The 45,547-nt window shown below is 63.8% G+C and carries 37 protein-coding genes, 2 tRNA genes and 2 pseudogenes; 24 read left to right on the forward strand and 17 right to left on the reverse strand.

All coding sequences use genetic code 11. The features are described 5' to 3' along the window. Nucleotides 1-175: 175 nt before the first annotated feature. Nucleotides 176-1,258 (reverse strand): glycosyltransferase, encoded by a 1,083-nt coding sequence (locus ACXR2T_RS14410; RefSeq protein WP_458840192.1) that lies wholly within the window; start codon nt 1,256-1,258, stop codon nt 176-178. A 154-nt stretch (nt 1,259-1,412) separates the two neighbouring features. Between ACXR2T_RS14410 and ACXR2T_RS14415 the strand changes: the two genes are divergently transcribed. Then, nucleotides 1,413-2,558 (forward strand): acyltransferase family protein, encoded by a 1,146-nt coding sequence (locus ACXR2T_RS14415; protein WP_458840194.1) that lies wholly within the window; start codon nt 1,413-1,415, stop codon nt 2,556-2,558. Here ACXR2T_RS14415 and ACXR2T_RS14420 read toward each other — a convergent pair. Genes ACXR2T_RS14420 through ACXR2T_RS14435 form a run of 4 tightly spaced genes read right to left on the reverse strand, consistent with a single transcriptional unit; the run spans nt 2,527 to nt 7,346 of the window. Continuing rightward, nucleotides 2,527-3,753, reverse strand: coding sequence for a glycosyltransferase family protein (locus ACXR2T_RS14420; protein WP_458840195.1), 1,227 nt, complete (start codon nt 3,751-3,753; stop codon nt 2,527-2,529). The two genes, ACXR2T_RS14415 and ACXR2T_RS14420, sit on opposite strands and share 32 nt — an antisense overlap. Continuing rightward, the gene (locus ACXR2T_RS14425) at nt 3,750-4,958 is read right to left on the reverse strand and encodes a glycosyltransferase (RefSeq protein ID WP_458840197.1); all 1,209 of its coding nucleotides are present in this window, start codon (nt 4,956-4,958) and stop codon (nt 3,750-3,752) included. The genes ACXR2T_RS14420 and ACXR2T_RS14425 overlap by 4 nt, the downstream gene beginning before the upstream one ends. Then, nucleotides 4,958-6,130, reverse strand: a complete 1,173-nt coding sequence (locus tag ACXR2T_RS14430) for a glycosyltransferase (RefSeq protein ID WP_458840198.1) — start codon at nt 6,128-6,130, stop codon at nt 4,958-4,960. Before ACXR2T_RS14430 ends, ACXR2T_RS14425 begins: the two co-directional genes overlap by 1 nt. Then, nucleotides 6,114-7,346, reverse strand: a complete 1,233-nt coding sequence (locus ACXR2T_RS14435; protein ID WP_458840200.1) for a glycosyltransferase family protein — start codon at nt 7,344-7,346, stop codon at nt 6,114-6,116. The genes ACXR2T_RS14430 and ACXR2T_RS14435 overlap by 17 nt, the downstream gene beginning before the upstream one ends. Before the next feature lie 160 nt (nt 7,347-7,506). On the opposite strand from ACXR2T_RS14435, the gene ACXR2T_RS14440 reads away from it, so the two are divergent. Then, complete coding sequence (locus ACXR2T_RS14440) at nt 7,507-8,181, forward strand: GCN5 family acetyltransferase (protein ID WP_458840202.1); 675 nt, start codon at nt 7,507-7,509, stop codon at nt 8,179-8,181. Here ACXR2T_RS14440 and ACXR2T_RS14445 read toward each other — a convergent pair. Next, complete coding sequence (locus ACXR2T_RS14445; RefSeq protein ID WP_458811807.1) at nt 8,178-9,080, reverse strand: LpxD N-terminal domain-containing protein; 903 nt, start codon at nt 9,078-9,080, stop codon at nt 8,178-8,180. The two genes, ACXR2T_RS14440 and ACXR2T_RS14445, sit on opposite strands and share 4 nt — an antisense overlap. Before the next feature lie 115 nt (nt 9,081-9,195). Here ACXR2T_RS14445 and ACXR2T_RS14450 point away from each other — a divergent pair, with 115 nt between their 5' ends. Next, the gene (locus ACXR2T_RS14450; protein ID WP_458840204.1) at nt 9,196-10,146 is read left to right on the forward strand and encodes a Gfo/Idh/MocA family protein; all 951 of its coding nucleotides are present in this window, start codon (nt 9,196-9,198) and stop codon (nt 10,144-10,146) included. On the opposite strand, the gene ACXR2T_RS14455 is transcribed toward ACXR2T_RS14450, so the two are convergent. Continuing rightward, nucleotides 10,143-10,985 carry an META domain-containing protein gene (locus ACXR2T_RS14455; RefSeq protein ID WP_458840206.1) on the reverse strand — a complete coding sequence of 281 codons (843 nt, stop codon included), beginning with the start codon at nt 10,983-10,985 and terminating at the stop codon, nt 10,143-10,145. The genes ACXR2T_RS14450 and ACXR2T_RS14455 overlap by 4 nt on opposite strands. A gap of 145 nt (nt 10,986-11,130) precedes the next feature. Here ACXR2T_RS14455 and glf point away from each other — a divergent pair, with 145 nt between their 5' ends. The 3 genes from glf to ACXR2T_RS14470 all read left to right on the forward strand — a co-directional run bounded on the left by glf (nt 11,131) and on the right by ACXR2T_RS14470 (nt 17,414). Further along, a complete protein-coding gene (gene glf / locus ACXR2T_RS14460; protein ID WP_458840208.1) occupies nt 11,131-12,270 on the forward strand; it encodes a UDP-galactopyranose mutase in 1,140 nt (379 codons plus the stop codon). A gap of 225 nt (nt 12,271-12,495) precedes the next feature. After that, nucleotides 12,496-14,889, forward strand: a complete 2,394-nt coding sequence (locus tag ACXR2T_RS14465) for an S-layer homology domain-containing protein (protein WP_458840210.1) — start codon at nt 12,496-12,498, stop codon at nt 14,887-14,889. A 119-nt stretch (nt 14,890-15,008) separates the two neighbouring features. Next, nucleotides 15,009-17,414, forward strand: coding sequence for an S-layer homology domain-containing protein (locus ACXR2T_RS14470; RefSeq protein ID WP_458840212.1), 2,406 nt, complete (start codon nt 15,009-15,011; stop codon nt 17,412-17,414). Between the two features lie 32 nt (nt 17,415-17,446). On the opposite strand, the gene ACXR2T_RS14475 is transcribed toward ACXR2T_RS14470, so the two are convergent. Further along, complete coding sequence (locus ACXR2T_RS14475) at nt 17,447-17,905, reverse strand: hypothetical protein (RefSeq protein WP_458840213.1); 459 nt, start codon at nt 17,903-17,905, stop codon at nt 17,447-17,449. An 86-nt stretch (nt 17,906-17,991) separates the two neighbouring features. Continuing rightward, nucleotides 17,992-19,887: a glycosyltransferase gene (locus ACXR2T_RS14480; protein WP_458840214.1), complete on the reverse strand. Its 1,896-nt coding sequence runs from the start codon at nt 19,885-19,887 to the stop codon at nt 17,992-17,994. 179 nt (nt 19,888-20,066) lie between these two features. Here ACXR2T_RS14480 and ACXR2T_RS14485 point away from each other — a divergent pair, with 179 nt between their 5' ends. Beyond that, a complete protein-coding gene (locus tag ACXR2T_RS14485; protein WP_458840215.1) occupies nt 20,067-20,924 on the forward strand; it encodes a hypothetical protein in 858 nt (285 codons plus the stop codon). A 23-nt stretch (nt 20,925-20,947) separates the two neighbouring features. Here ACXR2T_RS14485 and ACXR2T_RS14490 read toward each other — a convergent pair whose 3' ends face one another. After that, nucleotides 20,948-21,304 (reverse strand): hypothetical protein, encoded by a 357-nt coding sequence (locus ACXR2T_RS14490; protein WP_458811791.1) that lies wholly within the window; start codon nt 21,302-21,304, stop codon nt 20,948-20,950. Nucleotides 21,305-21,308: 4 nt separating this feature from the next. Beyond that, nucleotides 21,309-22,685: an O-antigen ligase family protein gene (locus tag ACXR2T_RS14495; protein WP_458811789.1), complete on the reverse strand. Its 1,377-nt coding sequence runs from the start codon at nt 22,683-22,685 to the stop codon at nt 21,309-21,311. A 105-nt stretch (nt 22,686-22,790) separates the two neighbouring features. On the opposite strand from ACXR2T_RS14495, the gene manA reads away from it, so the two are divergent. The 5 genes from manA (at nt 22,791) to ACXR2T_RS14520 (ending at nt 29,157) form a co-directional block, all read left to right on the forward strand. After that, complete coding sequence (gene manA / locus ACXR2T_RS14500) at nt 22,791-24,158, forward strand: mannose-6-phosphate isomerase, class I (protein ID WP_458840217.1); 1,368 nt, start codon at nt 22,791-22,793, stop codon at nt 24,156-24,158. A gap of 5 nt (nt 24,159-24,163) precedes the next feature. Further along, nucleotides 24,164-24,679 carry a hypothetical protein gene (locus ACXR2T_RS14505; RefSeq protein WP_458811785.1) on the forward strand — a complete coding sequence of 172 codons (516 nt, stop codon included), beginning with the start codon at nt 24,164-24,166 and terminating at the stop codon, nt 24,677-24,679. Beyond that, a complete protein-coding gene (locus tag ACXR2T_RS14510) occupies nt 24,666-25,622 on the forward strand; it encodes a bifunctional riboflavin kinase/FAD synthetase (protein WP_458840218.1) in 957 nt (318 codons plus the stop codon). The genes ACXR2T_RS14505 and ACXR2T_RS14510 overlap by 14 nt, the downstream gene beginning before the upstream one ends. 214 nt (nt 25,623-25,836) lie before the next feature. Next, nucleotides 25,837-28,002, forward strand: coding sequence for a DEAD/DEAH box helicase (locus ACXR2T_RS14515; protein WP_458811782.1), 2,166 nt, complete (start codon nt 25,837-25,839; stop codon nt 28,000-28,002). A 114-nt stretch (nt 28,003-28,116) separates the two neighbouring features. Further along, nucleotides 28,117-29,157: a 6-phosphofructokinase gene (locus ACXR2T_RS14520; RefSeq protein WP_458811780.1), complete on the forward strand. Its 1,041-nt coding sequence runs from the start codon at nt 28,117-28,119 to the stop codon at nt 29,155-29,157. Nucleotides 29,158-29,187: 30 nt separating this feature from the next. Here ACXR2T_RS14520 and ACXR2T_RS14525 read toward each other — a convergent pair whose 3' ends face one another. Further along, nucleotides 29,188-29,457: a mycoredoxin gene (locus ACXR2T_RS14525; protein ID WP_458811778.1), complete on the reverse strand. Its 270-nt coding sequence runs from the start codon at nt 29,455-29,457 to the stop codon at nt 29,188-29,190. A 246-nt stretch (nt 29,458-29,703) separates the two neighbouring features. Here ACXR2T_RS14525 and ACXR2T_RS14530 point away from each other — a divergent pair, with 246 nt between their 5' ends. The 6 genes from ACXR2T_RS14530 to ACXR2T_RS14555 all read left to right on the forward strand — a co-directional run bounded on the left by ACXR2T_RS14530 (nt 29,704) and on the right by ACXR2T_RS14555 (nt 38,512). Next, the gene (locus tag ACXR2T_RS14530) at nt 29,704-31,053 is read left to right on the forward strand and encodes an inorganic phosphate transporter (protein ID WP_458811776.1); all 1,350 of its coding nucleotides are present in this window, start codon (nt 29,704-29,706) and stop codon (nt 31,051-31,053) included. Next, on the forward strand, nt 31,050-31,325 hold the full coding sequence (locus ACXR2T_RS14535; RefSeq protein WP_458840220.1) for a hypothetical protein: 276 nt from the start codon (nt 31,050-31,052) through the stop codon (nt 31,323-31,325). Before ACXR2T_RS14530 ends, ACXR2T_RS14535 begins: the two co-directional genes overlap by 4 nt. A gap of 89 nt (nt 31,326-31,414) precedes the next feature. After that, complete coding sequence (locus ACXR2T_RS14540; RefSeq protein WP_458840222.1) at nt 31,415-32,818, forward strand: aldehyde dehydrogenase family protein; 1,404 nt, start codon at nt 31,415-31,417, stop codon at nt 32,816-32,818. Nucleotides 32,819-32,885: 67 nt separating this feature from the next. Further along, on the forward strand, nt 32,886-34,271 hold the full coding sequence (locus ACXR2T_RS14545) for a uracil-xanthine permease family protein (RefSeq protein ID WP_458840224.1): 1,386 nt from the start codon (nt 32,886-32,888) through the stop codon (nt 34,269-34,271). A 141-nt stretch (nt 34,272-34,412) separates the two neighbouring features. Continuing rightward, complete coding sequence (locus tag ACXR2T_RS14550; protein WP_458840226.1) at nt 34,413-38,216, forward strand: AAA family ATPase; 3,804 nt, start codon at nt 34,413-34,415, stop codon at nt 38,214-38,216. Next, the gene (locus tag ACXR2T_RS14555; RefSeq protein WP_458840228.1) at nt 38,213-38,512 is read left to right on the forward strand and encodes a hypothetical protein; all 300 of its coding nucleotides are present in this window, start codon (nt 38,213-38,215) and stop codon (nt 38,510-38,512) included. Before ACXR2T_RS14550 ends, ACXR2T_RS14555 begins: the two co-directional genes overlap by 4 nt. 263 nt (nt 38,513-38,775) lie before the next feature. On the opposite strand, the gene ACXR2T_RS14560 is transcribed toward ACXR2T_RS14555, so the two are convergent. Both ACXR2T_RS14560 and ACXR2T_RS14565 read right to left on the reverse strand, forming a co-directional pair. After that, on the reverse strand, nt 38,776-39,045 hold the full coding sequence (locus ACXR2T_RS14560) for an FmdB family zinc ribbon protein (protein WP_458840230.1): 270 nt from the start codon (nt 39,043-39,045) through the stop codon (nt 38,776-38,778). Nucleotides 39,046-39,056: 11 nt separating this feature from the next. Next, complete coding sequence (locus ACXR2T_RS14565; RefSeq protein ID WP_458840232.1) at nt 39,057-39,728, reverse strand: 5-formyltetrahydrofolate cyclo-ligase; 672 nt, start codon at nt 39,726-39,728, stop codon at nt 39,057-39,059. A gap of 65 nt (nt 39,729-39,793) precedes the next feature. Here ACXR2T_RS14565 and galU point away from each other — a divergent pair, with 65 nt between their 5' ends. The 6 genes from galU (at nt 39,794) to ACXR2T_RS14595 (ending at nt 43,672) form a co-directional block, all read left to right on the forward strand. Then, on the forward strand, nt 39,794-40,720 hold the full coding sequence (galU, locus tag ACXR2T_RS14570; RefSeq protein ID WP_458840233.1) for a UTP--glucose-1-phosphate uridylyltransferase GalU: 927 nt from the start codon (nt 39,794-39,796) through the stop codon (nt 40,718-40,720). A gap of 6 nt (nt 40,721-40,726) precedes the next feature. Then, nucleotides 40,727-41,344, forward strand: coding sequence for a GNAT family N-acetyltransferase (locus ACXR2T_RS14575; protein WP_458840234.1), 618 nt, complete (start codon nt 40,727-40,729; stop codon nt 41,342-41,344). 72 nt (nt 41,345-41,416) lie between these two features. Then, nucleotides 41,417-42,496, forward strand: coding sequence for a hypothetical protein (locus ACXR2T_RS14580; RefSeq protein ID WP_458840236.1), 1,080 nt, complete (start codon nt 41,417-41,419; stop codon nt 42,494-42,496). A gap of 61 nt (nt 42,497-42,557) precedes the next feature. Next, a tRNA-Ala gene (locus ACXR2T_RS14585) sits at nt 42,558-42,633 on the forward strand. 130 nt (nt 42,634-42,763) lie between these two features. Continuing rightward, entirely contained in the window at nt 42,764-43,528 is a 765-nt protein-coding gene (locus tag ACXR2T_RS14590) for a LysE family transporter (protein WP_458840238.1), read from the forward strand. 69 nt (nt 43,529-43,597) lie between these two features. Next, nucleotides 43,598-43,672 (forward strand) — tRNA-Lys (locus tag ACXR2T_RS14595). A gap of 94 nt (nt 43,673-43,766) precedes the next feature. Here ACXR2T_RS14595 and ACXR2T_RS14600 read toward each other — a convergent pair. The 3 genes and pseudogenes from ACXR2T_RS14600 to ACXR2T_RS14610 form a co-directional block, all read right to left on the reverse strand. After that, nucleotides 43,767-44,876: pseudogene (locus ACXR2T_RS14600) on the reverse strand (ISL3 family transposase); the annotation flags it as partial. Between the two features lie 143 nt (nt 44,877-45,019). After that, a complete protein-coding gene (locus ACXR2T_RS14605) occupies nt 45,020-45,118 on the reverse strand; it encodes an IS3 family transposase (protein ID WP_489945549.1) in 99 nt (32 codons plus the stop codon). A gap of 144 nt (nt 45,119-45,262) precedes the next feature. Continuing rightward, a pseudogene (locus ACXR2T_RS14610) lies at nt 45,263-45,547 on the reverse strand (hypothetical protein); the annotation flags it as partial.

Consider the following 45,547-nt stretch of genomic DNA (forward strand, 5'->3'; position numbering starts at 1 on the left):
CAACGGCCAGTGCCTAGCCTGCCAGCCAGTCCCAGACCAGCCAACTTAATACTCACAGCGACTCCTTCGTCGCGCAGAATGACAAGAGGATGCGGAGGCCTCATGACAAGAGGATGCGGAGGTCTCGTCCTGTCATCCTGCGCGAGCTTGCGAGTCGCAGGATCCACAAGGGATCTCAGCCGCGGCGCATGATTTGGTAGCCTGCAAAGAGGGTGCGAAAGGGCGCCTGCGCGTGAAAGACCCGCAACGGGTTGCGGGGCAGCAGCGACGAGACTGAGAGATACACGTGCCGTCGGTCGAGGGCGTGCGCAATGTCGGCCGGTGTGCCGCCCTCGTCTGCGAGCACATCGAACACGCGTCGGTCAGCCCGTGAGAGCAACGCTAAAGCGCCGGGCGCGATGCGCTCGAATCGCGCCAGCAGTGCGAGGAGCCCCGCGCGGTTCGAGTCGAGATCGGCTTGTGTGCGCGCCCGCGCAAGAATCGCGTCGAACACGTGAATGCGTATGAGCTTCACGATGATCGCGACCCGATCTTGCCGGGGCGCGCCCGCAAACCAATCGAGTCCCTCAAGCTCGTCGAGAAACGCGAAGTCTTGCGCAATCGGGCGGGGGGCTGAGGTGACACGATCCGGCGCATCATCGTTGATCACATAGGCGGGGCCGCCCAGATCGTAGGCCAGATGCTTGCCGGTGTACCAGACCGTGAGCGAGTAGGTGAGGTCTTCGCCCGAGGGCAGCCCCTCGGTGAGCCGCAGGTCGCCAAAGCGGCGGCGATCGATGAGTCCGAGCGGGGCGCTGCGGTAGGCCAGGCGGTCTTTGCGGCCGTCGAGGCGGGTGGTGCGCAGGCCCAGGCGTACAGGGGGATACGGGTCGGGGCGGCCCGTGGCGAGTTGAATGCGAGCGAGCACTGCCTCTGCCCCCGTGGTGCGCTGCAGCGCGAGCCACGAATCGATCGCGCCGGGCGCGAGCTCATCGTCTGAGCCCATGACCGAGATGAACGGCGCGGTGGAGGTCGCGAAACCGTGGTTCATAGGGCCCGCAGGCGACGGAATGCCGTCGCGCAGTTCGAGCAGGCGCAGCCTCGCGTCGTGCGCGTAGTCGCCGAGGTTCGCACGGATCACCTCGGGGTCGATGTTGTGCGCTACAACGTTCACGCGCACGGCAGCGGTCGTGTGGTCGAGCACTGACGCGACCGCGCGTTTGATTGGTCGCGAAGCTGAGTGGACGGCAATTGTGAGGTCGACGAGCGGCTCGGTCATAGAGTCGATCGTATCGCGCGGCAGCCGCCCAGGCCGCACCAGGCCGCACCCAAACCGCACAGGGGTCGTACGTCAAGAACCGCCTCGGGAATGCTCGAGTACAGTGGAGGGCGGTTTTCACGGTGTGCGTGACCCTTCACCCGATTGGACTTTGGTGGCATTCAACTCTTCGGCGACGCTTGCAGCGCCCACCCAGCGGCTCGACGCTTTGACCGGGCTGCGCTGGTGGGCGGCTTTTCTCGTATTTTTGTTTCATATGCAGGAGTTCGCACCGCTGCCTGGACCTATGAACCTGCTGTTTGACCAGGGATACCTGGGGGTGACGTTCTTCTTTGTGCTCTCGGGTTTCGTGCTCACCTGGTCGATGCGGCCGCGGGTATCGGTCTCGACCTTCTACTGGCGACGCTTTGCGCGCATTTGGCCGGCGCACATGGTTGCACTGGTGTTTGCGGTGTTGGTGTTTTATACGATGGCACCGATACCAGATGGCAGCTTCTTGAGACCGTTCGACGTGGGCATTTTGCTGCTGTCTGTTGTGCTGCTGCAGGGATGGTCAGCAAACCCGGCCATTTTGTTCTCGGGTAACCCTGCGGCCTGGACGCTCACGGTCGAAGCGCTCTTCTACGCGCTACACCCCTGGGTGTCTCGCGTGCTCGTACCGCTTGCGCGGCGCGGTGCGCTCGTATTTGCTGGGGTTGCACTCGTGTGGGCCTTCGGCTACCGGCTGGGGGTCTACCTCGCGCCCGAGTCGTGGCTCGCGCTCGTGCCGATGCCCATCACGCGGGTACCCGAGTTTCTGTTGGGTATGGCGCTGGCGTGGGCAATGCGCCGTGGCTGGCGGCCACGGCTACACCCGGTGATCGGTGTGGGATCACTGGCCGTTGTGGTCGCGGGTATCGCGTTGGCCGCGGTGCGGCCGCAGTTCTCCCTGCTGGGGGTGTTTGGCAACGAACTATTTACCGTGGCAGTCGGGCTCGCAATCGTTTCGCTCACGTCGTGGTCGCTCGCAGGCCGCAGATCTCTCTTCGAAACGCGCTGGCAGGTGAAGCTCGGCGAGTGGTCGTTTGCGTTCTACCTCGTGCACGCGACCGTCATCTACTTGGCACTGCGGGTGCTGGGATTCCAAGGCGGCTCATGGCTAAACGTCGGGTGGTTTGCCGTGATTCTCGCCATCGACCTGGCTGTGGCGTGGGCGCTCTACCGCTTCATAGAGCACCCCACCGAACGCCGCATGCGCAAGTGGAAAGACTCCCGCGATGCCCGCGATGCTAGCGCGGCAGATCGATCCACTGTTCGATGAGCACGCGGGCGCTCATTGCGCCAGAGTGCACGCGCTCGACATACACTGGGCCTGCCGCCGCGATCTCGCGCGCCCGATCCGGGTCACTGACGAGGCCCGCGACGACCTCGCGGAGCGTATCGGGAGTCGCTTCAACAATCGGCAGCGATAGCCCGGTCTCGCGTTCAATGTGCGCACGCACCTGCGGCAGCACGTGCCCCACAACGACGCGACCGGCCGCCATCGCCTCGCACGCGGCGACTCCGTAGGAGCCCGCGCGAAACTGGTCGAGCACAATATCGCTCGCGGCAAAGACCCCCGGCATTTCGGCCGACGGCGTCGACATGATGAGCTCGTAGTCGATCGTGCCCGCGTCGATGAGCGGAGCGAGCGCGGGCTCGATGCGATCGCTGCCTTTTTGAATTGGGTTGCTCGACGCGTGAATCACCCGAGGGCGCGTCGCGTGTGAGAACGCTGGTGCACTCGCGGCAAAGCGCGCTGCATCGACAACCACGGGGCACCACGTCGCCCACACAACATCGGCGAGCAAGTCGGGGGTCGACACGAAGACGGGCCGCTTAAGGCGCTCCAGCAGCGCGAGGTTCTCACGCGCGTCACGCGCCAGCATCTTAGTTCGTGGGTCTTCGGGGTACGGTGACCACGGCGTGAGGGTCGCATGATTCTCCGGATCGCGAATATCTGTGCCGTGGCACAGAAAGGCGACGTGCACGCCTGCCTCGGTGAGTGCGAGCACCTCGGCCTCGAGCGAGCGGGCGAACCGCTTGCCAAACATCGATCGTTCGGCCTCGACGAGCACGTGGGTGAACGACCGTGCTGCCTCCCATTCGGCCTCGGCCCACTCGGCGGAGGCGTTGACCGAGGCGATGGGCACGAGGGTGTCTGCGGTGAACGCGAAGCCGCCGGGAAGCTCGACAGCCATGTTGCGCGCCGCGATGCGCGAGTCTGCGCGTTCGAGCGCACGCGCCCACTCGTACCCTTGGCCCGAGTAATTGGTGGGAGCGATGTAGACGCGCAGCGAGGCATCAGGCACCTGGCTGACCGGCGCGCTCCCGCCGCCCAAAAGCCGGGCGCTCAGCTGCCCGATCACGCCGTCGGGGTTGCGGGCAGCCTGCTCCATGACCCGGCCTACCCACCGAGGCATCTTGGAGCGGTGCTTCATGGCCCAGTTCACGAGACCCGAAGTGAACTTGCTCATGCGTCGCCCCCAACTTCTTCGATCACGGTTTCTTCGATCACGGTTTCTTCGATCACAGTCGCCACGCGCTGCGCGACGGCCTGCATGGAGTGGTGCGCGCCAGCCCAGTGGGCAAGCTCCCGCCGTGCTGTTGGATCGTGCGCACGGTCGGCGGCCTGCCGCATCGCGGACGCAATGGCACCGGGGGTGTATTCGACCGCGGTGCCGAGCGTTGACGCGACCGCAGAACCTGTGGGTGCCTCGTCTATGGCGCGCCGAATGAAGGGCCCGGTGGGGCCGGGGCCCGCAAAGATCACGGGGCAGCCGGTGGCCAGCGAGGAATAAATCTTTGACGTGAACGCGTACTCATAGCCGCCGCCGGGGCGCAGCGTGGCGAGGCTCGCCACGGCGCTCGCGAGCTGTGGGCGAAGCTCTTCAGCCGTGACCGGGTCAGCAAACTCGACGGTGCCCTGAACACCCAATTCGCGCGCGCGTACGCGCATCTCGTCTTGGCCCGTACCGTTACCGATAAACCGCAGCCGGTAGCCGGGGTGGGTGCTGGTGAACTCGGCAAACGCGTCGATGAGCACCTGTGCGCCGTGAAGACCCGTGTAAGTGCCGGCATACAAGAACAGCTTCTGTGGCGGCTGTTCTTCATACCGAAACACCTCGGTGTCGGCACCAAACCCGGTCACGGTCATCGGGACGGTGACCCCGAGTGCACGCACCCGGTCAACGACCCCCTGGGAAATGGTGACGAGCTGCGCAGCGCCCCGCATCGCGAAGCGTTCGAGCGCACGCAACACCTTCACCACGAGGCCCGAACTCGTCGCGTGCCCGGCCGCGTCAGACCAAATGTCGGCAGCGTCATAGACATAGGGAATACGGCGCAGCGCGCAGACGACTCGCACCACAGCGCCCGTCGTCGGTGGCGGCTCGACAAACACGACGCCCGGGCGGCGAGTGAAGAGCAGCCGAAACGCGAGCGGAACATCAAAACTCATGTACTGCACGTAGCCGCGTACATAGCCGCTCGCGTCACGCAGCACAGGGAATGTGCGAATGCGCTCACCGCGAGACCCCTCGCCCTGACCGGGGAGAGGCGAAGCCGTGAGCACCTCAACTTCGTGCCCGGCCTCGCGCAGCGCATCGGCGACACCGCCCAAAAACAGCGAAGCGGCAGCGGGTTCTGGCCGGTAGATTCTCGTCGCAATGATGACGCGCATTAGAGCTCCAAGAAGTTCTGCATGAGCACGTTGCGCGAGAAGTCACCGTTGTGCAGGCGCCGCACGAACTCGGGGCCCTGCGCTGCAATCTCGCGATAGTGCTCGCGCCTGGCAGCGATGTCGCGAATCATGTGCTCCAGATTGTCGGGATTCGTCTCGGGAATAGGGAGCGGCATGCCCGCGTGCCGCTCCACCTCAGACCGCACCTGGTCACTGACATGGGTGAGAACGATGCGGCCCGCGGCCATCGTCTCGCACGCCGCAACACCGTAATCGCCGGCGCGAAACTGATCGAGCACGATGTCGGCGTCAGCAAAGACCGCGGGCATCTGATCGTTCGGGATCCCGCTCAGCTCGACGTATTCGATGAGCCCCTCATCGTGCAGTTTGCGCGCAATCGGCTGGATCATCGTGGTGCCCTTGGGCACAGGGTTCGTGGGGGCATGCACGACCTTCAGCCTGTCGCGCACGAGCAGTGGTTCAGAGTTCTCCCACTTCGCCGGGTCAATGATGACGCCGAGAAAATGAGACTCGGGCAGGTCAAGCAGCAGCCCCGCCGTCGACACGAAGGTGGGCAGCTGCACGGCTTCGATGAGTGCCAGATTCTCGGACACCACCTTCTCAAGCACCTCAGGTTCAGTCCACTCATCGTCCTTGAAGAACGACCACTCTTCGAGCTCAGCGTGGCGTGACGGCAGCCGAACATCGTTGCCGTGCCCCACGATCGCGACCTTCAGCCCCGCCTGCTGCATCAGCGCGATCTGCTTATACATGTCGCCCGAGAAGAGACCACCGATGACTGGAAAACAGGCCTCAATGAGCACGTGCGTGTACTGCGTGCTGAGGGCGTGCACCATCTCTTTCTGCCACGCCCTAGAGTGCTCTGCCGTGCGCCACGACACCGTAAAGTCAGCGTCGTACTGCAAAATGTTGTTGGCCTCGTGCACATAGTTTCGTGCCGACACCCGGCCCGTCTCTTCAGCCGCCCGCGACCAACGGTAGCCCTGCCCGGCATAGTTCACCGGCCCGACGAGAAGACGAATGGGCTTGGCCATGTCGGGGGCGGGCACAGGGGGAGGCACGACACCGCGAGCGCGATCGATGCTCGACGCGATCGCATCCTGTGCGACCTTGGGCATGAGCTTCCAGAGCCGTTCAGCTGACGAGTGCATCGGAGCTGGCCTTTCGTTCAGGGACTTCAATCCAGTGTTCGATGAGTGCCCGTGCCGCGCGCCGGCCGTCGTGCACGTCGCGCACAAACTCCGTTCCGCGAACACGATCTGGCACCAGCGTGGGGCGAGCGGCAAGCTCACGCAGCCGGGCCTCAAGTGTGGCCGGCATCGCCTCGATGATGGGCAGTTCAAGACCCGAAGCCTCACGCACCGTGGAGCGCACCTGGTCAGAAACCTGCCCAATCACGAGGCACCCCGCCGCGAGCGCCTCACACGCCGCCACCCCATAGGAGCCCGCGCGAAACTGATCGAGCAACACGTCTGCCTGCGCAAACCGCGCGGGCATCTCCTGGCTCGGTACCCCCTGGATCAGGTCAAATTCGATCACGCCCTCGTCACGCAGCTTCTCAAGCGTCGGCATGATGTCGGCCGTACCCTTGTAGGCTGCAACCGACGGCGCATGAGCGACACGAAGCGGCGCTCCCTGCGCGCGCTCGCTTCTTTGAGCCGCAGCCCATCGATCCGGATCAATAGCCACCGGACACCAGACCGCGCCTGGAAGATCGATCAACAAATCAGGCGTCGATACGAAGCTGGGACGCCCGCTCGCTGTCACGAGCGCGATATTGCGTGTCGCCAGCTGCTCAGCGCGCGGAAGGTAGACCGAGGGATCCGCGTAGTAGGAGTATGGGTTCGCCGCGATGTGGCGCGAGGGCAGCCGCACATCGGTGCCGTGGCCGAGGAACGCGACATTCACGCCGCGCGCCATGAGCGCCTCGGCCTGCGCTGCCACGGAGCGTCCCATGAGCCGCCCGAACGGGGGCTCCTCGGCCTCGATGAGCACGTGTGTGGCGCTCGCCGCCGCCTCAAACTGACGCTGCTGCCAGTCACGGTCATTGTGGTAGGTGCCCACGGGTACGAGCAGGTCGGCGTTGAACGAGAACCCGCCGGGCACCTCCATCGCCATGTTGCGGGCCGACGCCGTCGGAAGAGCCGCCTCAATGGCCCGGGCCCAGATGATGCCCTGCCCAGAATAGTTGACCGGGGCGATGAGCACCCGCACCGGTTGCTCAGCAAAGTGGGTCGCAGGGATGCTACCCCGAGGAGCGGGCTTGCCCAGCCGGCGAGCGGCGATTCGCCCCAGCGGGCTCATGGGGGCATCAGCAAGCCGGTCAATCAGCGCGTTAATCCACTTCGGCAGACTATTACGATTCACGGTGCCCAGGGTGCGTCTTGACCGTCTCATTCATACGGGCAATTCTAGCCCGGCCCATCGGCCAGATTCTGGCTGTTCGACTACACCAGAGAATAAGATGGTGCACGCTGTGTGTTTTTAGGCCGACGAGTGTTCGGCCCCTATTTGAATGGTGCACGTGATGACTCAGCCAGCCGCCCCAGAGCACGACTACTCACTGCGTTCTTATTCAGAGACGCTGCACGCGTATCTTGACGCCGGCTATCAGATCACGAGCTTCGAGGGCTACTTGCAAGCTCCCGCTGCTAAGCACATGGTGTTGCGCCACGACATCGACAATTCGATCGAGCAGGCCATGCGCGTCGCGCAGGTCGACGCTGCGGCGGGGTGCTCATCGACCTTCTTTCTGCGCGTGCACGCGAAGGGATACAACCTGTTGAGCCTGAGCTCACTGCGTATCATCGCTGAGATGGAGCAGCTAGGCCATGAGGTGCAACTGCACCTCGAGGGCGGGTTGTGTGACTGGCTCGGAGGCGACCACCTCGAGTGGGCCGACCGGCAGCGCGCCGTGTTTGAGGCGGCGGTGGGGCGGCCGCTTGGCGGGTTCAGCTCGCATGAGCCTGCGCGCATGGGCGGCGTCGAGTTTGCGAACTCGCTGCTCGAACACTGGAGTGATTCAGTCGCGTACCACGCCTACGAAGAACGATTCATGATGCCCAACATGAAGTACCTCAGCGATTCAAGCGGCCGCTGGCGCGAGGGCCACTTTGGGCTGTGGGTGGGCAAAGAGCCGCTCATGCAAGTGCTCACGCACCCGTTTTGGTGGTTCGAGCGCGTCCCAGCTGAGAACTACTAGGACTTATTGTCTCCGAGACGCTTCGCCGGGTTGCCCACACGCACTTCGTTGACGGGCACCGATTTGACCGCCACGGCTCCAATGCCGAGCAGTGAGTCGCGGCCAAGGGTGAGGCCCTGAAGTACTGAGGCGTTGGGGCCGACCCAAACCTCGTCTTCGATGATGACACTGCCCGAAATCTCAGCGCACGCGGTGATGATGACGTTCTCGCCGATCTGGCAGTTGTGAGCGACGTGCACATGATCGTCAATTTTGGTGTAATCGCCAATGACCGTCGGGGCGAGGGTGCCCGAGCACACGGTCGTGAAGTTACCGACCTCGGTGTATTTGCCCAGTCGCACGGACCCAATGTGTGGAATGTGGAAGTTGTTGCCGTCGGCGTCTTTCTCGATGCCAAACCCTTCTTCGCCCACCACAGCTTGGCTCTTGACCAGCGCGTGTTCGCCAACCACCACATTGCGACCGATCACGACGTGGTCGCGCACCTCTGCGTGGGCGTCAATCACCGCCCCCTCGCGCACTACCGTGTACTCGCCAACGTGTGCGGTCTCGTGCACGCGGGCGGTCGGATGCACGCGAGCAGTGGCGGCAATGCCGGTCGGAGCCTTGGGGGCAAAGTGCTGCGCGATAGCCTGCCCAAAGGCGGCACGGGGGTTCTCGACAAGAATGAGTGCCCCACTCCGTGCAGGCTCGGCAGTTGTGCCGAGCGGGGCGAATATTACTGCGCCAGCGTCGAGTGCGCGCGAGAATGCGTCGGCGTTCTGCACTGTGTCGCCGACGAACGTCAGCGTGTTCTGGGTCGCATCACCGAGCGGCGCGGGCACCGAAATTGTGCGGTCGAGCCCAATCAGTGCCGAGTTGTTATCTGACGCGAGGGTTTGCGCAGTGATAGCAATCATGCTGACCACTGTACTGCGGGTGTTGCTCTGATTCCTAGTGTCGAAGCTCGTAGACTAGGGGAGTTCGTCTCGAAGCCTCGAGAGCGAACCACCGCACGCGCTGGAGGAGACATCAATGGCAAACCCGAACGTCGTACTTTTTGGTGCCGGGACGATGGGGCGCAACCACGCGCGCATCATTTCAGCTTCGTCGCGCGCAAACCTTGTGGGCATTGTCGACCCGTTTGAGCAGAACGGCCGCGCAGCAACCGAGCAGTTTGGTGGCGAATGGTTTCCGGCGGCAGAAGAGGCACTGAAGAAGGCCGACGCGGTGGTTGTGGCGGCTTCGACCGAGTACCACTACGACATCGCACGCGAGATTCTCGACGCTGGCCTGCCGGTGCTCATCGAGAAGCCGATTTGCCCGTCGCTCGAGCAGACCGAAGAGATTCTCGGCACAGCCGAGAAGAGCGGCGTGCCTGTACAGTGCGGTTTCTTGGAGCGGTACAACGCGGGCGTTGTCGCGGCGAAGCAGCTCATCGAAGAGCCTGTCTACGTGCGGGCTGAACGCCACTCGCCCTACTGGTCTCGCATCAAGACTGGCGTCTCGTGGGACATGCTCGTGCACGACGCAGACCTGATCTCAAACCTGTACGGCGCGCAGACGCCCGAGAGCGTGAGCGCCCAGCTCGGGTTCTTCCACCCCGAGTCAATGCCGGGCGCAGAAGACGTGATCGATATGACACTGCGCTTTCCTGGCGGCGGTATCGCCTCGGCGTCGGCGAGCCGCATCGGCCAGCGCAAGGTGCGCCGCATGACCGTGCAATCACTCACCTCGATGGTTGAGATCGACCTACTCTTGCGCAGCGTCACCAAGTACAAGCACTCGAACATTGAGGCTACCGTGGGCGGCGCTGGCTTCCGTCAGATGACCGAGATGGAGGTGCCCGAGGTGTCTGGCCCTGAACCGCTCGCGGCCCAGTTTGACCACTTTGTTGATCTCGTGGCGGGCAAGGTCGATATGGACGAAGAGCGCCGCAGCATTCTGCCCGCGCACCGGATCATTGCTGCGGCGCTCGCCCGCTAACGGCTCACAAACACGAGCGGCTCGGCGGGTGCCGCCTCGGTGCCTTCGACCGTGAAGGTGCCGTCGGCACCCGCGTGAAACAGGTACTCAGTGTCGTAACTGAGCACAAACTTTGCTGGCCCGCCCTCGCAGACATTCACCGTGCCGTCTGCCTCGGGGCCTATGACGAGGTTCGCGGGGCCAGACAGCAGCACCGGAGGTTTGGGCTCGGTGCTGTTGTCTTCGAGAACGGGCACGTTGCGTACGCCGAGCATCCATGTACCCGTGAACTCGCTGCATCCGACGGTGCCGCGCCAGTTGCCGTCGGGCGTGAATTCGACAGTGGCGACCTCGTCGCCCCGGTTGGTCCACGTGCCGACGAGGGTGAAGGCGTCGGTGCTAGCGCGTTCGAGTGTCATAGACTCGCCCTGTTCGTCTGCCAGCGTGAGCTGGCCCTGGTCGTTGAACGCAGCGTGAGTGGCACTCCACACCATGGACGGGATCGCGACGTTATCGCACCCTATCTGGGTCATAGCGCCACCGTCGCCACCATCGAACTCGCCGTTCGGTTCGACGCTCCAGGAGCCTTCGGCGCTGTTACAACCGTCTGAGGCGCGCCACATGCCGTGCTCGTCAAACTCGACGAATGCGTCTTGGTTGGCGGGCAGCGGTGCCTTCCACCGGCCGATCATGGCGGTGTCGAGCTCGTCGATCATGGCGACTTCGTCGGTGGGTTCGTTCTGCCCCGATGAGGATCCGGCTGGGATGCCGTGCAGCAGCGGGGCCGAGATGGCCGAAGCCGCGAAGACCCCTCCGAATGCGAGAACGCCCGCGAGTAAGACTCCCGCGACATGTTTCATGTTTGACATTGTGACCTCCGGTGTTCGTGATGAACGATGAGTGACGGCGCCGGGCTACCCGCGACGGTCGAGGTAGCTTGAGTCTACGACGTGTTGACCGGGTTGACAGCGGGCTTCAACACTGCGAACAACTAAGCTAGTGCACATGGATCTTCTTGTAGTCGGATCAGGTTTCTTTGGACTGACCATTGCCGAGCGTGCCGCCGCCGCAGGCAAAAAGGTGGTCGTCATTGACCGTCGCCCGCACATTGGCGGTAACGCCTACTCTCACGCGGACCCCGAGACCGGTATTGAGGTGCACACGTACGGTGCGCACCTGTTTCACACGTCAAACGAGACCGTGTGGGAGTATGTGAACCGCTTCACTTCGTTTACCGGTTACCAGCACAAGGTGTACTCGAACTTTAAAGGCGAGGTGTACCCGCTGCCCATCAACCTGGGCACGATCAACCAGTTCTTCCGTGCGGCGTATGGCCCTGACGAAGCTCGTGCCCTGATCGCGAAGCAGGCTGAAGAGTTCGACACGAAGGAGGCGAAGAACCTCGAGGAGAAAGGGATCTCGCTCATCGGTCGTCCCCTCTACGAAGCGTTCATTCGTGACTACACGTCGAAACAGTGGCAGACCCCCACCACTGAGCTACCAGCCGAGGTGATCTCTCGCCTGCCCGTGCGCTACAACTACGACAACCGCTACTTCAGTGATAAATACGAGGGCCTTCCCACCGACGGCTACACTGCGTGGCTCGAGAAGATGGCCGACCACGAGAACATCGAGGTACGGCTGAACACCGACTTCTTCGATGAGTCACAGCCGCTCAACAAGAAGGACGTTGTGGGTAAGGTTCCCGTCGTGTACACGGGGCCGGTGGACCGATACTTCGACTTTGCCGAGGGCGAGCTCGGGTGGCGCACGCTCGACTTTGAACAAGAGGTGCTGCCGACAGGCGACTTCCAGGGCACCAGCGTCATGAACTATGCGGGTGCAGACGTGCCATACACGCGCATTCACGAGTTTCGTCACTTTCACCCTGAGCGTGACTACCCGAGTGACAAGACCGTCATTATGCGCGAGTTTTCGCGTTTCGCGACGCGTGACGACGAGCCGTACTACCCGGTGAACACGCCTGAGGATCGCGAGCGACTGCTCAAGTACCGAGCACTCACCGAGGGCGAGAACGGGGTCTACTTTGGTGGCCGACTCGGCACCTACCAGTACCTTGACATGCACATGGCAATTGGCTCGGCCCTTTCGATGTACAACAACAAGCTCGAGGGCGCGATTTAGCGCAACTCAGCGGTTCGGTAGCGCCAGCGGCCGTGACTACGTATTTCCACCTTGGTGTGTACGTAGTCTCGGCCGCTTGGCGTTTTTTCCTAGGTAATACGCAGCCCAGCTTCAAAAATCTTCACCTTCTTTTTAAACTATGGGGTCGAATGTTCACACCCATGTCGGAGGTCGTAGCCGTTGCGTTCAATTTCAAAATCACTAGCCGGAGGTGTGCTGGCGGCGATGCTGGTGTTGAGCGCCTCGCCGGCGCAAGCCTTCGGCCCAGGGCCGCTATCGTCTGAGGCTGAGCAGGCGCCACAGGAGAACCCCGGCACTGAGACACCCGCGCTCACCGAAGACGAGAACGTCGAAGAAGGCTTGTCTGACACTGAAGACGGGGCGCAAGATACGCCTGAGTCTGACGAGGCGGGCGCACTCGAAGAAGCCGAGGCTGAACTGGCGCCCGACACCGAGGTGCCGGATGCAGCTGACGCGACCGCTGACGAGGCAGCGAAAACGGTGACCGCGGTTCCTGACACAATCGCTCTCACCGGCCGACTAGTAGTGCTTCCGGTTGAGCCCACCCTTGATGGTGCAGCCCCAGCAGCAGAGACAGTTTCAGAAGACGTGGCGCGTGTGCTTCTTGCAACGGATAGCGGCGCGTACATTCCCGTTGATACAACGGCACTCGAAGGCGCGGTTGCGGGCGAAGCTCACTTCGCAGGCACCGGCGTACTGCCTGAAGCTGCACGGGTTGCGGTTGCTGCGCAACTTGAAGCTGAAGGGGCCTTGAGTGAAGAACAAGTGCTCGAAACCGTCAACGAAACTGTTCTCGAGGCCGAGGAAAAGCTCGAGGTTTCAGGCACAGTAGAACCTCCGGTAGATGCGTTCTCGGGCAGCCCGATGGGGTCGGCACCGGCCAAGAAAACGCACACAGCCGACGTCGTTTTCTTTGGCGGTGGACGAAAGTTCAACGAAACCATGATCACGAAACTCATGACACAGGCTGGCACTTACTGGAAGTCACAAAGCAACGGTGCGATTACTGGTCTGAACGTAAAGAAATACAAGGGCCTTACGCCTAAGTACTCAACCTGCTATCAGGATGGTCTCTGGGACCAAGCTGCGAAGAGCTTCGGTGCGAATCAGAACACCTATACAAATGGACATCACCTGATTGTGGTCGTTGACTCGTCGTACGGTTGCGGCGCGGCTGGCTTGGCGGGTATCGGCGGGAGCATTCACTCGGGCGGTGAGATATGGGTGGACATTCGCGGGTGGAGCAACGCATCTGACCCGGTCAACCAGAGCACCGTGAATAAGTCGCTTGGTACCCTCGCACACGAAATGGGTCACAATATGAGCCTGGGCCACTCGCAGTCTCGCGTGTGCACCGGGCGCACCGTTGATGCCCGTACGACTTGGAAGAATGACGACCAGAATCCGGGAGTATTGCGCGTACTCAAGCCTTCGGGAACCGCGTGTAAAGACGTCGAGTATGGCAACGCCTGGGACTTGATGGGCTGGACGCGTGGCACAGGCGCCAAACCGATTGCACTCGGATTAGCACAGCGCAGCGCCCTCGGTGTGAACCCCTCAGGTAGCGTGCGGACCGTACAAGCCAGCGGCGGCCGGTCACAAAGTTTTACGCTGAACCCCATGGGCAATAACTCAGGGCTGCGCGGGCTAAAAATCGTGAATCCTCAAGGGGAGTCCTTCTACGTCGAATACCGTACCAACGTGGGGCAGGACTCAGCTGGGCCCAACGCTACGGTTACCTACCAGTATGACGAGACTACGGCTGTCACCAATGGCGTAGTGCTTTCGAAGAGCTACCCATCCGCACGAATCCTATGGACCGATGGTGTCTGGCGCCCCTACGCGGCGAAGCGAAGCACAGCAGTGACGAACTACCGAACTACGGGTGGTTACGCAAACATGAAACACCTCACGATGGTGAAGGGTGGGGTTTCAACGCCTATCTCAAGTATCGCAAAGGTGCGCGTAACGAACATCGCCGGGGGCAAAGCCACCGTGCGTGTCGAGTTCACGCCGTTTGTTGATGTGTCCTACGACCGCAAGTTTGCCAAAGAGATCAACTGGATGAGCTCGTCGAACCTCTCGACAGGTTCTAATGCTGGCGGTGGCACCCGCAAGTACCTGCCGAGAGACAAGGTGACGCGCGAAGCTATGGCCGCATTCCTCTACCGGCTGAACACTCCGGCGGGTAAGACTGCACCCGCCGGGTACAAGATCCCTAAGGTCTCTCCGTTCGCCGACATTAAGCCCGGCGATAAGTTCTACAAAGAGATTGCTTGGATGTACACCTCCAAGCTCTCCACCGGCACTAAGCAGGCTTCGGGCAAGCCGAAGTACCTGCCCAAGCAGGGTGTAACGCGTGAGGCCATGTCGGCGTTCTTGTTCCGCATGGACACCAAGACGAAGCCGGCCACGCTTAAGACCTCGCCCTTTGCTGACATGACTCCCAAGTCTAAGTTCTACAAGGAGATCTCTTGGATGTACCGTACTGGCCTCTCGACCGGTACGAAGCAGCCCAGCGGCAAACCGAAGTACCTCCCCAAGAGCACGGTGACGCGCGAAGCGATGGCCGCATTCATATACCGCTACAAGCACTAACACTGCATCACTAGCGCGACCTGAAAAGGCGCCCCTCCGACCAGGAGGGGCGCCTTTTCGCTTACACTTGCCCGAACAGCCTTTAACCGCAAGGGAGCGTGACGGCAGTGCGATCACTCATGAAACCGTTAATAGGGGCTGCGCTCGCAGCGTTGCTCGTGTTGAGCGCGGCGCCCGCCCAAGCCTTCGAACCGGAACAGTACGGCACCCCGCAGCCCCCGGCTGACTCCGACACCGCTCACTCCGACACCGCGCACACCGAAGAGATCGAGCCGCGCGAAGACGAAGCCGAGAGCTCTACGCCGCAGCCTGATGAGACATCTGCCGATGCCCCAGCATCCGCAGATCCGCGCGGTCCTGATCCGGATGACGATGAAACACCTGCGCCCGATCCCGCTGCTGATCCGGCCGAGAACGCTATCACGAGCGTCCCCGCGACGATCGAGGTGAGTGGGCGACTGCTCCTGTTACCCAATGAGCCCCGGGTGGGCGAGCCAGGTGACGCGGTAGCGCAGAGTGACGACTTGATCGCCGGAGTGCTGCTCGCAATATCTGACGGTGCATTTCTGCCCGTCGATACGTCTGCGCTTGATGCCGCGCTCGCGCCTGGGGCCGAGTTTGTAGGCGTCGCCACACTCCCAGCATCGGCCGCCGCGGCCGTCGCTAGCGAGCTCGCCGAAGAGGGCTCGTTGAGCGAGGCAGACCTGATGGAGACAGTGACCGAGGCGGTACTCGAGACGCAAGAGAAACTGCCCATCAGCGGTTCTGTCGTGCTGCCCACTGAGGCGACGCGTGAGACACCGGTGGGGGCAGCGCCTGCGCCACGGGCACACACCGCTGATGTGGCCTACATCGGTGGGAATCGTACCTTCGGTGAAGCAACGCTCAAGAGCCTAGTCTCGCAGACCGGCACCTATTGGAACACTCAAAGTGACGGCGCCGTCACTCAGCTGAAAGTGCAGAAGTACGTGACCCAAGCGCTTCTGCCAACCCAGGATGCCTGCGACACAACAAGCCGGTGGAACCAGGCCCTCGAACTACTGAAAACTGGTGGAAACACCTACACCAACGGCCATCACCTGATCGTTTTTGTCGACTCGCCTAACGGGTGCGGGGGTCTCGCGGGCCTCGCCGACATCGGTACCGATATGAACTTTGGCGGCCTGATCTGGGTTGATATACGCGCGGGGGCCCACTCTTCTGAGGCAGCGACGCAGCCTACCCTCAACAAATCGCTCAACACCCTCGCACACGAGTTCGGTCACAACCTCAGCCTGGGGCACTCGCAGTCCAGGGTGTGCACGGGCCTCGCGACCGATGCCCCCACGCGATGGGCAGATGACGAGCAAAACATCGGACTGTTGCGGGTGCTTAAACCCAGCGGTACGACCTGTCGCGATGCCGAATACGGAAACACCTGGGACCTGATGGGCGTAGGCTACGGCGGCAGTAAGCCCACTTCGGTCGGTGTTGCCCAGCGTGCAGCGCTCGGCGTAAACCCTGCGGGCAGCGTGCGCACCGTGCAGGCGAAGAACGGTCGCGTGCAAAACTTCGCACTGAATGCACTCGGCTCAAACGCGGGTCTGCGGGGGCTAAAAATCGACAATCCGCTCGGTGAATCGTTTTACCTTGAATATCGCGACAGCGTGGGGCAAGACTCTGCCGGGCTGGCCAATGCGAGCTCTAGGCCCTCCTATGACGGGGTGACGACCGTGACCGCGGGGGTCGTGCTCTCAAAGAGTTACCCGTCGGGGCAGGTGATATGGAGCGACGGGGTGTGGCGGCCCTACGCGGTCAAGCGGGCAACGGCCGTCACGAACTATCGCACCTCGGGTACCCTCCCAAGCCGCAAACACCTCACGATGGTGAAGAACGGGGTGTCAACGCCGGTGTCGAGTGTCGCGCGCGTAAAAGTGGCCGACATTAGCGGCGGCACCGCGAAAGTGAGCGTCGAGTTCACTCCGTTTATTGATGTGACCTACGACCACAAGTTCGGTACTGAAATTAACTGGATGGGCGACAGCGGGCTGTCCACCGGCAACAAGGCGGGCAGCGGCCTGTTCACCTACCTGCCCGGGGACAACGTCACACGCGAAGCGATGGCGGCTTTCTTGTACCGCATGAAGGCGCCCGCGAACTACAAGGCGCCCACCAAGTCGCCGTTCGTCGATATGAAGCCGGGGGACAAGTTTTACAAAGAGATCACGTGGATGCACAGTGCCAATATTTCGACGGGCACGAAGACGCCGCGGGGCACCGTGTATGAACCCAAAGCGGGGGTAACGCGGGAGGCGATGGCGGCGTTCCTATACCGCATGGACGACACGAGCAAACCTGCTGCCCCTCAGGTGTCACCGTTTCAAGACATGACGCCGACCAGCAAGTTCTATCGTGAGATCGCCTGGATGTATACGGCGGGGGTGTCGACAGGAACGAAGCAACCGGTGGGTAAGCCGAAGTACCTGCCCAAGGATACGGTGACGAGGGAGGCGATGGCGGCGTTCATCTACCGCGTGAATCATTAGCGGCGCATCAGGGGCGGGCGCACCGTCACCCGCTACATTGCTGGCGAGGCTGCAAGCCTCGCCAGCTTGCGGCGTGAACGCCACCCAAACGGCGTTGGCTCGTAGCTCCACGCGAGAATCGATAGCGCTACGGCACCAGCAAACAGTCCCAGGTCACGCAGCGCAAGGTCGAGAAACTGGCCGCTCGTGGCGAGGTTAATGGTGATTGTGAGCAGCCAAGCCGCGACCACCGGCCCACCAAATTGCGGAAAGAAGGCGACGATGAGGCCCGCCACCATCTCATGCATGCCAAAAATGAGCATGAGCGTGTGAGCGTCTACCGGAATCATTGCGAGCGCCCAAGGCGCCACGTACGACGGCCAGTCGGCGCCCAAAAAATGCAGGTACTTGTCGAGCCCAAACAATAGCGGCGCGACCGTGAAGACCACGCGTAGAAACAGGTACAGCAGATAATTCCGGTCTTCAAGCAGACGGCGTCCATGACCAGTCACGAGTTTCCCCCAAGGCGCGACAAACAACAACTACCAAAATACTAGGTGGCATAAGGCTCAGAGCCCGTCACACCCGCAGCCCGCTGTTAGCGGCCGTCGAACGTCTGCTTCCACTCTTCAACCGAGGTGATCTCGGGTAGCGCCGCGCGATACTCCGCGGCGAGCCTGTCCCAGTTCTTCTCGATGCGTCGGCTGAGTTCGCGAGACTCTCGCAGTAGCCGTCGAAACTTGGCTCGGTCGTGGCGGTACCACATCTTGCCGCTGCCGTCGGCTGAGCCCACGAGCACACTTGAGTGGTGAGGAATCTGCCACCAGCTCGCGTCGCGTTTGGCGTACTCGAGCTCGGGGGTCTCGCCCACGCTACTCTTGCGACGCCAGTGTTTGGGCACCATGCGCAGGGTAAATACGGCCAGGTCGATTCCCTTGGGTGACACTGCATCGCTGACGAGCGGCAGCGCCCGGCCACCCGCCGCGACAGGAGTGTCGGTGTCGTGCGGCTTGTAGACGTGAGTTTCAGAGAACTCGGCGGCCTTCGCGCGTGCGGCTGGCATGTCAGTCGGCATCGTCTTGTGCAGTTCGCGGGGCCCACGCAGTACTGCCCGCATCCCGTCGACGGTGAGCTGGGCCGCGTAGTACTGCATGTTGAGCAGCTTCTTAATGGTTTGCCGGTGCGTGTCTTGCAAGAGCCTGCCGCCGCCGGGCTGCTCTGAATGTAAGAGCCCTGCTACGATGCGGTTGCGATTGTGAAAGAACGCCTGCCAGTCTTGTGAATCGTCTTTGTCAAGCCATGACACGTGCCACAGCGCCACACCGGGCATCGACACGGTACGGTAACCCGCGGCGCGGGCACGCAGGCCGTACTCGGCGTCGTCCCACTTAATGAAGACGGGCAGCGAAAGGCCAATCTCGGCGATGATCTGCTTGGGGATCATGCACATCCACCAGCCGTTGTAGTCGGCGTCGAGGCGGGCATGCATCCACTTGGTCTGGCGCAGGTTCTGTGCGCGAAAATCGTGGCGGTGGTGCTCTTCGAAGGACGGCCCCCACATGAAGATGCCATCGCGCACCACCTCGGCCCACGCGTGTACGACCGGCTTATCGAGCAGGTCAAACATGTGGCCCCCCACGATCACGGGCTCACTGTTGAAACGGCCAAACTGCAGAGCGCGCAGCGCGCTCTCGGTCTCAAACTCGACATCGTCATCGAGCAGCATCAAGAAGTCAGAGTCATCGCGTTCAAGCGTCTCAGCCATCGAGCGTGAGAAGCCGCCCGATCCGCCTAGGTTACCCTGCTCGATGAGCTGTAACTTTTCACCGAGGCGAGCCGCGACCTCGTCGAAGCCGGCCTGATCGCGCACCTTCTGGGTGCCCTGATCGACCAAGAAGATGCGGTCGATGCCGTCGAGAAGCGCGGGGTCTGCCGCCACGTTCTCGAGCGTGGTCACGCAGTAGTCGGGCTTGTTGTACGTCGTCATACCAAGGCTGAGTTTGCCCGTCTGCACGGGAGAAGCGTCGGTCTCCCACGCGCCCGATTCGAGCACAAGGTCAGCGTCGCTCGCGACGAGGTCGAACCAGTACCAGCCGCCATCGCTGAACATGGTGAGCGGCAGCTCGAACACGCTCGACGTGGCGCCCGTGACCTCGCGCGAATCGACGCGCTGCTGCACCCCGCTCGCGTTCGAGCGATACACGATCACGGTGCCGGGGCCCTCGGTGCGCAGGGTGAGGCGCACGCTGTCGACGACGGTCCAGCGCTGCCAGTACGCCGCCGGAAACGCGTTGAAGTAGCTCGCGAACGAGACTCGCTTGCCCGCCCGCACGCGCGCGCTCGAACGTGAGAGCACGTTGTCGATGTGAGCGTTCTGCGTCAGCCGCACCTGCTTGCCGTCAACCTTCGACCACACTTCGGCGTCCGCATACAGCGGCAGCACATCGGGATCCTTAGCGACAGGAAATACGACATTTTGCAGGGTGCTCGGCATGTAGCGCGCGCCTCTCTAGCGACTGGCAGGTTTCTAACGCTGCAATCCTACTCACGCTGTGTGAGTGCGGCCTGATCCGGATCGATGCCCAGCGGCCTAAGCGGCCCGCGGCCGTCTGAATGTTCATACAATGAAACACGTGTCTCATGGTGGACGTCTAGAAAACTCAAGGATTTTACATGAACGTTGTTGAAGTTGCCGGGGCTGTTGCTCAAAGCCTCTTGGTCGAAATCGTGTCCACCGCGGTCGCGATTCCGCTGATCACATATTTTCTGCTGAAGTTCATTGAGAGTTCAAAAGCTGCTCGCATGTGGAGCGTATCTAGCCGAGTGCGCCAGATTTTCCGGGGGCGCACGTTTCCAACGATCGTAATGTCGACGAGTAGCGTGCACGAACTCTCGAACGGGTACAAGCGGCCACAGACTGGTATTGGGCAGGTGCGCGCCCTCGCGCTGTTCGCTGGTTCTTTGTCGCTTGCGTATCGCGAGAACATTGACGAGAACCGCGTCATGTTCTCGCAAGGTTGCCGGGTGACGCAGAGCGAGATGTCTGAAGACTTGATCGTGATCGGCGGCCCGAAAACGAACAGTATTGGCCGCGAGCTGCTTGACCTGCTCTCGGACCAACTCCCTGAGGGGTTCTCGTTCGCGCCGATCGAACTGGAGGGTGCGCCAGAACCGACGTACGGGATCCGGTACAAGGGCGAGACTTTGCAGCCAGCGAATGACGATGAGGTCGTGGGAATAGTGCTGCGTATTGCGAACCCGAGAGCCGAAGACCGTTTGCTCACGTACGTCGCGGGTCTCGGCACCTACGGCACTGAGGCGGCTGCGCGGGCGCTGGTCGAGTGCCGTGAACTACACCGAGCCGTACCGTTTACGCGTGCGTGGTGGAGGTGGCGAAAGGACGGCAAACCTCGTGGCTACATAGCTGTTGTGCGTGCGGGACTTACCGGACACTGGGGTGACGCGAGCCCACGCGGAGCGACGAACCCTCGGATCGATGCGATCACGCCTATTCCAAATCGGGCAAGGTGACACCGCAGCCAAGCCGCCGTGCGCTACGCGATGTCGAGGCGGTCACCCGCGCGCCACACAGCGACCGTGAGCTCGGGGTGTTCGTGCGCGATCTCGCGCAGTATCTCGAATTCGACACTGTCGGCGTTGCGGGCGTGCTCGGCGGCGTCGGGCCCGCCCGCCCGGGCGGCCAGCCGCGCGAGCGCGTACTCGGCCAGCTGCCCGCGATCTTCGAGCCGCTCGTCACGCAGCGCGAGCACGACGAGTTCGTCGACCCCGGGTACTTCCTCAGAAGCCGTCGCCGGGTCTTGACCTGCGCGCACCCGCGACTCCATCGCGGTCTCGCGTTCGAGCCGGGCGTCGGCGCGCAGCCGCTGCAGTCGCTCGCTCGAATTAGTCATGCTGTTACCTCTTGATGTTGATTATGCCGGTGTCGCGCGGAATGGGCACCCGGCGCCAGGGTAGCTTGGTGGGCTCCGCGTCTTGTGAGGGGAGCTGAAAATCGTAGCGCGACTTCACTGCGAGCAGCACGAGCAGCACCCAGTTACCCTCGATGAGAAGTCGGCTCTCGGTGAGTGACTGCACAACGAGTGCGATCATCACCAGAAACGGCCACAGTGCGCTTGTCGCGTAGGGCAGCGCCGGGCCAAAGCCTACGCGGGGCGGGTCGACGGCGCGAAACCAGACGCGCCAAACGGTGAGCACCACGAGGGGCAAAAACACGAGCACGCCAATGATGCCCAGTTGCAGCCACACGTCGAGCCACGCGTTGTGCGCGCTCATCACCTGCAGGCCAGCCTTCTTATCGAGGGACTTGAACGGCTCCACCCACGGCGCCCAGTAGCTCACCCAGCCCCAACCAAACCAGGTGCGCTGCTCGGCGAGCTCGATCACCTTGTTCCAGGTTTCGACGCGGCCCGTGAGGTCGCCGCTCTTACCCAGCAGGCCAAACACGAAGTCACGGGCGAACAGCGAGGCCGCGGCCGCGGCGGCGATCAGCGTGACGCCGGTGATGTAGAGGGGGGCGCGCTTTTCGGGTCGCATGCGCCGCGCCCAGAGCGCGAGGCCGAGCCCAGCAGCAACCGCGAGCATTGCGACCCACACGGTTGCCCCGCGCGTCAGCAGTACGGTGGCGAACGCGACGCCCAGCCACACCCACCCGAAGAAGGGCCGCACGAGCCCGGCGCGCAGCTGCACACCAAACACGATGACGCCGAGCAACGCGATAAACCCGAGGAGTACCGAGCTGGCGACGAGCCCCTGAATCGGGCCGCCCGCAAACAGCAGGTCGCGACTCCAGAAGAGCAGCTTGGGGGTCTTACCCTCGGGGGCTTCCATCCACAGCGGCAACAGTGGCTCGCGCACAAACCACGAGACAAACAGCTCAAATGCGAGCGACAGCCCCAGCAGATAGCGCAGGGCGGTGCCGAGGGTGCGCAACACCTCGTGCCACGTCAGCACGAACGCGAGCACGACCGCGAGAATGGTCGTGGCGATCTGCGCGACGACACCGAGCACGGACTCGAGACGATACTGCGACCACAAGATCGACAGCGCCGCGAGCCCTAAGAACCAGTACAGCGGCGAGGGCAGTCGGTACCACCGAAACCGCGCCGGCTTCTCACGCACAAAGACGACCACACCAATGACCGTGAGCGCGGCTGCGAGCACCAGAAAAGCGGGCCAGCCGAGCAGGTTGCGCACGCCGTTACTGCCGAGCGTGAAAATGAAGACGCAGATCGCATACGCGCTTACGCCAAGTCGGGTCTTGCTCTGGGCCATAATCGGTATGGTAGAGCATGCCTCGCACTCAGCCGTGATGCTGGCGGCGTTCATGCGCCCCACAGCACGTCAACGCGGCCGAGGCGTAGATACTTAAGGAGTAGCGTGCTGATCTTCATCGAGAACACCCCGCGCGCGTACGCCTGGGGCTCGACCGACGCACTGCCCGAGATGCTCGGCACCGCCCCCACCGGGCAGCCGCAGGCCGAGCTCTGGCTCGGCACCCACCCGGGCAGCCCAGCTCACATCGCCAAAGCGACGCCCGCCCCGCACACCGTCATCGACCTCGTCGAGACCGACCCCGAACGCTACGGCGTCGACGGCGGCCCGCTCCCATTTCTGCTGAAAGTGCTTGCGATCGGGGCGCCGCTGTCACTGCAGGTGCATCCCAATCGCGCGCAGGCGGCGGCGGGTTTCGCGGCCGAAGAGGCCGCGGGCGTGCCGCGCGACGCCCGCGAACGCAACTATGGTGACGCGAACCACAAGCCTGAGCTGCTCGTCGCGCTCAGCGAGGTGAGCGCGCTGTCGGGCTTCAGGCCGCTCGCCCACGCACGCGATGACCTCGCGCGCTACGTGCGTGCGGCCGGTGAGATTCCGGATCCGGCCGCAGCTGCCGCGCTGCACGCCGTGGCGGGGCAGCTGTGCCCGGGGGCAGAGCCCGCGAGCGATGCCGAAGTGCGGCGTGCGTTTCTTGCGTGGGTGTTTAGCGGTGACGCCGTAATAGCGCGTGCGCTCGCCGGGCTTGAAGCGCTCGCCGCCGCCACCGAGCCGGGGCAGCCTGGCGTCTCGCTCGCAGGCGACCGTGATCTGGCGATGCGCGCGCTCGTCGCCGCGCACCCGGGGGACCCTGGCGTGCTCGTGTCGCTGCTGCTGCACCACGTACGGTTGCAGCCGGGGGAGTCGATCTACCTGGGAGCGAGGCAACTGCACGCTTATCTCGGGGGCATTGGGGTCGAGGTGATGGCGGCGTCAGACAACGTGTTGCGGGCGGGCCTCACCGAGAAACACGTAGACATTGCTGAGCTTACGCGCGTGCTCGACACCGAAGAACTGGCCGAGCCCAGATTTACGCCCGTGCGGGTGCAGCCGGGGCTTGATGCGTGGCGCCCCGAGATCGATGACTTTGAGCTGCTGCGTGCGACGCTGTGCGAACCCGAGGACGATTCCGAGGTGCACGAGTGCCATGCGGGAGCCGCGAAGCGCGTGCTCATCGACGTGCCCGCGCCCGCAGTGTTGGTAGTGACACGGGGGCGGGTGCGCATCGAGCGGGTGGAGGCTGCGCCGATCGCCGAGGTCGCGGCTGCGCGCCGGGGGCAGTCCCTGTATGTCTCGGCGGGTGAGCCGATTGAGCTGACCGGGCACGGCGAAGTATTTCTGGCGACGGTGGGTGGCGGTGGCGCTGGCGGTGGCGGTGGCGTTGTTGGCGCTGGTGCCGGTGCTGGCGCCGTGCCGCAGACGTCGCGGGTAAGCTGATCGTCGTGTCATCTGTGAAGCACCGCCACCCCGCACACCCACCCGCCGCGCAGCCCGAGCCCGGTCGATTGGGCGGTCTTGGCCGTGTGCTCATCACGTTCTACATTGTGCTTGCGCTCGCGGCGACCTTTCGTTCGATCTACCAGATCATCTCGAAGTTTGACGAAGCGCCGCTCGCGTACTCGCTGTCGGCGCTCGCCGCGCTTGTCTACGTCTTGGCGACAGTGGCGCTGATTCGCAGGCGCGGTGTGTGGCGGGTGATCGCCTGGGCGGCGCTCTCGTTTGAGCTCGTGGGCGTGCTGGTCGTGGGCACACTGAGCCTCGTCGCGCCGCAGCTGTTTGGGCACCCGTCGGTGTGGTCGGTGTACGGCCAGGGGTACGTGTTTATTCCGCTCGTGTTGCCCGTGCTGGGGCTGCTGTGGCTGCGGGGCGAGGCCCGCGAACACGCGGCGGCCGGTGCGACCGGTGCCGCTGCTGCCGCGGGTGCGGCAGCCCGGGGAGGCGACGATGCTGGTCTTTGAATCGCTTGACGAGCTCGACTCCACCGTCTTCGCAACGGGCAGCTGCGTCGCGGTGGGCAAGTTTGACGGCCTGCATCGTGGGCACAGGTCGATCCTGCAGCAACTTGCGCTCGCGGCTGCGGCCGACGCGGCCAGCGGGCAGCCAAGCCGCACCGTCGTGCTCACCTTCGCAAACAACCCACTCAGTTTTTTGAACCCGCAAAGCTGCCCGCAGCCGCTCATGAGTAAGACGCAGCGGCTCCAAGCGCTCGCCGACGCTGGCGTTGACGTGTGCGTCATGCTGCGCTTCGACGAGACGATCGCGAGCATTCCAGCTGAGGAATTTGTCACCGATGTGCTCGTGGGCAAGCTGCACGCGCGCCACATCGTGATGGGCGCGGACTTTCACTTTGGGCATCGTGGTGCGGGCGACGGCGTCCTGCTCGAACGCCTCGGCCACGAGCTCGGGTTTCGCGCCGAGCTCGTGGACTGGGTGGCAGACACAGAAGGGGATCAGGTGTCATCTTCACGAATCAGGGAAGCGCTCGCCGCGGGCGACGTTGAGGTTGCCCGCCGCATGCTCGACCGACCCGCCGTGGTGCGCGGCGAAGTGGTGCACGGTGACGCTCGCGGGCGCGAGCTCGGTTTTCCCACCGCCAACCTGGGCGCCGACCTCGAGGGGTTCGTGCCGGCCGATGGCGTGTATGCGGGCTGGGTGGTCATCGATGGTGAGCGACGTGAGGCCGCAATCTCTGTGGGTAACAACCCCACGTTTACGCCCGACGAGCAGTCGCGCGTCGAAGCGTTCATTCTCGACTTCGAGGGTGACGTGTACGGCAAGCAAATGGAAGTGCAGTTCACGCACAGGTTGCGGGGCACCGTCGCGTTCAAGTCACTGCCCGCGCTGATCGAGCAGATGCACGACGACGTGGCGCGTGCGCGCGTGCTGCTCGCCGACGCCTGACGCCGACGCCTGACGCCGACGCCTGACGCCAACTTTCGCACTGGCGCCGCGCACACATCGGCCAGTGTTAGACTGATGGCACGGTTGCAGGTGACGAGCGCGTCACGAGCCCCGCGTGTCATGAGGATCTGCACGCGATGTCTGGCCAGTGCTCGCCCAGCCGCCCGCGACTCGGTCGCATTCCGAGACCGCTTCACGCCGATCAGGAGTTCCATTGGCAAGCACCACTGCCACGCGCAAGTCTGGCTCAAAGAGCAACGCCCCTAAAAATGGGGCCAAGGCGCGCAATAGCGCGCGCCGCAAACACACGCACAACGAGGGCATCATTCCGCTGCTCGCTCGCGCCGTGCGCGAGGTTGAGGCCTCGGCGCAGCGCGGCAAGGCGACCCCCGCCAATCGCACCAAGTTTCACGTCATCGCGCTGCTGATGCGTGAGGAGCGCGCCCGGGTGAAGACCGAGGAGGGCGTCAGCGACGCCGAGCGCACCGAGACGCTCAAACGTCTCGACGGGGTTGCAGCCATTCTCGCGAAGACAGCGGCCCGCGACACGAGTCTCATCACCCTGCTCGAACCGGCCGCCCCGATCACCGAGGCGACGCGCATTCTCAAGCGCAAGATGATCGAGCAGGCGGGCATCGAACTGCCCGAGGCAGAAGCAGAGGCGCCAGCGGCGGCTGCTATCGCAAGCAAGGCGGTCGTGCCGCCCGAGCTAGCCGAGCGCCAGGTCGAGCCCGCGGGCATCGTGGCCCGCAAGCTCGCGAGCCCGTTCCTCGCCCCTAATCTCGCACCGCCCAAGCAGCCCACGCCGGCTGTGCGGCTCGCGAACTGGGAGCTCCTGTCACCGCTGCTCAAATCGTTTGAGCAGGGCGGGGGCGGCTCTGCGTGCATGCCGCTGCCTGAGCCCCCGGTGCCGGATCGCCTCTCGCCGGTCGGCCGCGAGTTGATGCCGCACCAGGCGAAGTTCTTGGCCAGCGTGGGCGAAGGACACCGCAGTTTCTTGCTGGCAGATGAGCCGGGTCTAGGTAAAACCGCGCAGTCGGTGATTGCTGCTTCTGTCGCAGATGCCTACCCGCTGCTCGTAGTCGTGCCCAATGTTGTCAAGATGAACTGGGCCCGCGAGGTTGAGCGTTGGACTCCGGGTCGCCGCGTCACGGTCGTGCACGGTGACGGCGACACGATCGACGCGTTCGCCGATGTCTTCGTGATCAACTACGAGATTCTTGACCGGCACCTGAGCTGGATCTCGAACTTTGGGTTCAAGGGCATGGTCGTCGACGAGGCGCACATGATCAAGAACACGACATCACAGCGCTCACGCAACGTGCTTGCGATTGCCGACCGTATTCGTGAGCGCACGCCGGGCACTTCGCCGCTGCTGATTGCGCTCACCGGTACGCCGCTCATCAACGACATCGATGACTTCCGTGCGATCTGGCGGTTCCTCGGTTGGACAGACGGTGAGAAGCCAGGCTCAGACCTGATGGCAAAGCTCGAGCACAATGGCTGGACCCCAGCCGACCAGTCGTTCTACCCCGAGGCACGCCAGAGCGTCATCGATATGGGTATTGTGCGCCGCCGCAAGCTTGACGTCGCAAAAGATCTGCCCGCGAAGCGCGTGGTTGACCTGCCTGTGGAGCTTGATGACGAGCTGGGCCGCGGCATTCGCGACGCCGAGCGCAAGCTGGCCCAGAAGCTCGTGGCGCGGTTCACGACGCTCAAGAACGGCAAGCTCGGTGCCACGCTCAGCGACGAGGCACTCATACGCATGGTCTGTGTGCAGGAGCTCGAAGAGGCGAACGCTTCGGCCGACGGTCTCAACGTGTTCACGATGGTGCGCCAGATCGGTCAGGCGAAGGCCGGGCTTGCAGCAGACTACGCTGCGCAGCTCGTGCGTTCGGTGGGCAAGGTCGTGTTCTTCGCGAAGCACATCGACGTGATGGACAAGGTAGAGGCGCAGCTGGCAGAGGCCGGGCTGCGCACCGTGTCGATTCGAGGAGACCAGACGGCGATCTTCCGTCAAGAGCAGATCGACGCGTTCAACAACGACCCTGAGGTGTCGGTCGCGGTGTGTTCGCTGACCGCCGCTGGCGTGGGCGTCAACCTGCAGGCCGCGTCGAACGTGGTGCTGGCTGAGTTGTCTTGGACAGACGCCGAGCAAACGCAGGCGATTGACCGCGTGCACCGTATCGGCCAAGAAGAGCCCGTCACCGCGTGGCGTATCGTTGCGGCTCAGACGATTGACGCGCGCATCGCAGAGCTCATCGACAGCAAGGCGGGCCTCGCGGGCCGCGCACTCGACGGCGCTCCTGCGCTCGACGAGAATGCTGATCCGGTGCAGCTGCTTGCCCTCATGGGAGTGCTGCGCCGCGCCATCGCCTAGCTCATCGCGGCACAACCTCGGCGCAACCCGTGCGAAGGCTGGCAGCTTTGAGTATTACGCATCCCATAGCTGCCACCGATAGCATGGTGGTTTGAGGCTCAAATGAGGAGAAACATGCGCATTGGTGTGCTTTGTTCTGGTGGCGACAGCCCCGGCATGAACGCGGCGATTCGTGGCGCGGTGCTGCGCGGCGTCGACGTACACGGCTTTGAAATGGTCGGATTCATGGACGGATGGCGCGGGTTTCACGACGGTGACACCGTGACGCTCGACCGCATTGCGGTGCGTGGATTATCGCCGCTCGGTGGTGTGTTTCTCGGCACGAGCCGCGTACCGCCGAAGCACCTCAGCGAAGCAGAGGGCGCGGGTGTTGACCTGGATGCGATCCGGCACGGCATGGAAAAGTACGGCATTGATGCGTTCATGCTCATTGGCGGCAATGGCACCCAGACCGTGGGTGAGATGCTCTCGCGCGCCGGGATTCCCGTGATCGGCCTGCCCAAGACGATCGATAACGACCTCGGCGGCACGGACTACACCTTTGGGTTTGACACCGCAGTGTCGATCGCGGCCGAGGCCATCGACCGGCTGCGCACGACGGGCGAATCGCACCGGCGCTGCATGGTGCTCGAGGTGATGGGCCGCGACGCAGGCTGGATCGCGCTGCACGCCGGCATGGCCGGTGGCGCGCAGGTCACCTTGATCCCCGAGCGGCCCGAATCGATCGAGCAGGTGTGCGAGTGGGTGCTGAGCGTGCGCGATCGTGGCCGCTCATCGCTCGTGGTCGTCGCGGAGGGCTTCAACCTCGAGGGCGGCGAATCGGTGACACGCGAGGGCCTCGACGGTTTCGGGCGCAGGCGCCTCGGCGGCATTGCCGAAGCGCTCGCCCCGCTCATCGAAGAGCGCACCGGCATTGAGACACGCGCGACCGTGCTCGGCCACCTGCAGCGCGGCGGCTCACCCACAGCGTTCGACCGCGTGCTCGCGACCCGCACGGGCATGGCCGCGGCCGACGCCGCGCACGCGGGCCGCTGGGGCACGATGGCTGCCCTCAAGGGTGACCGGATCGAAATGGTGCCGCTCGAGGAGGCTATGGGCCGCCTCAAAACGGTTCCGATCTCGCGCTACGAAGAGGTGCGCCTCAACTTCGGTTAGCGGCAGAGGCGTGGGCAAGGCTGTGCTGGGTTATACCCCCAGCGCAGCCTTGACGTCATTGAGCGTGGGGTTCGTGGCGGTTGCACCGTCGGGGTACACGACGGTGGGCACGACCGCGTTGCCGCCGTTGACCGACTTCACGAGCTCTTCGGTGCCCGGCGTCTCTTCGATATCGACGATCGTGTAGTCGATACCGCTCTTGTCGAGCATCAGCTTGAGCCGCTTGCAGTAGCTGCACCACACTGTTGAGAACATGGTGATCGTGCCTGCGGCGGGCGTGAAATCTGCGAGGGTGCTCATGGATGCTCCTTTGACGATGGGGTTCTTCAGTCTATGGCCGGTCAGCCTGTGGCTGCCTGATCAGCTCGCCCTCGTGAACGGCGCGCAAGTGAACGGAGGGTAAACAGCTCATTTCCAGCTTGACCTCGCGCCTAAGTGGTGGAACCATAAATGTGGCGCACGCGGGTCGATTGCCTGAACGAACGGTGAAGTTTTACAGACTTCGCGACGTGTCCTCAAGGATCCGATCTCAAACGAAAGATGCCGGTGGAACTCACTCTCATCGTGCTGCTGGTCATCGTACTGGCTCTCTTCTTCGACTTTACTAACGGCTTCCACGACACTGCGAACGCGATGGCCACGCCCATCGCGACCGGTGCGCTCAAGCCCAAGACTGCGGTGTTGCTCGCCGCGATCTTGAACCTCGTCGGAGCATTCCTGTCTACCGAAGTGGCCAAGACCATCGCGGGCGGCATCATCAACGAGGGCGATGGCGGGGTGTTGATTACCCCAGAGATGATCTTCGCTGGCCTCATCGGCGCCATCGTCTGGAACCTCGTGACGTGGCTGTACGGCCTGCCGTCGAGCTCGTCGCACGCCCTGTTCGGCGGCCTTATCGGTGCCGCAATCGTGGGAGCTGGCCTGCAATCCATTAACGGTGCGGGCGTGCTCTCGAAGGTGCTCATCCCGGCGCTTGCAGCCCCGCTGACCGCGGGTATCGTCGCGTTCACCGCCACGAAGGTGGCGTACGCGATTACGCGCCGCCACGACGGCAAGAAAGACGGCCGCGGCCGGTTCCGTTACGCCCAGATCGCTTCGTCGTCGCTGATCGCGCTCGCGCACGGCACGAACGACGCCCAGAAGACGATGGGCGTCATCACGCTCACGCTGGTCGCCGCGAACCTGCAGGATCCGGGCACCGGCCCGCACCTGTGGGTCATCGTGACCTGTGCCTTCGCGATCGCGATCGGCACCTACTCGGGCGGCTGGCGCATCATTCGCACCATGGGCGCGGGCCTCACCCAGGTCAAGCCCGCGCAGGGCTTCGCCGCTGAGACGAGCACCGCAGCCACGATCCTCGCATCGAGCCACCTCGGCTTTGCGCTCTCGACGACTCAGGTCGCCTCAGGTTCGGTTATTGGTTCGGGTCTCGGCCGCCGCGGCTCGACCGTGCGCTGGCGCACGGTGGGCCGGATCGCCTCGGGCTGGCTGTTCACGCTGCCGGCCGCGGGCGCAGTGGGTGCGATCGCAGCCGTGATCGCGCACATCGGCACCGCGGGCATTGTCATCGATGCGGTGCTCGGCCTTGGCGTGATCCTCTTCATCTTCTGGCGTTCGAGCCGCAACAAGGTTGACCACGACAACGCGATTCCTGCTCCCGACGTAGCAGAATCGGGCTACGCGGTGCGCATTCGCAAGAACGAAGTCAAGGTAAAGAAGTCCCGTACCGGCCTCACCCCCGCCATGTCGCCCGTCGAGCAATCGGCCGTGCGCGATGACCGGGCGGCCCGGGCTGCGCGTAAGGCAGCCGAACGAGAAGCGAAAGCTGCTCGCAAGGCTGAGCGCAACGCTCAGAAGAACAAGCGCAACGGAAACGATGCTGGAGGCGCACGATGATTGACTGGATGGCATTCCTCACGGTGTTTGTCGCCGCGCTTGGCTCGGCCGTGTTTGTGGTGGTGCTGTACTCGCTCGGCATCAGGTTTCTCGCCATCCCCGCAAAGAGCGGCGAAGCGAACGGCCCGTCGCGTGACGACGAAGACGATGACATCGAAGAGGCCGAGCACCCACGCTGGGCCACGAACATCGCTTACTTGTTCTTCGGACTCTCGGCGCTTGCCGTGGTCGCGGGCATCTTCTTGATCATTCCCGCGCTGCACCCCTGGTAACGAGTATGCCGCGCGCATAGCGCACACATCACACAGCCCACCGAGCCATCTCGGTGGGCTGTTTGCGTTGCAGCGAGTAGCCTGGCCCCATGAGCGCGACGACGGCGAACCAGATCACCCAGATCGTGGCGGGCCTGCGCCACGGCTTCGACCGGGGCCTCACCCGCCCAGAAGCGTGGCGCAGGGCGCAGCTTGTGCGGCTGCGCACCCTGCTCGTTGATCGCAGCGACGACTTCGAACGGGCGCTCCAGCAAGACCTCGGCAAGTCGGCCACCGAGGCGCAGCTCACCGAGATCGGGTTTCTGATCGCCGAGATCGACCACGCGCTCGGGGGGCTGAAACGCTGGATGCGCCCGCGACGCGTACCGGTGCCCGCGGCCCTGCAGCCCGCGAGCGCGAAGGTAGTGCCTGAGCCACTCGGCGTGGCCCTCGTGATCGCCCCCTGGAACTACCCGCTGATGCTTGCGTTGTCGCCCGCGCTCGGCGCGATCGCTGCGGGTAACGCAGTCGTCATCAAACCGAGCGAACTCGCCCCCGCCACCTCGGCGCTGCTGGCGCAGCTGCTACCCGACGCGCTCGACAGGCGCGCCGTCGCGGTCGTCGAAGGCGGCGTCGAAGAAACGACGGCGCTCTTGCACGAGAAGTTTGACCACATCTTCTACACCGGCAACGGTCGCGTGGGCCGCATCGTGGCCCGGGCCGCGGCCGAGCACCTCACTCCGGTCACGCTTGAACTCGGTGGTAAATCACCCGTCTACATTGACGGCGCGGCGCACCTGCCCGACGTCGCTAGGCGCATCGCCTGGGGCAAGTTTATGAACGCGGGGCAGACCTGTGTCGCGCCCGACTACGTGCTCGGTGAGCCCGAGACGCTACGTCAGCTGGTGCCGCATTTAGAGCGCGCCATCCACGACCTGTACGGCAGCGCCACCGCCCAAAACCCAGACTACGGACGCATCGTGAACGACGCCCACTTCGAGCGGCTCGTGGGGTACCTCGCCTGCGGCCGCATTGCGGTCGGGGGCGGGCATGATCCGGATCAAAGACACATCGAGCCGACCGTGCTCACCGGCGTCGATGCAGACTCGGCCGTGATGCGGGACGAGATTTTTGGGCCGATCTTGCCGCTTGTCGAGGTCGACTCGCTCGATGCGGCGATCGAGTTCGTGAGCGGGCGTGACAAGCCGCTCGCCGCGTACGTGTTTAGCGACGACGCCCGGGTGCGTGCGCGATGGGAACGCGAGACGAGCTCTGGCGCGCTGGGATTCGGTGTGCCCGTGCTGCATCTCGCGACGCCCGCGCTGCCGTTTGGTGGGGTGGGGGAGAGCGGCACCGGCGCGTACCACGGCGAGCGGTCGTTTCGCGTGTTCAGCCACGAGAAGGCGGTACTCGCAAAACCATTGCAGCCCGACACCCTCGCCGCAACCATCATGCCGCCGTTCACACCGCTGAAACAAAAACTTGCGAAGCGGTGGCTGCCGCGCCTCATGTAAACGGTAAGATGTTCGATTGGCGTGGGGCGGCCCGCGCACATTTGAATAGCGCACCGAAGGAGCCCCTATGACGCTGCCGTGGACCCCGCATGGAGACGGCCGACACGTCGCCCCAGACGCGATCGTGCTGCCCGAGGAACGGCTGAGCTGGCCGCGCACCATCGGGTTTGGCATGCAGCACGTCGTCGCCATGTTTGGCGCGACCTTCCTCGTGCCGCTGATCACGGGCTTCAGCCCGACCGCGACGCTGTTCTTCTCGGGCCTCGGTACGCTGCTGTTTCTGTTGCTTACCGGTAACCGGCTGCCGAGCTACCTCGGCTCGTCGTTTGCGTTCATTGCGCCGATTATGGCGGCACTCGCGGGCGGCGACGACCTTGCCCGCGCTTCGTTCGGGATCCTCGCGATCGGCGTTTTGATGACGATCGTGGGCCTCGTGGTGCACCGCTTTGGCTCACGCTGGATCAACGCGCTCATGCCGCCCGTCGTGATGGGCGCAATCGTTGCCCTGATCGGTTTTAACCTTGCCCCCACCGTCAAGAACAACTGGAACGCCACCGAGCTTTCAGGCTGGGTTGCACTCATCACGATCTCGGCCGTGCTGCTCATCACCGTGCTGTTTCGCGGGCTCATCGGGCGACTATCGATCGTGCTGGGCATGGTCGTGGGCTACATCGCCGCGGCGATCATGGGCGAGGTTGATTTCGCGGCGGTTGAAAGTGCTGCGTGGTTGGGCCTGCCCGAGTTTCATGCCGTAGGCAACCCGTTCCAAGACCCGACCCTGTGGGCGCTGCTGCCCGCCTTCTTGCCCGTCGTGCTCGTGCTAGTGGCCGAAAACGTCGGCCACGTGAAGAGTGTGGGCCTCATGATCGATCGCGACATCGATCACCTCACCGGCCGTGCGCTGCTCGCCGACGGTGTGTCGACGATGCTCGCTGGCTTCGGCGGCGGCTCGGGCACCACGACCTACGGCGAAAACATCGGTGTGATGGCCGCCACCCGTGTCTACTCGACCGCGGCCTACTGGGTCGCCGGTGGTATGGCGCTCGTGCTTAGCTTCTCGCCCAAGGTGGGCGCCATTATCTTTACGGTGCCGGCGGGTGTACTCGCGGGCGTGACAGTTGCGCTCTACGGCCTCATCGGTCTGATCGGCGTGAAGATCTGGATCGACAACAAGGTCGACTTCTCAAAGCCCATCAACCAGTTTGCGGCGGCCGTGCCGCTGATCGTGGGCATCGCCGACTTCACGGTGCAGTTGGGTGACGTCGTGTTCAACGGCATCGCGCTCGGCACGATCGCGGCGGTCGTGGTGTACCACGTGATGCGTGGGCTGCAGATCGTACGCGGCGGTGAACCTCAGGTGGCCGATCCGGTCGTGACTGAGCAGAGCGGGCAGCTCACGCAGCCAGGGCAGCCAGGGCAGTCCGAGCATGAGGCGCAGAGCGCCGCGCGATAGCGCGCAAGCGGCGTGTTGCGGCGAAACTCCGTGCGCGTTGCGGTGATTTTCGGCCGGGGCGTTTAGGGTGGCGATGTGTGGAGTGTAGATCGGCGTAAACGACCAGAGTCGGGTCGCGAGGTTAGCGGCGCCTCGAACGCGATGAGCGAGCAGCCCACCGAGCAGCTGAGCGAACAAGTTACCGAGCAGCTCGTGCCCGAGAGCGAGGGCTCGCTCGCCCGCGCCCCGCGGCCCGCGCAGGCCGAACCCGATCTCGCGGCGGAGCTGACCGGACCGGTGTCGCTCGTCGACAGCTACGCCGACGATCACGCCGAGTGGCGTGCTGAGCTTGCCCGCATCGGCGGCCGCAACCCGCTGCTGCACTTCGATGACCGACCAGCGAACCGCATCGAGCTTTCGTCGACCCACCCGGGCGGCCTGCCTCAGTTCATTACGGGCAATAAGATTTTGCTGTCGGCGCTGATACGCGACGACCTAGCGCTGCGGCACGCGAAGTTCGCGGCGGGCCGCGTCACAGATAAAGCGATCGAGATGCGCACGGTGCGCGGGCTCGAGACCGTGCACCTGGGCATTGGCATCGCCAAGTGGAGCTTTGAGGGCGAAGAGTTTTGCGCCCCGATTCTGCTGCGCCCCGTCGCGATTCGTCGCTACGGCCGCGACTACGAGCTCAAGCTCAAACAGTTTCCCGTCGTCAACTCTGAGCTGATTCGTGTAATGCGCGAACAGTTTGGCATTGCCGTTGACGCGCGCGTGCTCATCGAGCTGTCGCAGTCTGAGGGCGTGTTCAAGCCGCAGCCCGTGATCGACCGGCTGCGACAAATGGCAGCGGGCGTGCCCGGTTTCGTTGTGCAGCCGCGCCTTGTTGTCTCGTCATTTCATAATGTGTCGCAGCTTATGGTGTCTGACGCGAAGCAGCTCGACTCGCAGCTGCTGTCGGCGATCTGCGGTAACGAGCCAGCACGCAAGGCTCTCGCTGAGGGCTACCGTCCCGTCTCACCGACCCCGTCGGACGAGCGCTCGCCCGACACCGACCGCTACCTCTACGACGCAGACGCCGAGCAAGAAGACGTGCTCGCGCAGATCTCGGCGGGGCACTCACTCGTCGTGCACACGCTGCCCGGCACGGGCGGCACACAGACGGTGGTCAACGCGATTGGTGCGCTCGCCCGCGAGGGTAAGCGCGTGCTCGTCGTGTCGCCACGTCGCGCCACCCTCGACGGCATCACACACCGACTCACTCGAGCAGGACTGCCCGGCCTGTCGGTGGGGCCACGGCGCCTGCGGCGCGGGCTCGTCGAGTCGATTAGCCGCAACGAGAATGCCCGCGGCGGTCAGCTGCGCGACGTCGACGCGGCGCTCACTCGCCTGCGCGGGGCGCTCGTCGATTACCGGTCTGCGCTCAACACCCGCGATCCCCGGTTTGGTGTCGCCCCCATCGAAGCGCTGCGCGAGCTCACGCAGCTGTCGCTCGCAGATGTGCCGCCCGCAACCACGGTGCGGCTCAACGACCAGGCGCTGTCGCAGCTGACCATCGATCGGTCAGCGATGGCCGAGGCGTTTACCGAGGTCGCGCGGCTCGGCCAATTCCAGTACGGGCCCGAAGACTCGCCGTGGTACGGCGTCAGCTTCAGCACAACAGAAGAAGCTCGTAAGGCGTACTCGCTCGCGGTCAACCTCGCAGAGTCACAGCTACCGCGCCTGATTTCGATGGCTAACGAGGTCGTCGGCCAGACTTCAATGCGCCCCTACGAGACGGTCGCCGAGCTGGGCGTATTCTTGCGGCTACTCATGGGACTGCGCGACACCCTCGATCGGTTTACGCCCGACGTATACGACCGTTCGCTCACCGAAGTGATCGCAGCGCACGCCCCCCGCAGCTCTGACGACGAGATCGAAATGACGTCGTCGAACAAGCGCAGGCTGCGCAAGCTTGCCCGCGAGTACGTGCGGCCCGGCGTGCACATCTCAGACATGTACGCGCGGCTCGTGCAGATTCAGCAGCAGCGAGTGCTGTGGCACCGCTACAGCACGATCGAAGGCACACGCCCCGAGGTGCCGCTCGGCATCGCAGACGTGGTGACCGCATACCAGTCTGCGTACCAAGACCTCGACGAGATTGACCGGGTGATCGGCACCGCGTCTGACCGCGACCGCCTCAAGAACCTGTCGCTTGCAGACCTCGCCGAGCGCATTTCAGACCTCGCCCGCGAGTCTGAGGTGCTGCAGAATATTCAAGAGCGCACGACCATCGTCGAGCGCATGCGCCAGGCGCACCTCGAACCGCTGCTTGACGACCTTTCGGCCCGCCACGTGCCCGCCGAGCACGTCGCAGCAGAGCTCGAGCTCGCCTGGTGGCAGTCGGCGCTCGAGCGCATGCTGCAGACCAACGAGGCGTTGCTGAGCGCGAACACGTCGGTGATCGACCGACTTGAAGCTGACTTTAGGCTCGTCGATGACGCGCACTGCGGCGCGAACGGCACACTGCTCGCAGCCTCACTCGCCGACGCCTGGCGCGTCGCGGTGCTCGACCACAAACAAGAGGCGCTCGCCATGCGCGAGGCGCTGCGCAGTCGCTACGTCACAGCGGGGTTGCTTGCGCAGCACGCGCCGACGCTACTGTCGACCCTCGCACCGGTGTGGGCGATGTCACCGTACGAGGTAGCGCAACTGCCCGACGCCATGAAGTTTGACGCGGTGCTGCTCGTTGACGCTGGCGCGACGACACTCGCAGAAAACCTCGGCGCCATTCGCCGAGCCGAGCAGGTCGTCGCGTTTGGCGACACGATGACGCAGAGCCCATCAACGTTTGAAATCGCCGTCGGCCCCATCGACGACGCGAGCGAGCCCTCCGAGACCCCCGAGCAGTCACACGCGAAGTCTGCGTATGCACAGCTGAGCGACGTGCTGCCCACGCTCACGCTCACACGCAGCTACCGTGCGGGCGGTGAAGACCTCACCCACCTGGTGAACACGCGGTTCTATGACGGCGCGATTCAAACGATGCCGTGGGCGGGCTCCTTTCTCGGTCGTTCAAGCCTCACATACGATTTCGTGCAGGGTGGGCAGGGGCTGCCCGATCAACACACCGGAGCTGTCGAGAGCACCGACGCCGAGGTCGAGCGCGTCGTGCAGCTCGTGCTCGAGCACGCGAACGACCGCGCGAGTGAGTCGCTCATGGTCATCACGGCGAGCGAACGTCATGCCGTGAGGGTGTACCAGGCGGTGCTGCAGGCGTTTTCGAAGTTTCCGCAGTACCGCGAGTTCTTGCTCGGGGAGCGCGCAGAACCGTTCGCGGTGCTCACGCTCGAGCAAGCGACGGCGCAAAGCCGCGACCGCGTGATCTTCTCGATCGGCTATGGCCGCACCCCGCACGGCCGAGTGCTATCGAACTTTGGTGGCCTCGGTAAGCCCGGCGGCGAGCGACTGCTCGCGGTCGCGATGACGCGCGCCCGCCGGGCGATGACGATCGTCAGCTGCTTTAGGCCGAAAGACCTCGACGCGGCACGCATTAAGCACGGCGTGGTTGACCTCGCCGAACTGCTCGCGCACGAGCACCCCGAGCCCGCTGAGCCCCTGCTGCCCGCCGAGCGCGACCCGATGCTCGGTGAACTCGCCGACAGGCTCGAAGCGCACGGCATGCGCGTGGTGCTCGACTACCTCGGCGTGATTCCGATCGCCGCCTCGTTTGGCGAGCGTGCGATCGCGGTCGACATCGACCTGGGTGATGGCTCCGACAGCCTGCGCGACACGCTCAGGCTGCGGCCCGCGGTGCTACGCCGCCTCGGTTGGCACTACCACCGGGTGCAGAGCTTCGACCTGTTTACCGACCCCGACGAGGTCGCCCGCCGCGTTGCGCGCATGGTCGGCTGCGAAGACGGTAAGAGCACGTCTGATGCGGCTGTAGGCTCGGGTACCGACTCGGCCGCTGCAGGCGCACAATCGTGATCACAGGCCCTGCCGCTCACGCTGGGTCAGACCAGCCCGCGGCCAAAGCTGCGCTCGCTGAGTCTGCTGAGCCTGCTGAGTCTGCTGATTCTGCAGCGCCGGATCATGGCCGCCGCACGAATCGTCGTGCTTCTCGCCCCGCCCCGGCCGGTGTCGACCCGAAGCCTTTGGAGCACACGCTGACCGCTCGCGCACGAGAGGACCGCCCCGAGGGGTGGGGCGACGCTTCAGCGCACAAGCAGATGAGTGCTCACGATGCGGCGCTGAAGCGCGACCGTCCGCCGCACTGGGGCTAGGACGCCGAGGTGCCGTATTCACGACACCCGCTCCAACCAGTCAACTTAGGGGGCGCCGAGGGCCCCGATCCGGTGGGCGCACGCGCCGACAGAAAATATGCGCGACAAATTCCGTTTCTGAGGCAGTCATAAGCGGAAGTAGTCGCGCATATTTTCTGTAAACGGGGTTGGAACTACGGGGCTGGCAGAATTCAGTCGGCTCGACTGAATCAGTGACCGTATCTCGGAATAAGAGTCGCGCCAACCCGTCAACTTGCGCGAGGCTAGGACGCCGAAGAGCTCGCTCCTGCGCTGCCTGAACCCGAGCCCGAAGAGCCCGAGCCCGAAGAGCCTGAGCCTGAGCCTGAGCTGCTCGACGCACGCGAATCGGTGCGGTAGAAGCCTGAGCCGTTGAAGGTGACGCCGAGGGATCCAAATACCTTGCGCAGCGTTCCGTCGCACTCGGGGCACGAGGTCAGCGCGTTGTCCGAGAAAGACTGGTAGATGTCAAAAGCGTGGCCGCAGTCGGCGCAGCGATAAGCGTAGGTAGGCACAGTTCTCCATGCTACAAGGTGGCGTCTGGTGAAGTGCTACCGGCGCTACCTGTGCTGCTAAACGTGTGAATCCCCGTAGGGGTTACTGCACCGGTGACCGCCACATCGTGCGAGTCCCGGGGCAGCGCCGCAACCAGCTCGGTGTCGAACACTACGGCGTAGACGGGGGTCGTGCGCGGCAACCGCGCGAGCGCCCGGTCGTAATATCCCATGCCCCAGCCCAGCCGGGTCCCCTGGGTGTCGACCGCGCAGGCTGGCACGAATACAAGATCGGCCTGGGCGAAGGCGGCTTCGCCCAGGCGTGGGCCCTGCGGTTCCAAGATGCCGTGGCGGCCAGGGGCTAGGCTCGCCGCCCCCTCATGCAGCACCCAGTCAAGCCGCGAGCTCGTGAGCGAGACGGGCAATAGCACCTCGAGTCCAGCAGCGACGGTCCACTCGAGAAACGGACCGGTGTCTGGTTCGTGAGGGACGGCACTGTAACACGTGACCCTGCGTGCGCCGAGCTGTCTCGTGAGCGAGATGAGGTGCGCGGTGAGGGCCTGGGTCGCGAGGGCGCGCTCGGACGGCGACATGGCGGCCCGCCGCGCGCGCACCGCCCGTCGCACTGCTGCCTTGTCAGTGTCACCGAGATCGGTGCCGCCGAAGTTGGGGCTGTCGGTGGCTTCGCGGGGTGCTTCGCTCATGGCTCAAGCATAGGAGCAGGCGCCACGGCTTAGCGTTTCAGTGGGCAAACGGTAAGCTGTGAGGCATGACTGAAGCACGCAAGCCAGGCCAGACGGTAACCAAGGCGGTCATTCCCGCCGCGGGTCTAGGGACCCGGTTCTTGCCGGCGACCAAGGCGATGCCGAAGGAAATGTTGCCGATCGTGGACAAGCCCGCGATTCAGTACGTCGTCGAAGAGGCCGCACACGCGGGCCTCGGTGACGTGCTCATCATCACGGGACGCAACAAAGACAACCTGCTCAACCATTTCGACAGCGTGCCCGAGCTCGAGTACACGCTTGAGCGCAAGGGCGACGAGGGCAAGCTCGACAAGGTTCACCAGTCGAGTGAGCTCGCAGAGGTGCACTTTCTGCGCCAGGGACAACCGAACGGGCTCGGCCATGCCGTGGGTCGTGCCCGCTGCCACGTCGGTGACGAGTCCTTCGCGGTGCTGCTCGGTGATGACCTGATCGACGAGCGTGACCCGCTGCTTGACCGCATGATCGCCGAGCACGATGCACGCGGCGCGACCGTCATCGCGCTGATGGAGGTGCCCGCAGAATCGATCCACCTCTACGGCTGCGCCGCCGTTGAGGCGACCGATGACCCCGACGTCGTGAAGATCACGGGGCTCGTTGAGAAGCCCTCACGCGACGAGGCCCCGTCGAACCTCGCGGTGATTGGCCGGTACGTGCTGCGCCCCGAGATCTTCGACCTGCTCGACGAACTGCCGCCCGGCCGCGGCGGCGAGATTCAGCTGACCGATGCGCTGCACCTGCTGGCCGAGGGCAAGGGGCAGGCCCCCGTCTACGGCGTCGTATTTCGCGGCCGCCGCTACGACACGGGCGACCGTGCCGACTGGATCAAGGCCAACGTGCTGCTTGGCGTAGACCACGCAGAGCTGGGTGACGAGATCTCGGACTGGGTGATCGACTTCGCCGACCAGCTGCGCGCAAAGCGCCAGGGAAGCTAACAACGCGTGCCGCTCGGGCGCGAGATAGAACAGCCAGCACCCCGGTACGCCGGCCGGGTGGGGTTGCAGCTCGTGCGCGCCCGAGACGCCGTCACCCTCGCACGGCTACTCACCGAAAATCGCTCGTGGCTCACGCCGTGGGAGGCGACGCACCCGTCTGGGCGGGGTGTGGTGCCCGGATCCGGGTCGATGCGGCCCGTGATTAAGCTGCTGCGCAAGCAGCTGCGTGCAGGGGCGGGAGTGCCTTTCGTGATTACGTACGATGGTGCGATCGTGGGGCAGCTGAGCGTGGCCGAGGTGAGTGGCGGCGCCCTGCAGGCCTGTCAGATCGGTTACTGGGTCGCTGAGGAAGCCGCGGGCCACGGTATTGCCCCTGCGGCGGTCGCGCTCGCGATCGACTATGTCTTTGAAGAGCTGGGGCTGCACCGAATAGAGGTGTGTATTCGACCCGAGAACGCGGCGTCACTGCGCGTGGTCGAGAAACTCGGGCTTGCGTATGAGGGGCGGCGGCAGGCCTATATTCACATCGACGGCAAGTGGTGTGACCATGACTGCTTCGTGGTGGTGCGCGATCGTGTGCCGCCGCAAGTCGCTGAGGTGCTGCGCCTCGCCGTTACCGGTTGATTCGATGCTGCCCGATAAATTTGGCGGCGCGCCGGGAGGCGATGAACAGCTCGACACCGTACAGTGAGAAACATGACTGGCGGCGTATTCGGTGGCGGAGTGATCTTTGTGGTCGCCGCGCTGCTCTGGGGCGCCGTCTTTATTCCATCGTGGACGCGTCGCCGCGAGTTTCGCGCGGCCGAACGTAACGCGTTGCGGTTGCAACGCACGCTGCGAGTGCTCGCTGAAACCGCAGAGATGCCCGAAGAAGTCCGCATCGAGGCCACAGCGAAAGAAGCGCTCGCCCACGAGAAGATGCTCAAAACGGCGCGTAAGCAACTCGATGCCGAACGTGCGGCAGAACTCGCAGATGCGCGAGCAGAGCAGGTGCGCGCCGAGATTCGCGCCCAGCAAATGAAACGAAAAGAGCGCGCTGCGGTGCGCTCTTCGCGGTTGCGGAGGCCTTTTGTGCGCCGTGTACGCGCGACGGCCGCGCTGGGGGCGTTGCTCGGCTTGCTCGGCTCACTGACCGGGGCCGGTATCGCGATTGCGGGGGCTGGCGCCAACACGCTGGTATGGAGCGTGCTCGTGACCGCAACGTCGTTTGGTGCGCTCATGCTGTTGGCGCCCGGTCGCGGTCGGGCACAGGTGCTGCCCGTCGAGATCGAGGTGTGCGAAGAAGCCGCACAGCTGCCCGCTCAACCTGAAGAGGTTATGGACGAGGTCGACGTCGAGGCACAGGCCGCGGCACACCGGCAAGCGCAGCAGGCCGCGGCTGAGCGCATTGAGCGTGCGAGGGCGCTGGCCCGCGCCCGCGCTGTAAAGCAAGCCACGTCTCTTGAGAACCAGACTGATTCGATGCTGCTGCGTGAGTCGGCTCCGCAGCCCTCGGCAACTTCAGCGACTTCGCAGGCTTCGCACTCGCAGACATCGCGCGCGCAGCGCGTTGTCCCAGCGCAGCCGGCCCCGGCGCAGACGGCCCCGGCGCAGACGGTCGAAGCGCAACAGCCTGCGCGAGAGGTCGCGGCGGTACGCCGGCAGCATCAGGCACCCCGTGTGTCGCCACAGCAGCAGGCGGCGCGCGAACGGTTGCGCCAGATGGGCGTCGTAGGTGACACGAGCGACGGCATGCTCAATCTCGACGATGTGCTGCGTCGTCGTCGCAGCGGCTAGAAACTTTCGGCGTGTTCGATTTCGGCTGAAGCGCACACGCCTGCTAAAGTTTTTCTTGTCAGGGTCCTTAGCTCAATTGGTAGAGCGCCTGCTTTGCAAGCAGGAGGTCGCGAGTTCGATTCTCGCAGGATCCACCAGGTTAAGGCCCCGCTCGCGAGCGGGGCCTTTTTAGTGTTGTGCCGCCTTGCTGTGGCCGCACCACCGCACTGTTGCATCACCTGCCGCAGTACCCAGCTAACACGCGCCGGGCCCGCCTACACTGTCGTAGTGGTACTTGCACTCTGGATTTCTCTACTCGGCGTCAGTCTCGTCGTAAGCCTCACCCCCGGTGCTGGCGCGATCAACACTATGTCGAACGCGCTCGCAGTCGGCCTGCGACGCGCATTCTGGGGCATCATCGGGCAGCAGTTCGGCATCCTCGCCCACATCCTGGTCGCTGCTGCAGGCATTGGGGTGCTCATCACGGGGAGCCCCGTCGCGTTTGCCGTTGTGCGCTACGCAGGAGCCGCCTATCTCATCTTCATTGGGCTGCGGCAGTTCTTTGCGCGACCACCTGTCGCGGCTGGTCATACACCCGCGAAAAGCGCTGCAACACAGAGTGCGCCGGGCAAGGCCGAAAGCGAGACGGCGACGGGGTCCGTGCAGGTGCTTACGCGGGTCGAAGCGCAGGTCACCGAGACCGAACTGGCAGGGGGCAGTGCGCCGAAACCCGGCAATGGAACGTCCGCACCTACTGCGGGTCAGCTCGTGCGCCGCGGCTTCTGGGTCAACATGCTCAACCCCAAAGCGGTCGTGTTCTTTCTCGCCATCATGCCCCAGTTCATCTCGGCAGACCTGCCCGCGATGCCGCAGTATCTGATCATCGCGCTCACCATGACCGCGATCGATATGACCATCATGACCTTCGTCTTCGCGGCCGCTGCCGAGCAGTTTCGCCGTTTCACCGGTTCGCCCCGGGGCCAGGTGGTTTCGAACCGGATCTTTGGGTCGCTGTTCGTGTTGATCGCGGTCGCGATGCTGTTGCTCAACTGACCCGGATTAGGCTTCGGCCGTGTTTCGTTTCGCGTTGGTGCCACTCAATCGGCTAAGGTTGCTTCTTGGGCCCCTATAGCTCAGCGGTAGAGCTACGGACTTTTAATCCGCAGGTCGTAGGTTCGATCCCTACTGGGGGCACCAAAGAAGCCTGAGATATCAACGATCTCGGGCTTCTCCCATTTTTACCTATCACTCGAATTCACGTTTTATTCGGCACTTGTGACTGATCCGTGGGTCATCCCCGGCCCGGGAGCTTGGGCCGGTGGGGCCCCGACGACAACATCGCTAACGCGATCAACGCGTCTGGCGACCTGAAACCGAACGCGATCCTGGCGATCAACCTGATCTTCGTGTTCGTTGCCTCCACTAACCCGTTCGAGAGGCCATGCTCAATCGCGGCGAGGATCCGGTCACGGTGTTTCACGATGCTGCGTTGCAGCTTCACAAACGGTACAATCCGGCTCCGCCTCGCCCACGCCACCCAAGCATCTAACGCTTCTTTCGCTTCCTCGAGGGGCAGCTTGAACACGAGGCGAAGCTTCTCTTTCAGCAGATACGCGCGGTGAAGTTTCGGGTCCGCCGTCACGATCCAAGCCAAAGTAGCGGCCTGCCCGTCTGTTAAGTCCTCCGGGTTTTTCAGGAGCGCAAACTTGGACCCTTTCACCGCTTTTACGCGTTCCGCGAGCGGCCGTTCAGGAGCGTTTGCGGCGGGCCTGCCGAGGGTCGGTCGGGGTTCTTCCTTTGCGAGCTTGCGGGCTTCGTTCCAAGACTCACGCCGCACCTCATCGAGCGCTTGGGGCGCCCACTGCACCACATGGAACGGGTTAGCCACCACGGCCGCGTTCGGGCACCGCTCGGTCACGACCGTCTGAATAAAGTCCGCACCATCAGCAGAAACATGCGTGATGAGGGCCGAACGCTCAGGCCCAAGCTCGGTGAAGAACTCCTGCCGGGTCGCTTTCGATCGACCTTCGCCCGCCCACACGAGATGTCTCGTGTCGTGGTCAACCACGACCATCAAATACTTGTGGCCCTTCTTGTAGCTGACCTCGTCAATACCGATGCGGCGCAACCCGTCGAGGCGGTCGGAGAGCTGTTCAGCTTCTTCCGATACCCGCTGGATGATCGATCCCACGGTTCGCCAGGCGACCCGCATGAGGATCGTCACCGCGGACTTTGAGGTTCTCGTGGCCAGCCATGCCACCTGCGCATCAAACGCGTGCGTGTGCCCGGCACCGTGTCTGGCCCACGTCACGTGCGCGACAGTCACCCCATGGGTCGGGCAGGTGACGCAGGGAGCGTGTGCTGCCAGGTAAACGGGGGCGATGGCGTCGTTCAGTGATTTTTTCGCAGGAGTAGGGGTCGTCATCGCGTCACTACTTGTGTGCAGGACCCGACATGAAGACCTATTGAGGTGTGGACAAAGCGAAGGTCAAGGATGGCCGAGCTCTCCGGCTCTTTTGCTGGCACGGTAGAGGGTGGACCGGGCTATGCCGATTCTCCGTGGAGGCGTTCGTTGTTCCACCACCACACAAATTTGAGGGTGGCGAGTTCGACCTCCTCGACCGTTGTCCAGTGCCCCGCCAACTAATGAGCTCGGCTTCGTAGAGCGCGTTGACTGCTTCCAGCATCGGGTTGTCATTGCTATCGACCACGGTTCCTGTTGAGGGGATAGCCCCGAGTTCAGCCACCCTGTTGGTGTAAACCATCGACTTGTAGTTCGTACCGTGATCACTGTGATGCCAAGATCCCTTCGAGATCACCGCCGGACTGCCGGGCCGCCATGTCGAGCGCCTGCGACAGCAGTACCTCAGTCTTAAGCGTTGAGGCCTCGTTCCAGCCGACAATTCTGCGCGAGTACACGTCCGTCACGAACGATACATACTCGTGCCCAGACCGCGTCACGACATAGGTGATGTTTCGATTTACGAGGTCGCCCTGAGTATTCGAAGGCTTTAGCACCGGCGATATTGCGAGTGAGCACCAAGCAATATTGCGATTGAGCACCGCGGAATC

It is taken from the genome of Leucobacter faecis, assembly GCF_054456635.2.

Coding starts and splice junctions, on each gene's coding strand:
- ACXR2T_RS14410 (WP_458840192.1), bottom strand. CDS start 1,258: ATGACCGAGCCGCTCGTCGACCTCACAATTGCCGTCCACTCAGCTTCG.
- ACXR2T_RS14420 (WP_458840195.1), bottom strand. CDS start 3,753: ATGAGCAAGTTCACTTCGGGTCTCGTGAACTGGGCCATGAAGCACCGC.
- ACXR2T_RS14425 (WP_458840197.1), bottom strand. CDS start 4,958: ATGCGCGTCATCATTGCGACGAGAATCTACCGGCCAGAACCCGCTGCC.
- ACXR2T_RS14430 (WP_458840198.1), bottom strand. CDS start 6,130: ATGCACTCGTCAGCTGAACGGCTCTGGAAGCTCATGCCCAAGGTCGCA.
- ACXR2T_RS14440 (WP_458840202.1), top strand. CDS start 7,507: ATGACTCAGCCAGCCGCCCCAGAGCACGACTACTCACTGCGTTCTTAT.
- ACXR2T_RS14445 (WP_458811807.1), bottom strand. CDS start 9,080: ATGATTGCTATCACTGCGCAAACCCTCGCGTCAGATAACAACTCGGCA.
- ACXR2T_RS14450 (WP_458840204.1), top strand. CDS start 9,196: ATGGCAAACCCGAACGTCGTACTTTTTGGTGCCGGGACGATGGGGCGC.
- ACXR2T_RS14455 (WP_458840206.1), bottom strand. CDS start 10,985: ATGAAACATGTCGCGGGAGTCTTACTCGCGGGCGTTCTCGCATTCGGA.
- glf (WP_458840208.1), top strand. CDS start 11,131: ATGGATCTTCTTGTAGTCGGATCAGGTTTCTTTGGACTGACCATTGCC.
- ACXR2T_RS14465 (WP_458840210.1), top strand. CDS start 12,496: ATGCTGGTGTTGAGCGCCTCGCCGGCGCAAGCCTTCGGCCCAGGGCCG.
- ACXR2T_RS14470 (WP_458840212.1), top strand. CDS start 15,009: ATGAAACCGTTAATAGGGGCTGCGCTCGCAGCGTTGCTCGTGTTGAGC.
- ACXR2T_RS14480 (WP_458840214.1), bottom strand. CDS start 19,887: ATGCCGAGCACCCTGCAAAATGTCGTATTTCCTGTCGCTAAGGATCCC.
- ACXR2T_RS14485 (WP_458840215.1), top strand. CDS start 20,067: ATGAACGTTGTTGAAGTTGCCGGGGCTGTTGCTCAAAGCCTCTTGGTC.
- ACXR2T_RS14490 (WP_458811791.1), bottom strand. CDS start 21,304: ATGACTAATTCGAGCGAGCGACTGCAGCGGCTGCGCGCCGACGCCCGG.
- ACXR2T_RS14495 (WP_458811789.1), bottom strand. CDS start 22,685: ATGGCCCAGAGCAAGACCCGACTTGGCGTAAGCGCGTATGCGATCTGC.
- ACXR2T_RS14510 (WP_458840218.1), top strand. CDS start 24,666: ATGCTGGTCTTTGAATCGCTTGACGAGCTCGACTCCACCGTCTTCGCA.
- ACXR2T_RS14520 (WP_458811780.1), top strand. CDS start 28,117: ATGCGCATTGGTGTGCTTTGTTCTGGTGGCGACAGCCCCGGCATGAAC.
- ACXR2T_RS14525 (WP_458811778.1), bottom strand. CDS start 29,457: ATGAGCACCCTCGCAGATTTCACGCCCGCCGCAGGCACGATCACCATG.
- ACXR2T_RS14535 (WP_458840220.1), top strand. CDS start 31,050: ATGATTGACTGGATGGCATTCCTCACGGTGTTTGTCGCCGCGCTTGGC.
- ACXR2T_RS14540 (WP_458840222.1), top strand. CDS start 31,415: ATGAGCGCGACGACGGCGAACCAGATCACCCAGATCGTGGCGGGCCTG.
- ACXR2T_RS14545 (WP_458840224.1), top strand. CDS start 32,886: ATGACGCTGCCGTGGACCCCGCATGGAGACGGCCGACACGTCGCCCCA.
- ACXR2T_RS14550 (WP_458840226.1), top strand. CDS start 34,413: ATGAGCGAGCAGCCCACCGAGCAGCTGAGCGAACAAGTTACCGAGCAG.
- ACXR2T_RS14565 (WP_458840232.1), bottom strand. CDS start 39,728: ATGAGCGAAGCACCCCGCGAAGCCACCGACAGCCCCAACTTCGGCGGC.
- galU (WP_458840233.1), top strand. CDS start 39,794: ATGACTGAAGCACGCAAGCCAGGCCAGACGGTAACCAAGGCGGTCATT.
- ACXR2T_RS14580 (WP_458840236.1), top strand. CDS start 41,417: ATGACTGGCGGCGTATTCGGTGGCGGAGTGATCTTTGTGGTCGCCGCG.